The organism is Olsenella kribbiana, from assembly GCF_036408795.1.
GTDB classification, from domain to species: Bacteria; Actinomycetota; Coriobacteriia; order Coriobacteriales; family Atopobiaceae; genus Olsenella_L; species Olsenella_L kribbiana.
On sequence record NZ_JAZGJP010000008.1, the window covers coordinates 55,568 to 112,528 of the forward strand.

The 56,961-nt window shown below is 60.5% G+C and carries 54 protein-coding genes (2 of these 54 only partly in view); 38 read left to right on the top strand and 16 right to left on the bottom strand.

Translation table 11 applies throughout. The annotated features are described in order from the left end of the window. The 7 genes from VXJ24_RS06820 to VXJ24_RS06850 form a co-directional block, all read left to right on the top strand. A protein-coding gene (locus VXJ24_RS06820; RefSeq protein ID WP_330972178.1) for a C69 family dipeptidase crosses the window boundary here: on the top strand, window positions 1-1,336 show its 3' portion. It extends 161 nt beyond the left edge of the window; only the last 1,336 of its 1,497 coding nucleotides appear in the window; its start codon lies off the left edge, out of view; it ends in the stop codon at window positions 1,334-1,336. A 330-nt stretch (window positions 1,337-1,666) separates the two neighbouring features. Continuing rightward, complete coding sequence (locus VXJ24_RS06825; RefSeq protein ID WP_330972179.1) at window positions 1,667-2,101, top strand: YbjN domain-containing protein; 435 nt, start codon at window positions 1,667-1,669, stop codon at window positions 2,099-2,101. An 825-nt stretch (window positions 2,102-2,926) separates the two neighbouring features. After that, window positions 2,927-4,111, top strand: a complete 1,185-nt coding sequence (locus VXJ24_RS06830) for an ABC transporter substrate-binding protein (protein WP_330972180.1) — start codon at window positions 2,927-2,929, stop codon at window positions 4,109-4,111. Window positions 4,112-4,310: 199 nt separating this feature from the next. Then, entirely contained in the window at window positions 4,311-5,186 is an 876-nt protein-coding gene (locus VXJ24_RS06835; RefSeq protein WP_330972181.1) for a branched-chain amino acid ABC transporter permease, read from the top strand. A 9-nt stretch (window positions 5,187-5,195) separates the two neighbouring features. Beyond that, window positions 5,196-6,311: a branched-chain amino acid ABC transporter permease gene (locus VXJ24_RS06840; RefSeq protein ID WP_330972182.1), complete on the top strand. Its 1,116-nt coding sequence runs from the start codon at window positions 5,196-5,198 to the stop codon at window positions 6,309-6,311. Next, window positions 6,301-7,194, top strand: a complete 894-nt coding sequence (locus tag VXJ24_RS06845; RefSeq protein ID WP_330972183.1) for an ABC transporter ATP-binding protein — start codon at window positions 6,301-6,303, stop codon at window positions 7,192-7,194. The genes VXJ24_RS06840 and VXJ24_RS06845 overlap by 11 nt, the downstream gene beginning before the upstream one ends. Next, window positions 7,191-7,898 carry an ABC transporter ATP-binding protein gene (locus tag VXJ24_RS06850; protein ID WP_330972184.1) on the top strand — a complete coding sequence of 236 codons (708 nt, stop codon included), beginning with the start codon at window positions 7,191-7,193 and terminating at the stop codon, window positions 7,896-7,898. Before VXJ24_RS06845 ends, VXJ24_RS06850 begins: the two co-directional genes overlap by 4 nt. 131 nt (window positions 7,899-8,029) lie before the next feature. Here VXJ24_RS06850 and VXJ24_RS06855 read toward each other — a convergent pair whose 3' ends face one another. Both VXJ24_RS06855 and VXJ24_RS06860 read right to left on the bottom strand, forming a co-directional pair. Further along, window positions 8,030-8,521 carry a hypothetical protein gene (locus tag VXJ24_RS06855; RefSeq protein ID WP_330972185.1) on the bottom strand — a complete coding sequence of 164 codons (492 nt, stop codon included), beginning with the start codon at window positions 8,519-8,521 and terminating at the stop codon, window positions 8,030-8,032. A gap of 81 nt (window positions 8,522-8,602) precedes the next feature. Continuing rightward, on the bottom strand, window positions 8,603-8,977 hold the full coding sequence (locus VXJ24_RS06860; protein ID WP_330972186.1) for a hypothetical protein: 375 nt from the start codon (window positions 8,975-8,977) through the stop codon (window positions 8,603-8,605). A gap of 400 nt (window positions 8,978-9,377) precedes the next feature. Between VXJ24_RS06860 and VXJ24_RS06865 the strand changes: the two genes are divergently transcribed. Continuing rightward, the gene (locus tag VXJ24_RS06865) at window positions 9,378-10,190 is read left to right on the top strand and encodes a LytTR family transcriptional regulator DNA-binding domain-containing protein (protein WP_330972187.1); all 813 of its coding nucleotides are present in this window, start codon (window positions 9,378-9,380) and stop codon (window positions 10,188-10,190) included. A gap of 216 nt (window positions 10,191-10,406) precedes the next feature. Then, window positions 10,407-11,141, top strand: coding sequence for a LytR/AlgR family response regulator transcription factor (locus VXJ24_RS06870; RefSeq protein ID WP_330972188.1), 735 nt, complete (start codon window positions 10,407-10,409; stop codon window positions 11,139-11,141). A 62-nt stretch (window positions 11,142-11,203) separates the two neighbouring features. Here VXJ24_RS06870 and dtd read toward each other — a convergent pair whose 3' ends face one another. Both dtd and VXJ24_RS06880 read right to left on the bottom strand, forming a co-directional pair. Next, complete coding sequence (gene dtd / locus VXJ24_RS06875) at window positions 11,204-11,656, bottom strand: D-aminoacyl-tRNA deacylase (RefSeq protein ID WP_330972189.1); 453 nt, start codon at window positions 11,654-11,656, stop codon at window positions 11,204-11,206. A gap of 1 nt (window position 11,657) precedes the next feature. Next, window positions 11,658-13,286 carry a carboxypeptidase M32 gene (locus tag VXJ24_RS06880; protein WP_330972190.1) on the bottom strand — a complete coding sequence of 543 codons (1,629 nt, stop codon included), beginning with the start codon at window positions 13,284-13,286 and terminating at the stop codon, window positions 11,658-11,660. A gap of 242 nt (window positions 13,287-13,528) precedes the next feature. Here VXJ24_RS06880 and VXJ24_RS06885 point away from each other — a divergent pair, with 242 nt between their 5' ends. Continuing rightward, a complete protein-coding gene (locus tag VXJ24_RS06885; RefSeq protein WP_330972191.1) occupies window positions 13,529-14,473 on the top strand; it encodes an ROK family protein in 945 nt (314 codons plus the stop codon). A gap of 74 nt (window positions 14,474-14,547) precedes the next feature. Here VXJ24_RS06885 and VXJ24_RS06890 read toward each other — a convergent pair whose 3' ends face one another. Further along, the gene (locus tag VXJ24_RS06890) at window positions 14,548-15,753 is read right to left on the bottom strand and encodes an arginine deiminase (protein WP_330972192.1); all 1,206 of its coding nucleotides are present in this window, start codon (window positions 15,751-15,753) and stop codon (window positions 14,548-14,550) included. Window positions 15,754-15,987: 234 nt separating this feature from the next. Between VXJ24_RS06890 and VXJ24_RS06895 the strand changes: the two genes are divergently transcribed. The 8 genes from VXJ24_RS06895 to VXJ24_RS06930 all read left to right on the top strand — a co-directional run bounded on the left by VXJ24_RS06895 (window position 15,988) and on the right by VXJ24_RS06930 (window position 23,963). Then, window positions 15,988-16,776: an HAD family hydrolase gene (locus VXJ24_RS06895; protein WP_330972193.1), complete on the top strand. Its 789-nt coding sequence runs from the start codon at window positions 15,988-15,990 to the stop codon at window positions 16,774-16,776. A 23-nt stretch (window positions 16,777-16,799) separates the two neighbouring features. Beyond that, window positions 16,800-17,648 (top strand): HAD family hydrolase, encoded by an 849-nt coding sequence (locus VXJ24_RS06900; RefSeq protein ID WP_330972194.1) that lies wholly within the window; start codon window positions 16,800-16,802, stop codon window positions 17,646-17,648. A 9-nt stretch (window positions 17,649-17,657) separates the two neighbouring features. Then, window positions 17,658-18,119: a Nif3-like dinuclear metal center hexameric protein gene (locus VXJ24_RS06905; RefSeq protein WP_330972195.1), complete on the top strand. Its 462-nt coding sequence runs from the start codon at window positions 17,658-17,660 to the stop codon at window positions 18,117-18,119. Continuing rightward, entirely contained in the window at window positions 18,107-18,523 is a 417-nt protein-coding gene (locus VXJ24_RS06910) for a Nif3-like dinuclear metal center hexameric protein (RefSeq protein ID WP_330972196.1), read from the top strand. The genes VXJ24_RS06905 and VXJ24_RS06910 overlap by 13 nt, the downstream gene beginning before the upstream one ends. Before the next feature lie 377 nt (window positions 18,524-18,900). After that, window positions 18,901-19,968 (top strand): phenylalanine--tRNA ligase subunit alpha, encoded by a 1,068-nt coding sequence (gene pheS / locus VXJ24_RS06915; protein WP_330972197.1) that lies wholly within the window; start codon window positions 18,901-18,903, stop codon window positions 19,966-19,968. 48 nt (window positions 19,969-20,016) lie between these two features. Then, window positions 20,017-22,476, top strand: coding sequence for a phenylalanine--tRNA ligase subunit beta (pheT, locus tag VXJ24_RS06920; RefSeq protein WP_330972198.1), 2,460 nt, complete (start codon window positions 20,017-20,019; stop codon window positions 22,474-22,476). Window positions 22,477-22,534: 58 nt separating this feature from the next. Then, window positions 22,535-23,206 carry a hypothetical protein gene (locus VXJ24_RS06925; RefSeq protein ID WP_330972199.1) on the top strand — a complete coding sequence of 224 codons (672 nt, stop codon included), beginning with the start codon at window positions 22,535-22,537 and terminating at the stop codon, window positions 23,204-23,206. Window position 23,207: 1 nt separating this feature from the next. After that, the gene (locus tag VXJ24_RS06930) at window positions 23,208-23,963 is read left to right on the top strand and encodes a GntR family transcriptional regulator (RefSeq protein ID WP_330972200.1); all 756 of its coding nucleotides are present in this window, start codon (window positions 23,208-23,210) and stop codon (window positions 23,961-23,963) included. A 60-nt stretch (window positions 23,964-24,023) separates the two neighbouring features. On the opposite strand, the gene VXJ24_RS06935 is transcribed toward VXJ24_RS06930, so the two are convergent. From VXJ24_RS06935 to VXJ24_RS06975, 9 genes are all read right to left on the bottom strand, one after another. Then, window positions 24,024-25,682, bottom strand: coding sequence for an alpha-amylase family glycosyl hydrolase (locus VXJ24_RS06935; protein ID WP_330972201.1), 1,659 nt, complete (start codon window positions 25,680-25,682; stop codon window positions 24,024-24,026). A gap of 208 nt (window positions 25,683-25,890) precedes the next feature. After that, window positions 25,891-26,679: a TSUP family transporter gene (locus tag VXJ24_RS06940; RefSeq protein WP_330972237.1), complete on the bottom strand. Its 789-nt coding sequence runs from the start codon at window positions 26,677-26,679 to the stop codon at window positions 25,891-25,893. Window positions 26,680-26,700: 21 nt separating this feature from the next. Then, the gene (locus tag VXJ24_RS06945) at window positions 26,701-27,975 is read right to left on the bottom strand and encodes a glucose-6-phosphate isomerase (protein ID WP_330972202.1); all 1,275 of its coding nucleotides are present in this window, start codon (window positions 27,973-27,975) and stop codon (window positions 26,701-26,703) included. A gap of 10 nt (window positions 27,976-27,985) precedes the next feature. Next, the gene (locus VXJ24_RS06950; RefSeq protein ID WP_330972203.1) at window positions 27,986-29,482 is read right to left on the bottom strand and encodes a lactate racemase domain-containing protein; all 1,497 of its coding nucleotides are present in this window, start codon (window positions 29,480-29,482) and stop codon (window positions 27,986-27,988) included. 31 nt (window positions 29,483-29,513) lie between these two features. Continuing rightward, window positions 29,514-30,353, bottom strand: a complete 840-nt coding sequence (locus VXJ24_RS06955; protein WP_330972204.1) for a triose-phosphate isomerase family protein — start codon at window positions 30,351-30,353, stop codon at window positions 29,514-29,516. 9 nt (window positions 30,354-30,362) lie between these two features. Further along, window positions 30,363-31,532 (bottom strand): diphosphate--fructose-6-phosphate 1-phosphotransferase, encoded by a 1,170-nt coding sequence (locus VXJ24_RS06960; protein ID WP_330972205.1) that lies wholly within the window; start codon window positions 31,530-31,532, stop codon window positions 30,363-30,365. A 1-nt stretch (window position 31,533) separates the two neighbouring features. Further along, the gene (locus VXJ24_RS06965; protein ID WP_330972206.1) at window positions 31,534-32,691 is read right to left on the bottom strand and encodes a class II fructose-bisphosphate aldolase; all 1,158 of its coding nucleotides are present in this window, start codon (window positions 32,689-32,691) and stop codon (window positions 31,534-31,536) included. 42 nt (window positions 32,692-32,733) lie between these two features. After that, complete coding sequence (locus VXJ24_RS06970) at window positions 32,734-33,804, bottom strand: LacI family DNA-binding transcriptional regulator (protein WP_330972207.1); 1,071 nt, start codon at window positions 33,802-33,804, stop codon at window positions 32,734-32,736. Between the two features lie 251 nt (window positions 33,805-34,055). After that, window positions 34,056-35,111 carry a LacI family DNA-binding transcriptional regulator gene (locus VXJ24_RS06975; protein WP_330972208.1) on the bottom strand — a complete coding sequence of 352 codons (1,056 nt, stop codon included), beginning with the start codon at window positions 35,109-35,111 and terminating at the stop codon, window positions 34,056-34,058. A 306-nt stretch (window positions 35,112-35,417) separates the two neighbouring features. Here VXJ24_RS06975 and VXJ24_RS06980 point away from each other — a divergent pair, with 306 nt between their 5' ends. The 5 genes from VXJ24_RS06980 (at window position 35,418) to nagA (ending at window position 40,330) form a co-directional block, all read left to right on the top strand. Next, on the top strand, window positions 35,418-36,197 hold the full coding sequence (locus VXJ24_RS06980) for an ABC transporter permease (protein WP_330972209.1): 780 nt from the start codon (window positions 35,418-35,420) through the stop codon (window positions 36,195-36,197). A gap of 45 nt (window positions 36,198-36,242) precedes the next feature. Beyond that, a complete protein-coding gene (locus VXJ24_RS06985; protein WP_330972210.1) occupies window positions 36,243-37,082 on the top strand; it encodes an ABC transporter ATP-binding protein in 840 nt (279 codons plus the stop codon). Window positions 37,083-37,159: 77 nt separating this feature from the next. Beyond that, window positions 37,160-38,242: an ABC transporter substrate-binding protein gene (locus VXJ24_RS06990; protein WP_330972211.1), complete on the top strand. Its 1,083-nt coding sequence runs from the start codon at window positions 37,160-37,162 to the stop codon at window positions 38,240-38,242. A 98-nt stretch (window positions 38,243-38,340) separates the two neighbouring features. Then, window positions 38,341-39,156 carry a sugar phosphate isomerase family gene (locus tag VXJ24_RS06995; protein ID WP_330972212.1) on the top strand — a complete coding sequence of 272 codons (816 nt, stop codon included), beginning with the start codon at window positions 38,341-38,343 and terminating at the stop codon, window positions 39,154-39,156. Between the two features lie 10 nt (window positions 39,157-39,166). Next, window positions 39,167-40,330 carry an N-acetylglucosamine-6-phosphate deacetylase gene (gene nagA, locus VXJ24_RS07000; RefSeq protein ID WP_330972213.1) on the top strand — a complete coding sequence of 388 codons (1,164 nt, stop codon included), beginning with the start codon at window positions 39,167-39,169 and terminating at the stop codon, window positions 40,328-40,330. 134 nt (window positions 40,331-40,464) lie between these two features. Here the strand turns inward: nagA and pyk are convergent, their stop codons facing one another. After that, entirely contained in the window at window positions 40,465-41,904 is a 1,440-nt protein-coding gene (gene pyk, locus VXJ24_RS07005; protein WP_330972214.1) for a pyruvate kinase, read from the bottom strand. A 350-nt stretch (window positions 41,905-42,254) separates the two neighbouring features. Beyond that, window positions 42,255-43,274, bottom strand: a complete 1,020-nt coding sequence (locus VXJ24_RS07010) for a 2-hydroxyacid dehydrogenase (protein ID WP_330972215.1) — start codon at window positions 43,272-43,274, stop codon at window positions 42,255-42,257. 300 nt (window positions 43,275-43,574) lie between these two features. Between VXJ24_RS07010 and VXJ24_RS07015 the strand changes: the two genes are divergently transcribed. From VXJ24_RS07015 to VXJ24_RS07085, 15 genes are all read left to right on the top strand, one after another. After that, window positions 43,575-43,850: a YhcH/YjgK/YiaL family protein gene (locus tag VXJ24_RS07015; RefSeq protein WP_330972216.1), complete on the top strand. Its 276-nt coding sequence runs from the start codon at window positions 43,575-43,577 to the stop codon at window positions 43,848-43,850. 190 nt (window positions 43,851-44,040) lie between these two features. Next, window positions 44,041-46,719: a calcium-translocating P-type ATPase, PMCA-type gene (locus tag VXJ24_RS07020; RefSeq protein ID WP_330972217.1), complete on the top strand. Its 2,679-nt coding sequence runs from the start codon at window positions 44,041-44,043 to the stop codon at window positions 46,717-46,719. Window position 46,720: 1 nt separating this feature from the next. Next, the gene (gene rsgA / locus VXJ24_RS07025; protein ID WP_330972218.1) at window positions 46,721-47,899 is read left to right on the top strand and encodes a ribosome small subunit-dependent GTPase A; all 1,179 of its coding nucleotides are present in this window, start codon (window positions 46,721-46,723) and stop codon (window positions 47,897-47,899) included. Between the two features lie 293 nt (window positions 47,900-48,192). Then, complete coding sequence (gene cpaB, locus VXJ24_RS07030; protein WP_330972219.1) at window positions 48,193-48,888, top strand: Flp pilus assembly protein CpaB; 696 nt, start codon at window positions 48,193-48,195, stop codon at window positions 48,886-48,888. Next, window positions 48,885-50,282, top strand: a complete 1,398-nt coding sequence (locus VXJ24_RS07035) for a CpaE/TadZ family protein (RefSeq protein ID WP_330972220.1) — start codon at window positions 48,885-48,887, stop codon at window positions 50,280-50,282. The genes cpaB and VXJ24_RS07035 overlap by 4 nt, the downstream gene beginning before the upstream one ends. Beyond that, complete coding sequence (locus tag VXJ24_RS07040; RefSeq protein WP_330972221.1) at window positions 50,283-51,605, top strand: TadA family conjugal transfer-associated ATPase; 1,323 nt, start codon at window positions 50,283-50,285, stop codon at window positions 51,603-51,605. Then, window positions 51,581-52,474: a type II secretion system F family protein gene (locus VXJ24_RS07045; RefSeq protein ID WP_330972222.1), complete on the top strand. Its 894-nt coding sequence runs from the start codon at window positions 51,581-51,583 to the stop codon at window positions 52,472-52,474. The genes VXJ24_RS07040 and VXJ24_RS07045 overlap by 25 nt, the downstream gene beginning before the upstream one ends. After that, window positions 52,475-53,080: a type II secretion system F family protein gene (locus VXJ24_RS07050; protein ID WP_330972223.1), complete on the top strand. Its 606-nt coding sequence runs from the start codon at window positions 52,475-52,477 to the stop codon at window positions 53,078-53,080. Window positions 53,081-53,093: 13 nt separating this feature from the next. After that, a complete protein-coding gene (locus tag VXJ24_RS07055; protein WP_330972224.1) occupies window positions 53,094-53,282 on the top strand; it encodes a hypothetical protein in 189 nt (62 codons plus the stop codon). A gap of 5 nt (window positions 53,283-53,287) precedes the next feature. Next, window positions 53,288-53,728 carry a hypothetical protein gene (locus tag VXJ24_RS07060; RefSeq protein ID WP_330972225.1) on the top strand — a complete coding sequence of 147 codons (441 nt, stop codon included), beginning with the start codon at window positions 53,288-53,290 and terminating at the stop codon, window positions 53,726-53,728. Continuing rightward, window positions 53,725-53,928, top strand: coding sequence for a hypothetical protein (locus tag VXJ24_RS07065; RefSeq protein ID WP_330972226.1), 204 nt, complete (start codon window positions 53,725-53,727; stop codon window positions 53,926-53,928). The genes VXJ24_RS07060 and VXJ24_RS07065 overlap by 4 nt, the downstream gene beginning before the upstream one ends. Next, window positions 53,909-54,385 carry a pilus assembly protein gene (locus VXJ24_RS07070; RefSeq protein ID WP_330972227.1) on the top strand — a complete coding sequence of 159 codons (477 nt, stop codon included), beginning with the start codon at window positions 53,909-53,911 and terminating at the stop codon, window positions 54,383-54,385. Before VXJ24_RS07065 ends, VXJ24_RS07070 begins: the two co-directional genes overlap by 20 nt. Next, window positions 54,375-56,405 carry a hypothetical protein gene (locus VXJ24_RS07075; RefSeq protein ID WP_330972228.1) on the top strand — a complete coding sequence of 677 codons (2,031 nt, stop codon included), beginning with the start codon at window positions 54,375-54,377 and terminating at the stop codon, window positions 56,403-56,405. The genes VXJ24_RS07070 and VXJ24_RS07075 overlap by 11 nt, the downstream gene beginning before the upstream one ends. Beyond that, window positions 56,402-56,863, top strand: a complete 462-nt coding sequence (locus VXJ24_RS07080; protein ID WP_330972229.1) for a hypothetical protein — start codon at window positions 56,402-56,404, stop codon at window positions 56,861-56,863. The genes VXJ24_RS07075 and VXJ24_RS07080 overlap by 4 nt, the downstream gene beginning before the upstream one ends. Further along, on the top strand, window positions 56,864-56,961 hold the 5' end (the start) of the coding sequence (locus VXJ24_RS07085; RefSeq protein ID WP_330972230.1) for a DUF192 domain-containing protein. The gene runs 250 nt beyond the window's last position; only the first 98 of its 348 coding nucleotides appear in the window; its start codon is at window positions 56,864-56,866; the stop codon falls past the right edge of the window.

Consider the following 56,961-nt stretch of genomic DNA (forward strand, 5'->3'; position numbering starts at 1 on the left):
TCTCGCAATCGAGCTTCCTGACAACCCGGAGCGCTACACGGCGCTGCCGAATGCCATCCTCGACGAGGGTATCTGGGCTGAGGCTGGCGTGAACGAGAGCAATGTCTCCATGAGCGCAACGGAGACCCTCACGACGAACGAGCGCGTGCTCGGAGCTGACCCCTTCGTCGTCTACAAGCCGGCACAGGGCACGGAAGGCGAAGAGGGCTATGAGCCTGAGGTCGCAGGCGGTATCGGCGAGGAGGACATGGTCACGATCGTCCTTCCCTACATCAAGAGCGCACGCGAGGGCGTGAAGCGCCTCGGCGCCCTTCTCGAGCAGTATGGCACCCATGAGATGAACGGCATCGCCTTCTCCGATGCGGACGAGATCTGGTGGCTCGAGACGGTGGGCGGACACCACTGGATCGCAAAGCGCGTCCCGGACGATGCCTATGTGACGATGCCGAACCAGCTTGGCATCGATGCCTTCGACTTCGATGATGCCTTCGGCGCCCAGAAGGACTACCTGTGCTCTGCTGACATGAGGGAGTTCGTGGAGAAGAACCACCTCGACCTCACGCTCGGAGACGGCCTCATGAATCCGCGCGATGCCTTCGGCTCGCACTCCGATTCCGACCACGTCTACAACACGCCGCGTGCCTGGGCCATGCAGCGCTTCCTCAATCCCCATGCCCTCAAGTGGGACGGACCGGATGCCGATCTCACGCCGGAAGCGGATGACATCCCCTGGAGCCGCGTGCCGGAGCGCAAGCTCACGATCGAGGACGTGAAGTATGCCCTGTCCCTGCACTATCAGGGCACGCCCTTCGACCCCTACAGCCGCCGCGGCGACGAGAGACGTGGCATGTATCGTCCTATCGGCATCAACCGCAACAGCCAGCTCTCTGTCGTGCAGCTGCGCCCCTATGGGCCTGAAGCGTGCCGTGCTGTCCAGTGGATTGCCTTCGGCAGCAATGTCTTCAATGCGCTCGTGCCGTTCTACACGAATGTGCGGACGACGCCTGCCTATCTCGAGAAGACGGATGCCCACGTCACGACCGAGTGCTTCTACTGGGAGAACCGCATCATTGCAGCGCTTGCCGATGCACACTTCCATGATGCAGCAGCAGATGTCGAGCGCTACCAGGAGAAGGTCGGCGGTATGGGACATGCCATGCTCCACGAGACGGATGCTGCTGTGGAGAAGGGCACAGACGATGTCCAGGCTGTGCTCGAGGCAGCCAACCAGAAGATGGCTGACGAGCTCAAGGAAGAGACGGACGCGCTCCTCTCGAAGGTCCTCTTCTTCGCAAGCATGGGCATGAAGAACAGCTTCTCGAAGGATGACATGTAGGATCTTTCGGAGAGCAGAGAGGCAGTGCCTGAAGGCGCCTGGATTTATCCGGGCGCCTTTTCTGAAAGCTTTCTAAACTTGTATATACGAGCTTGTCTGATATAACATATCTGCATCTTTTTTGGGGTGGTATCGAACCGCTTACGGAAAAGTACCGGCCGCCGGCCCATCGCTGTTCAATCTTTTACGCTTCCGTAATGAATATTGGCCAAACTAAGGGGCAGCGAGGGGCGAGAGTCATGGCTGGAACGACAAGAAGGAGGAAGTGCCATGTCATCCGCAGAGAAACGCTTTCAATCCTTTATCCGCAAACTCGATAACAGCGATTATGTGTATGACGTGCTGAGGATGGGGCCATCTCCCATTGTCTCGGTCGTCTTCGGAGCCAAGCCGCGCTCGGGCCATTCGAAGGTCTTCGAGCATGTCGGCAAGAAGCAGCTGCCTCAGCTCTATGTCTATGCCATCTTTTCCAAGGACGGGGAAGAAGTGCACTTCCAGACGTCCCCGCTGGTGCGCGTTCCCCAGAACCAGCGCTCCCAGGCGCTTTCGGTATGCAATGCCGCCAACAACCAGCAGCGCTGGATCAAGTTCAATCTGAACTCCTCCGACTACATCGTCGGACACTACGATCTTCTGCTCCAGGGCCATGGTGCAAGCGATGCCTGCGTCACGATCGCTCAGCGTGTGGCTGATGTGGTCGACGAGACCCTGCCGCTCCTCCAAAGCTGCCTTGAGCAGGATGCCTCTGAAGAGGAAGTCGCGTAAGGAAAAGTCCATCTGCAGGAGAGCGCTGGAATCCAGAGCATGCCGAAGCTCCGGAAACCAGTGCTTTTCCATGTCTCGATGCTCTCTTGGCATAAAAAAGATCCAGCAGGGAGAGGGTCTGCTGGATCTCGGACACGTCTGTGTCCCTGGGAATGGGCTCCGAAACGAGGGGGAAGGAAGAGCTAATTCCCATCTGTTGGCTAGGATTAAACACCTTTGGCCTGATGGTGTCAATAGTAAACCAAAGAAAACTTTGTTGCATGGAGGAATTGCGCACTGAATTGTGCAGCGTTTCCGCGGGCTGACAGGCGTGCCTATGCATGATGAGAAAAAGCTCTCATGCATGTTCGGACAGGGCTGGCTCGAATATGTGCCATATCGCTGGCTGATATCGGGACATTCTGTTTCAGGCAGGAAAACTCATAGGTAACGTAGATGCCCATCTGTGTGTGCGTGCGCTAGGGTACGCATATCAAGAAAGCAACAGGCTTTCTTTCAGCCAGCCGGAAAGGGGATCGAGATGGAATGCGCTTCTTCCAAGCACGCTGAAGCAGCTCTCTCCTCTGTCGGTGCAGCGGCTGTCCTCGGCCTACGAATTACCATGGCCGTACCTCGCATCTGGCTATAGCCGGCGGGGGAGGCCTTCTGAGCTGCGGGAATGGTAGCCGCAGCGCTTCTGTTGCAGCAGCGAGGACAGATTGTTTCAGAAAAGAATCTCAAAGTTACTGATACATCAAAACCTGTCGGTTCTTGCAAAGCTGCTTTCCAATTGGTCCTAAGTTCTCTATCAGAGCTTTAAGGCACAACAGAAAGGGAGAATCTGTTATGGCAAGCATCTCACGTCGTTCGTTCCTGAAGGCAACCGGCGCTTCTGCCGCTGCTCTTGGCCTGGCAGCCTGCGGCAACTCGGGCTCCGGCTCCTCTGACTCCAGCTCGATCAAGCTGGGTGTTCTCGGCCCCTATTCGGGCTCCGTCGCACAGTACGGCCTGGCCGTCCGCAATGGTGTGGAGCTCTACTTCTCGCTGAACCCAAAGATCAATGGCAAGGACGTCGAGCTCGACGAGATGGATGAGAAGGGCGATGCCACCGAGGCTGTCAACGCCTACCAGAAGATGGTCGAGAATGGCGATGTCGCAATCATCGGCGACGTCACCTCGACGCCTTCCATCGCTGTGGCCCAGCAGTCCGTGAACGACAACATGCCGCTCATCTCTGCATCTGCAACGGCTGCTGGCTTTGTCCAGTATGGCTCCAACGCCTTCCGTGCCTGCATCACCGACCCGTATCAGGGCAAGCTCATGGCAGACTTCGCTGCAAAGCAGGGCTACAAGACGGTCGGCACGATCTACAACTCCGGCGGCGACTACGAGAAGGGCGTCAACGACGCATTCGTCGAGGAAGCCGGCAAGAAGGGCATCACGATCACGACGCAGCAGGGCTATGCTGACGGCGACGTCGACTTCAACGGCCAGCTGACCGCCATCATCGCTACGAGCCCTGATGCCATCTTCTGCCCGAACTACTACCAGGACGACGGCAAGATCGTCACCCAGGCTCGCCAGCAGGGCTACAAGGGCGTCTTCATGGGCGCCGATGGCTGGTCCAACATCGTGGGCGGCTCCGAGGAGTACGCATCCGCTGAGGACCTCGAGGGCTGCTACTATGACTGCTCCTTCGTCTCCGAGAACCCGGACGAGAAGGTCCAGAAGTTCATCTCCGACTACAAGGCAAAGTTCAACGACGAGCCGTCGAACTTCTGCGCCCTCGGCTACGACGCTGCCATGGTCATGGCCAACGCCATCGAGACCGTGGAGAAGGACGGCAAGGCCAAGGCTGGCACTGCCGACTACTCCCAGGCCATCATCGACGCTATCGCCTCTGGCTCCGTTGACGGCGTGACCGGCACGATCAAGTACGAAGGCACGGGCGACCCGGTCAAGCCGACCCTGGTCATCACGTTCAAGGGTGGCGCGCAGGAGGTCTTCCAGACCGTCGAGGCAGAGTCCTAAGACGCAAGCTCATAGCTCAGCCAAAGGAGCGGGCATCCGGCCAAATGCCGGGCGCCCGCTCTTCTTGGGCTCGAGGATACGCAGGTAAACGGCCTGTTACCATTGAGATACTAGCTCTAGCAATTTCTTCTTTTCTTCTTGGGCGAAGCTATCCTAAATATCGAGTATTTAACCATTGCTATGAAAGGGGTGGTCAGGCATGACACTCGTCACGCAGATCATGAACGGTCTGCAGCTGGGCAGCGTCTATGCGCTTGTGGCCCTGGGCTACACGATGGTGTACGGCATCATCCTGCTGCTCAACTTCGCACACGGCGACATCATCATGGTCGGCGCCTACATCTCATGGATTGTCATGTCCCAGCTGGGCATGCCTCCATTTGTTGCTGTCGTACTCTCTATCGCAGGCTGCACGCTGCTCGGCGTACTCATCGACAAGGTCGCCTATGCGCCGCTTCGCAATGCGCCGCGTCTGTCGATCCTGATCACGGCCATCGGCGTCTCCTACTTCCTGGAGAACGGCGCACAGCTCGTCTTCGGCGCTGACGCAAAGGTTGTGCCTTCCTTCATCGATTCCACGACAGTCGAGATCGGCGGCATGCAGATCTCGTCGGTCGCCCTTCTCACGGTCATCGTGACGGCCATCTCGACAATCATCCTCACACAGCTGGTGGACAGGACGAAGCTCGGCAAGGCCATGCGTGCCGTCTCTGAGGATATGGGTGCTGCACGCCTCATGGGCATCAATGTGAACAACACGATCTCCTTCACGTTCGCTGTGGGCTCTGCGCTTGCTGGCATCGGTGCTGTCCTCTACTCGATGGCATACAGCCAGGCGACGCCGACCATGGGCATCATGCTCGGCACGAAGGCCTTCGTCGCAGCGGTCCTCGGTGGCATCGGCTCGATTCCAGGCGCCGTCATCGGCGGACTCCTCGTCGGCTTTGCCGAGGTGGCTGTCTCTGCTGTGGGCCTCTCCGTCTGGAAGGATGCTGTCGTCTTCCTCCTGCTCATCATCGTCCTCATCGTGAAGCCGACGGGCATCCTCGGCCGTCCGATGTCCGAGAAGGTGTAGGGGATAACAATGGCTGAAGCAATCAACAGGGCGTACCGCACGCTCTCTACCAAGCAGCGATACCTCATCAATTCGATTCTGGTCGTTGCTTTCCTCGCAATCGGCGAGCTCATGATTTCCGGAGGCGTCATCTCCCGCTACCAGACGACGGTCCTGGAGCAGGTCGGCATCTACATCATCATGGCAGTGTCGCTGAACATCGCCACCGGCTACCTGGGACAGCTTCCTCTGGGCCATGCCGGCTTCATGTCGGTCGGTGGCTACTCCTGCGCCATCTTCATCATGCGCATGGCTGACGTCTTCGGTGTCGGCACCCGCGACTTCTCGACGGGCACACCCCAGGCAATGCTGCTCTTCGTCTGCGGCCTCATCTTCGGCGGCCTCTGCGCTGCCCTTGCCGGCCTCATCATCGGCATCCCGGCCCTGCGCCTCAAGGGCGACTACCTCGCCATCGTCACGCTCGGCTTCGCTGAGATCATCCGTGTTGTCATGCTCAACATCGACGACGTCCTCGGCTTCCAGCTCACGGGCGGCGCCAAGGGCCTCACGGGCATCCCGTCCTACACAAACTTCCTGAACACGTTCATAGTCGTCGCCATATCGCTCTTCCTGATACACACGATGATGAAGAGCAGGCACGGACGCTCGATCCTGTCGATCCGCGACAACGAGATCGCCGCAGAGTCTGTGGGCGTCAACACGACGTACTACAAGACGCTCGCCTTCGTCGTCTCTGCCTTCTTCGCCGGCATCGGCGGCGGCCTCTATGCAGGCTGCGTCGGCGTCATGATGCCTGCCAAGTTCGGCTTCATGAAGTCGATCGAGATCCTCGTCATGGTCGTCCTCGGCGGCATGGGCTCCATGCTCGGCTCCGTCCTCTCTGCGACCGTCCTCACGATCCTGCCTGAGGCGCTGCGTGCCTTCTCTGACTACCGCATGGTCGTCTACGCAGTCGTCCTCATCGTCGTCATGATCTTCCGTCCGCAGGGCCTCATGGGCACCTACGACTTCTCGATGGGCAATACGATCGAGAAGATCATGAACGGCCAGTTCCCCTGGAAGAAGCAGAAGAAGGAAGAAGCAGTAGCAGAAGAGACGAAGGAGGTGGCGAAAGATGGCCGATAGCCCGAATGAGATCAAGCGCAAGCGTCAGCGCGAGGTGCTGCTTCCGGTACCGACGCCCAACCTGGTCACCGAGCGCGACTTCGGAAAGCCGCTCGTCCTCGAGGTCGAGCACCTCGGCATCGACTTCGGCGGCCTCACGGCAGTCGATGACTTCAACATCGCAATGGGCCCGACCGAGATTGCCGGCATCATCGGCCCGAACGGCGCCGGCAAGACGACGATCTTCAACCTCCTCACGAAGGTCTACCAGCCGACCCGCGGCACGATCCTTCTGAACGGCGTCGATACCGCCGGCATGAACACGATCCAGGTCAACCGCCTCGGCATCGCCCGTACGTTCCAGAACATCCGCCTTTTCAGCCAGATGACGGTGGAGCAGAACATCCTTGTCGGCATGAACAACTCGATGAACACCTCGCTTCTCCAGGACATGCTGCGCTTCCCGGCGCACTGGAAGGAAGAGAAGGAGTTCCACGACAAGGCAATGGATCTCTTGGGCATCTTCAACATGCAGAAGTATGCCAATGAGCTTGCAGGAAACCTGCCCTATGGTGCACAGCGCCGCCTCGAGATCCTGCGTGCCCTGGGCACGAATCCGAAGCTCCTGCTTCTCGACGAGCCTGCCGCCGGCATGAATCCGAACGAGACCGAAGAGCTTATGGAGAACATCCAGAAGATCCGCGATGACTTCCAGATCGCCATCCTTCTGATCGAGCACGATATGGCTCTCGTCATGGGCATCTGCGAGATTGTCGGCGTCCTCGACTACGGCAAGATCATCTGCAAGGGCACGCCGGAAGAGGTACAGTCCGATCCGCGCGTCATCGAGGCATACCTCGGCAAGCAGGGTGCCAAGGCTGCCAAGGAGGCGGTGGAGAAATGACCATGCTGAAGGTTGATGACCTCCAGGTCTACTACGGCGCAATCCACGCCGTGAAAGGAATCTCCTTCGAGGTCAACGAAGGCGAGATCGTCTCCTTGATCGGTGCCAACGGCGCCGGCAAGTCGACGACCATGAACACGATTGCAGGCCTCATCAAGCCGAAGGAAGGCAAGATCGTCTACAAGGACGAGGACATTACAGGCCTTCCTGCCCACAAGATCGTCGCGAAGGGCATGGCTCTCTGCCCCGAGGGCAGGCGCGTCTTCTCGCATCTGACGGTTCAGGAAAACCTCGAGATGGGCGGCTACTTGAGGACAGCCGCGGAGAACGCGGACACGATGGAGAAGGTCTATACGTACTTCCCGCGCCTGAAGGAGCGCAAAGCTCAGACGGCCGGCACGCTCTCCGGCGGCGAGCAGCAGATGCTTGCCATGGGTCGTGCTCTCATGAGCCACCCGCAGCTCCTCATGCTCGACGAGCCTTCGATGGGTCTGGCACCTATCCTCGTCGACGAGATCTTCGATATCATCGAGACGCTCAACAAGGCGGGCACGACGATTCTGCTCGTCGAGCAGAATGCCCAGATGGCTCTCTCGATTGCAGACAGGGGCTATGTCCTCGAGGTCGGCAATATCGTCCTCGCGGGCACCGGCAAGCAGCTCCTGAACGATCCTGCCGTCAAGAGCGCCTACCTTGGCGGCTGAGACCATACAGCAGACAGATCGAGCGCTACAGGAAGGAGAGCATCCACGGGATGCTCTCCTTTCTTCTTGCCGCCGAAATGAGCGTGTGAGCTGGCAGCCGGGTCATGAGGCTCCATGCTTCTGGGATTCGTTCATCTGACTTCAGGATAGCGGGACCTCTGGCCAGATTCGATAAGCCAGCTATAGGTCTCGATGGAGCAGATGTCGTAGGCTGCACGGTGCTCGCCATCTATCACGGCATCTTCCTTGTCGTACCAGATCTTGGCTTCCACCTCATCGCCAATCTTGGGCTCTGGGCCATATGTCCTCTCGGAGTGGCCGTTCCGGATGAGCGTCAGGGTATCGCCTGCCTCTGGCAGGGAGGAGCCGTCCTTTTCTGCCTGGACTGCCGCTGCACCGGCTGCGTCCGCATCTGCGACTCTGATTTCGATATAAGCGATGCTGCCATCGGCATCGGACGCATCGGAGACGGTTCTGATATCTTCGACGGTTCCGGCAACAGTCGCGAGAGGCGGGACATAGTTCGATACGCCTTCAGCGTGGGAAAAGCTCGCTATGAGAGCGATTTCGGCGATAGCCAAGGCAGCCAATGCGGCAGCTGCCACCATGAATGCCTTTCGCATGGGAGCCTCCGGTCTTTGGACGCAAGCAAAACATGAGGAGAATCGGTCTGCGCATGAGAATCCGACTGAGGGAGAAGCTTCTTATCGGATAGCTTTCTTCGCAGGTGCGAGATTGAGGGTGCAGAGATAGGCGAGGCAGGCTGAAGCGCAAGCGAGGGCAAAGGCCGCTAGTGGCCAGAAGCCGAGAAGAAGATGCGCGCATACCGCCAGAAGCGCTGCTGCTGGCGCAAGACAGGCGAGGCGCAGGGCTTTGGCACGGGTGTATGTCCTGTCAAAGATGCGGCAGGAAGCCTTGTGCCAGGAGATGAGCATGCAGCAGGAGAAGAGAAGGACGAAGATGATGAGGGCGGGGTCTGCCCAGACAGATGCGTCCGCTGCCAATGCGATGAGCGCAAGATGGCCTGCCAGGAGATAGACATCAGCTGTCTCTGCGAACTTTATCTTCCGCTTCTTCATCTCCGGCTCCTCTTGCTGGTGGCAGAAAGAGGATGTTCGTAGCCTCTTTGCAGGGAAGCATACCCGATGGCGGGAAAGTGCGGTACCTGGCGTGCTGGGTTTCGGCCAAGGGAACATTGCTTTCGGGAAGTGCTCCTGCTGGATGGCAGGGCAAAGCCGAAGTGCGCACTTTCCGGTACTCAGGTGCTGGAGGCCCGGGCTGTGCGGATGGCAGGTTTTCCGCCGCAGGCGGCATATTATCCTGCTCCGATATCGCTTTCATCTGGTTAGACATGTATTTGTTCGCAATAACCCATCGTTCGTTAAGAATCTGCAATACAAGGTTCAATAATTGGTATATCTGTACAGACAGATAACGATGCGGCGCTTCTTGCAGGACACGCCAAAAAAGGTGGTTGCCATGAAGGGTACGCTCTCGGAGAAAGCACTGCGAACATCCGAAGAGATTGTCCGCGCCTTGTGGAGACAGGATCCAGAGTCCTGTCGTCCCTATCTGCATGAGGGCTTCACCTATATCGGACCGAGCGCGGACGAGTACTGCCTTGTCCCCCAGTCGCTTGATGCCTATATGGACCATATGCCGAAGGACGGCATCGAGGCCAAGAAGGTCTCCGAGGAGTATTTCCAGGTGCGCGTGCAGAGCCCGCACGGGATGCTTGTGACAGGACACGTGCTTGCGTCGTATCCGACAGGGCCACATGAGGTGGCCTTCCACCGCTTCCGTGTCACGCTGTTCTGGACCGTCGAGGACGACAGGCTCCAGCTTGTGCATCTCCATATCTCGACGCCGACGTGGCAGAGCCATGGGCAGAAGACGATGCATGGAGAGGGGCAGGTGGGTGGTACCAGCACGGTCTCCGTCCGTCTCCATCCTGATTCCCATCCTCTTGTCATGCGCGATTCCTCGGGTGTCGCCCACTTCCTCGATGCAGATGCTGTCATCTATCTCGAGGCAGAGCGGCAGTACACGATGGTGCATACGGCGGAGGGCATCTTCCGCCTGGCAAAGGTCCTGGGCAAGGTCGCAGCCGAGCTGCCGCCGAACTTCCTGCGTGTCCACCGCGGCTTCTTGATCAATGTCGCCCATGTGCGGGAGATCCATACGCGCCAGATCATCCTCGATGAAGGGACGGCTATTCCCATGCCGGAGCGTCGCTCTGTGCAGGTGCGCAGAGAGGTGGAAGAGGCAATCCGCGCGCTTGGAAGGGCATAGCAGCTTTCTGTCTTTCACGTTTGGGAGGGATGCAGCAGCAAAGACCGGCAATGCTGAGCTTTCTGTTCAGCGTTGCCGGTCTTTCGTGACCTCTTCGACTTTTTCGCTGCTAGGCACGTTAAACTCATTACGCACATACGTAAGAAACGAAACGATTCATGTCTGGAGCTTGCGGGTTCCATGCCTGATCGGGTCAGGATGGAGGCGATCTCCTGCATGAGGAAGCAGCTTCAGGAAGATGCACTCCGCATGGCGGAGAGCCTTGTGGACCGGCTCCCTGACCACGCGGCGCAGAAGCTCGAGCCGCTCTTTGCTGAAACGCTCCAGGCTGTAGGCCCCTTGGAAGGGGATTGGCTGCTCGACCGGCATGATTTCCTCCAGGAGCTCGAAGAGCTTGCAGAAGCGTATGAGCTCAGGGGCGTCGGCAAGCGCGATGTGCATGCCTGTGCGCTCGATGAAGATGCCTGTGTGACCGTAAGCCGCTTTGCTGCCATCACCCGCGAAGGCATGATTCCCTGCCGCCTTACGCTCATCTGGCAGGAGCTCAAGGGCGAGCTCAAGATCTGCCATGCCCATTTCTCGGTCGCCGTGACGGAGGAGCATGGAGGGGCAGTGGCCCACGCGCTCAGGGAATCGATCGTGCTGCGTGATGCAGACGGCATCTCGCACTTCCTGAGCCTCTCCGATATCGTCTATATCGAGGCTTCCCGCCAGTCGACGCTTGTCCATGCAGTGACAGGCACCTTCCGCATGAGCGAGGGCATCACGCATCTGCTCACGCGTCTCGATGGCAAGTTCGTACGTATCCACCGTGGCTTTGCCGTGAACGTGGACCATGTGGAAGGCATGCGTCCGGGCTATGTGATGCTCGACGAGGGAACGAGCCTGCCCGTGCCTTCGAGGCGCACCCGCGAGGTTGCAGACGATCTCCGCCGTGCCATAGGCTCGTAAGAGCTGATTTCAGACGAGAAAGAAGCGGCCTCCCTGCCCTGTGGGCGGGGAGGCCGATTTCATCAGAGCGTTTCGGTATCGAGCCAGATTGTGAAGGGACCCTTGTTCACAAGCGAGACATCCATCATCGCGCCGAACTCGCCGTGTCCCACGCGGCTTTCTCCGAGGTCTGCCCTTGCATCTTCGAGGAACGCCTCATAGAGCCTCTTGGCCGGCTCTGGCTTGGCAGCTCCCGTGAAGGAGGGCCTGTTGCCGTGTGAGCAGTCGGCACAGAGCGTGAACTGGCTCACGATGAGGACAGAGCCGCCCGTGTCCTGAAGGGAGAGATTCGTCTTTCCGGCAGCATCGGGAAAGATGCGCAGGCGCAGGATCTTCTTCCAGAGGCGCGCGGCGGCAACTTCCGTGTCTTCGGGCACGACACCCAGGAATATGCAGAGGCCGGGGCCGGAGGAACCGACAAGCTTTCCTTCGACCGTGACCTCTGCCGTGTCTATGAGCTGGATGAGCGCGCGCACGCTACATCTCGATCCCGTAGAGGCGCGTGAACTTCTGCACGAGGTAGTCCGTGTAGTAGGCCACATTGAAGGGCTCGCCGCAGGCATTGACGACAATCTCTGCCGGGTCGAACGTGCGGCCCCACTGCCAGACATGCTTCTTGAGCCAGGCACGGATCGGCTCGAGATCGCCGGTCGCAAGGACGCCGTCGAAGTCCATGCCTTCTGCCATCATCTGGTGGCGGAACTGTGCGCCATAGGCGCCACCCAGCGCATAGGTCGGGAAGTAGCCGATGAGGCCGTCTGCCCAGTGCGTATCCTGGAGCGCACCGTGCGTGTAGTCAGAAACGCGGACGCCAAGATACTTCTTGTAGCGGTCGGCCCAGAGCATCGGCACCTGCTGTGCCGTGATGTCGCCCTCCATCAGGAGCTGCTCGATCTCGTAGCGGATGATGATGTGAAGGGGGTAGGTGAGCTCGTCTGCCTCGGTACGGATGAGGCCCGGCTCGACGCGGTTTGCGGCCATGTAGAACTGGCGGGCGCTCACACGGGAGAACTGGCCCGGGAAGTGCTTGCGCAGAAGCGCAAGGAGAGACGGCGCGAAGGCTTCGGCACGACCGACATAGTTCTCGAAGAAGCGCGACTGCCCCTCATGCATGCCCATGGACGTGCCGCCCTTGAGCGACGTGTAGTTGAGGGCGGGGTCGACGCCGGTCTCGTAGAGGGCGTGTCCTCCCTCATGGAGCATCGTGTAGAGGTTCGAGAGCACATCGTCCTCATAGACGTGCGCTGCAATCATCGCATAGTTCGTCGTGATGCCATCAGAGTAGGGATGCTCGGTCTTCGTGAGCACCATCACATCCGGATCGAGTCCTTCGAGGTCCATGAGGTCGCGTGCCAGGGCCCACTGGCGCTCTGCCTCGAAGCGGCCCTCGACGACCCTGCGGGAGAGCTGCGGACGCTGGGAGATCTCCTGGAGGAGCGGCACGACGCACTTCTTCACCTCGCGGAAGAAGTGGTCATAGAATGCGCGGCTCGTGCCCTGCTCGAAGTAGTCGAGCCACACATCGTACGGGTTCCTGTGCGGGTCCTGGCAGCTGGCAAGATGGCGCATGGCATTGACGACACGGTCAAGATAGGGCTCGAAGCTTGCCCAATCGTTTGCAGCCTTTGCGGCATGCCAGACGGCGCCGGACTCGGCGAGCAAGCGCGTGAATGCTGCCTGGTCTGCTGCCGGGACATTCTCGAGACGGGCACGCTCGCGTCTGAGCACGCGCACCTGTGCGCGCTGCGTGCGGTCGAGGAGCGCCGAGCTCCTCTGGAGACGGTCGAGAAGCTCGCCGGTGTTCTTTGCGCACAGAAGCTCCTGGTCCTCCTCGTCGAGGATGGCCTGTGCCTCGCCGCGGTCATGCACGGCCTTCTTGGGGTCGATCGAGGGGCCGAAGCAGCCCATCATCGTCTCGGCATACCTGTGGGCATAGAGATGCATCTCGAGCGAGTTCAGGGCAGCGAGATCTGCCTTCGGGTTCATGACGGCGGCAGGGGAAGCAGCAGGGACACCTGCTGGAGCGGGTGCTGCCTGCGTGTCAGCTTTCTGCGCAGGCTCGCTCACCTGGGCCTCGGTCTTGCCGCTTTCGTTCGTATCAGCCATATTCGAGCTCCTCTCGCGCGTCTGCGCGCATGTTCCTATGAATAGCTTCCAGTGTAGCCTGAGACGTGCCTCAGCTTAAGGGGCAGAACGGGATACGCTCAGCAATGGCAGATGGATGGCCATACATGCGCGCTTGGTGCCAATCGTGTCGCAGGATGCACCATTGCTGGATATCTCGTCTCAAGGGACTCTTCCTTGCGCCATACTTGGAGTCCCGGAAACGCTTACGGAAGGAATATCCGATGAAGTATGTATTGGGCATTGATGTTGGCGGCACATCAATCAAGGCAGGCATCTTCACGCTTGAAGGCCAGCTCAAGGCAGTCCGCACGATTCCGACCTCGGACCTCACGACACCTCAGGCCTTCGCCGAGGTGACAGATGGCCTCACGAACCTCGTATCCTCGGTCGATGGTGCGATCACCGACGTGGAGGCGGTCGGTCTCGATATCCCTGGTCCTGTCGATGCGAATGGCAATGTCGGCTTCCTTCCGAACATCAAGCTCGATCCTGACGGACTCAAGAATGCCTTGAAGGAGACGTTCTTCCAGGCACGCCTTGCCTTCGTGAACGATGCGAATGCCGCAGCGCTCGGCGAGATGTGGATGGGCGGCGCCAAGGGCGTCAAGAACTTCATCATGATCACGCTCGGCACGGGCGTCGGCGGAGGCGTCGTCCTCAATGGCCAGCTCGTGGCAGGAGCGAATGGCGCTGGCGGCGAGCTTGGACACCTGACGATGAACTACGAGGAGACGCGCACCTGCGGCTGCGGCCGCCATGGCTGCCTCGAGCAGTATGCAAGCGCCTCCGGCATCGTGACGCTCTACAAGGAGGCCTGCGAGAAGGCGGGCAAGGAGCCCTGCGCGCTCTCGGGCCGCTCCGATTCCTACTCTGTCTTCAAGGCCATGGCAGCAGGGGACGAGTGCGCACGCACTGCCATCTCCCAGATGCTCGAGTATCTTGCTCGCGCCATGGCACAGCTGTCGTGCGCGGTCGATCCCGAGGCTTTCGTTATCGGCGGTGGCGTCGTCGGCTCGTTCGATGTCTTCAAGGACGAGCTCACCGAGCGCTTCCAGGCCCACTGCCTGCCGATCTGCAGGAACACGAAGATCGTGCCGGCAGACCTCGGCAACCAGGCCGGCATGTATGGAGCTGCGCTCTGCGCCCTCTCTGCAGAAGAAGAGTGAGGCACGCCCGGGATATGCGGAAGGCGGCTGCAGTCTCAGGGCTGCAGCCGCCTTCTTCTTTGACGGAATGTGAGCTAGAGGAGGTCGCGTACGAGCGGCATGCTCATGCAGTGCGTGCCGCCACGTCCGCGCGAGAGCTCGCCTGAGGGGAATGTGTGGACTGCGATGCCTGCCTTGTCGAGGAGATCGAGCGTGATCGGTGTCCGCTCATAGCCCACGACCTCGCCAGGAGCTATAGCGAGGACATTGGCGCCGAGGTTCCAGAGCTCCCATTCCGTATCGACCGGATCGTCTCCGCCGCAGGGGATGAGGCGCACATCGGGGTTCCCGGTCGCCTGGGCAAGCGCTCTGTGCCAGTCCTTGCCGACATAGTCATAGCCGACGCCTGTGGGTGCCGGGAAGAGGCGGTAGATGTCGGTCGTGCCGTCGATCAGGGGGTTGTAGAGGAACGTATCCACATCGACCATCGAGAGCGAGATATCGAGGTGCATGGACGCGCGATGCATGCCGATATCGAAGGCATAGACTTCCGTGTAGCCGCGCTCGAAGAGGCTGTGAGCGATGTATTCGATCGCAACCGGGCTCGTGCGCTCCGAGCAGCCGATGATGACAGAATGGTCGGAAAGGACGAGCACGTCGCCGCCTTCGATGCGCTGCGGGAAGGAAAGGTCATAGAGGTCTTCCTCGTGCGCATCCTGGAACTTATCTGCATGCTGGCGCACATAGCGCAGCACGATCGCCTCGCGCTTGCGGACGCGCTTCTCCATATGGGAGTAGATGACATCATGGCCGAGCGAGATCGAGTTGTCACGCATGAAGTAGATGTTAGGGAGCGGGCAGACGGCAAAGACGGCCTCGCGGGCACCGAGGTTTCCGAATGACGTCACATCCTGGAGGCGCGCATCGTCGCTCCTTATGCCGCAGAGCACGGTCTCGACGAGCTCTTCTGCCGTCATGCGCAGATAGAGGTCCTCGAGCTTCTCCACGAGGGCAGGGCTTGTGATATGGGAGGCTTCGAGGAACTCGGAGACGAATTCGTAGCGGACCTTCGGAGACTCGAAGGCAGACTTCATGAGGTCGGTGAGATAGAGGACCTCGACACCGGCGTCTGTCAGGATCTTGGCAAAGGCATCGTGCTCTTTCTGGGCCTCTGCCAGATACGGCGTATCTTCGAAGAGCATGCCCGAAAGCTGCGAAGGAAGCACCTGGCAGAGCTCGCGTCCGGGCCGGTGGAGCATCACCTTTCTGAGACGTCCTATCTCCGAATACACCTGTGTCATCTTGAGCCTCGCTTCCTCTGCTTCCTGCTGGATGCGCAAACAACGTGGACTAGCCTATTACATACCCACATGGATATCTAAAACCGAAAGGCATCCGAAATGTGACGCCAGATAAGCGCTGTGTCGTGTTTCTGGGCCTTTTCTCTCGTGTTTCGCCGGGCTCGGACGAGCGCGGATCGGAGCGTTCTGGCCCGGTATACTTTGGAGGAAATGCGAAAGCAAGGGAGCATGCGGATGGATGTGGCATTCTTCGATATCGACAACACGCTGACATGGCGAGACCCGAAGACGGGCTGGGGAAATGAGGCCACGCCTGCCTCGAAGGACGCCATCAGGCGCTTCAGCGAGCTCGGCAATGTCGCCCTGCTCTCTACCGGAAGGGCCCCTCAGGGCGTCCCTCAATGCCTTCAGGGCCTGCCGTTTCGGGGCATGCTCTGCTTCGACGGGGCGCTTGCACTGCTCGACGGAAAGCGTGTCTCGGCGCATTTCATTCCGGCACAAGATCTCGAAGAGGCGCTCGCTGAGGCGCATCGTGCACACATGGGCATCCTTTTCAGCGGGCTGGAAGGCAGGGCCTTTGCAGGAGAGCGGCGCGGCTTCGAATGGCATGCCACACAGGTCGAAAGCCTGGAGGACCTGAAGCGCGTGCTTCCCTCGCTTGAGGTAGGAAAGCTTGCCTTCCGCTATTTCGACCTTCCGCACTATAAGGAGAGCAGCTTCTTCCAGACGCATTTTGCCTGCTATCAGTCAGCTCCTGACTACTTCGAGCTTGTGTGTCCCGGTGTCGGCAAGGATGTGGCAGCGCATGAGCTTGTGCGTGCGCTGGAAGAAGAGGGCGGCACGGTCGGCCGCACGCTTGCCTTCGGAGACTCGGAGAACGATATCCCGCTTCTCAGAGCAGCTGACATTGCTGTCGCTATGGGCAACGCGTCTCCTGCTGCGAAGGAAGCGGCGAGCTATGTAACAGACGATGTGCACCACGACGGTGTCGCCCACGCGCTCGCACATCTTGGCTATATCTGAGACACAGACAGGGAGAAGGCCACGTGAAAGAGATTGCAGCGGATGGAAGCGTGCATGAGTGCCGCCTCATCCTTTCCGATATGGACAGCACGATCCTGCCGAAGGGAGCAAAGACCGTCAGCCCAAGGACGCATGAGGCGTTTGGCAAGGCACTTGCAGCGGGCATCCCGATAGGCCCCTCCTCAGGCAGGGCGAGAAGCTGGGTGCCGCCGATGTTTGCAGGAGACGAGATGTGTGTCGCCACGGCGGTCGCCACGAACGGCCTCGAGGTCTATCTCGAAGGCACCTGCATCCATCATGAGTATTTCAGCCATGAGGCACTTCTGAACCTTCTCGATGTGCTTGGCAGGCATCCTGGATGCGGCCTGCTCTGCTTCCAAGACAGCAAGACGTATATCGTGCGTGGAACACGTGAAGATCTTGCCCAGTCTTTCCCGACATATGCGGAGACGGCGGAGATGCGAGACACGCTTCCTGAGGGTGCAATCACCAAGGTGAACGTGTTCCAGTGCGGCATCACGCGCCCCGAGACGCAGGAGCTTGTCGATGCGCTGAATGCAGAGGCAGAAGGGCTCGATTTCGATCTGGCGTTTCCGGGATATCTCAATGCGATGCCTGCTGGCTGGAACAAGGGACGGGGCATACAAGTGCTCTGCGAGGCGCTTGGCTGCACGACGGATGAGGTCGTCGTCTTCGGCGACGCAGACAACGATCTAGCAATGTTCGACGTCGTCGAGAACTCTGTTGCCGTCTCGGATGCGACTTCCAATGCGGCGGCTGCTGCGAAGTGGCATATCGGTGCCTGTGCAGATGACGCTGTCGCCGAGGCGATAGAGAAGCTTGCCGAGGGTGTGTGGCCTTTCACGGCGTAGGGGCCTGAGATGAAGATTGCCGATGCTGTCGGGTACGTGAAGAAGTTCTGCCAGGGTATCGATGCCTGGACAGGTGCACCCATCGACGATGCGACGACACGCGACAAGGTGACGTATGGGAGAGAGCACCTCGAAGAGGAGTGCACAGGCATCGTCTGCTGCCTCTGGGCCACCGCTGATGTGATTCGTACAGCCAAGGCTTCTGGCGCCAATCTCATCATCTGCCACGAGGCGCTCTTCTGGAATCATGGGGACAGGCAGGAGGTGCTTTCCGGCAATAAGGTCTTTGCGGCAAAGAGGGAGCTCCTCGATACGTGGGGGGTGTCGTCTGGCGCTGTCATGACTACATCCACTCCGGCGTGCCCATCGATGATGGAAGATACGCAGATGGCATCTTCTTCGGCTTTGCGCAGAAGATGGGATGGCTGGACCTTCGTGTCGGAAACGTCTCTGCCTGCATGGACTATCTGATTCCTGAGACCTCGGGCCCAGATCTTGCGGAGTCCCTGGCCCATGCGCTCAGGCTCAATGGCACGCGCATCATAGGAGATGCGGATGCCCCGATCTCCCGTATCCAGATTCCCATGCATGTGATGGGCAATCCTGAAGCAGATACGGAAGAGATTGCCACAATCGAGCGAGAAGGCATCGATGCCCTCGTGACGATGGAGTTCTGCGACTTCACGGTCAGCGAATACCTCCGCGACAGCTCGCTTCTGGGCAGGGGCAGGTGCGCCATCACTGTCGGCCATTTCAATCTTGAGGAGCCAGGCATGGAGTGCATGGCGGGATGGCTGCCAGTGGCACTCGGCACCGATGCTGTCCCTGTGCGATTCGTTCCTATGGGCGATACCTATCAGTACGTGGTGCAGTGATTCCTCTTCTGGATGCAGCGGCAGATGTGAACAGAGGGGAAATGTTCATATATCCGGATACAAGTCGCGATGCCTGTGCTAAGCTTGCCCACAGGCAATGACGGAGAGGTTCGTCTGCCGCGTAGCTGGAGGACAGAGAAGGGACCCTAGGCTGAGAGGTCCTCGCGAAGGCTGGCGGACGAAGTTCACTCCACCAGCTGCAACCTGAACGCATCTGCCAGTAGGGAAGCCGTCTGCTCCACGGAACGGAGCTCAACGAGTGGGCGCTCGCGACGCACAAAGCGTGCAGTGTCAATCAAGGTGGTACCGCGGTCATGAGGCCGTCCTTGAGCAAGTATGCTCGAGGACGGCTTTTTCTATGGAAGGGGCAAATCGGTATGTCAATGAACGATGACCTCACATCGATTCAGGATCAGGTGCGCGAAGGCGTTGCCAAGGCGCTCACGCCTGAAGCGCTGGAGGAGCTGCGCGTCCAGATTCTCGGCAGGAAGGGCAGCCTGACCCAGGTCATGCACCAGATGGGCAAGCTCGATCCTGAGGAGCGCCCGATCATGGGCAAGATGGCAAACGACGTGCGTGCGCAGGTCGTGGCTGCCATCGAGAAGCGCAAGGTCGAGATCACGAAGGAAGTCCTGCAGTCCCGCTTTGCAGCCGAGTCGACCGATGTCACGCTGCCAGGCCGCGTGAAGCCGCTTGGCACCGAGCATCTGATCTCGCAGATCCGCGAGGAGATCGAGGACATCTTCTGCGGCATGGGCTATACCGTCGAGGACGGCCCGTTCGTCGAGACGACCTACTACAACTTCACGGCACTCAATGCGCCTGAAGACCATCCTTCACGTTCTTCCAAGGACACGTTCTACGTCGTCGACAACGCTCCTGAAGGCAAGGAGCAGCATGTGCTCGGCGAGTCCGACGTGCTCCTTCGCACCCAGACCTCGGGCGTTCAGGTCCATGTGATGGAGAACAGGAAGCCCCCGATCTATATGATCTGCCCAGGCACGGTCTTCCGTCCCGATACGGCCGATGCAAACCATCTGCCCCAGTTCACGCAGGTCGAGGGTCTCGTCGTCGATGAGGGCATCACGTTCGGCGACCTCAAGGGCACGCTCGACTACTTCACGCGCGAGATCTTCGGAAAGGACCGCGCTACCCGCTATCGTCCGCACTTCTTCCCGTTCACGGAGCCGAGCTGCGAAGTCGATGTGTCCTGCGGCGTCTGCGGCGGCAAGGGCTGCCGTTTCTGCAAGGGCACGGGCTGGCTCGAGATTCTGGGCTGCGGCATGGTGGATCCGAACGTCTTCCGCTACTGCGGCATCGACCCGGAGAAGTACACCGGCTTTGCCTTCGGCATCGGCGTCGAGCGCGTGGCAGCGCTGCGCTACGACCTCCCCGATCTCCGCATGCTGATGACCGGCGACAAGAGGTTCCTGTCCCAGTTCTAAGGGATCCTCTTCTTTGGACAGTTTCCGCGCAACAGAAAGGCAGATACGATGCGCGTTTCCTATGAGTGGCTGAAGGACATGGTCGATGTCCCCGAGGATCCGAAGGACCTCGTGAAGGAATACATCCACACCGGCACCGAGGTGGAGGCTGTGGAGAAGGTAGGTGCAGACCTCGAGCACGTCGTGACCGGCAAGGTCCTGACGAAGGTCCCGCATCCCGATTCCGACCATATGTGGCTCACGACGGTCGATGTGGGCATGAAGAACGTGGATAAGGACGGCAAGCCCGAGCCGCTGCAGATCGTCTGCGGCGCCCAGAACTTCAATGCAGGCGACCATATCGTCGTCGCAATGATCGGAGCACACCTGCCGGGCGATGTGAAGATCAAGAAGTCGAAGCTCCGCGGCGTCGAGTCGTATGGCATGAACTGCTCCGAGCGCGAGCTTGGCCTTGGCTCCGACCACTCGGGCATCATGATCCTGCCTGAGGATGCGCCGGTCGGCGTGGACTTCACAGACTACTATGGCATCTCGGATACGGTCGTCGACTGCGAGATCACGCCGAACCGTCCGGACTGCCTGTCCATGGAGGGCATGGCAGTCGAGACGTCTGCCATCTTCGATGAGGACACCCATATCACGGAGCCCCAGATCAAGTCTGAGATTGCGACGCGCGCCGAGGACCTCGTCGATGTCACGATCGCAGATTCTGCACTCTGCCAGCGCTATGTCGCCCGTGTCGTGAAGAACGTGAAGATCGGCCCCTCGCCTGAGTGGCTTGTCCGCCGTGTCGAGGCGGCAGGCTCCCGTACGATCAACAACGTCGTCGATGTCACGAACTATGTGATGTATCTCACCGGCCAGCCGCTCCATGCCTTCGATCTCAACAAGCTTGGCGTCCGTGACGGCAAGCGCCACATCGTGATCCGTGCTGCAGAGGACGGCGAGAAGGTCACGACGCTCGACCACACCGACCGCGACCTCACGTCCGACATGATCGTGATTACCGACGATGGAAAGACGCCGGTCGCACTCGCTGGCGTGATGGGCGGCCTCAACTCAGAGATCGACGAGAACACGACGGATGTCCTGCTCGAGAGCGCCTGCTTCGACAAGGGCCACATCTCCCGCACGAGCCGCAATCTCGACCTTATGAGCGAGGCCTCGATCCGCTTCGAGCGTCAGGTCGATGCTGCCGCCTGCTCGCGCATCGCAGACATCGCAGCGGCCCTCTTCGAGGAGTGCTGCGGGGCCGAGGTCTGCACAGGCAAGGTCGACAATTATCCAGCACCTGTGGAGCCTGCGCATATCCATCTCAGGACCCAGCGTGTCTGCGCCCTCTCCGGTGCCGATATCGAGCCTGATTTCATGGCACAGCGCCTGCGCCGCCTTGGCTGCGCGGTTACGCCGGCAGAAGATGGCTTCGACGTCGTCGCGCCGACGAACCGTCCCGATCTCACCCGCGAGGTCGACCTCATCGAGGAGATCCTGCGCCTCTGGGGCGAGGATGAGGTCGAAGCGACGCTTCCTGCTGCCAGGAACCATGCAGGCGGCCTTACGGTCGACCAGCAGCGCATCCGCAAGATCGGCGCCACGCTCAGGGCTCTTGGCCTCTCCGAGACCCAGACCTACAACTTCGCCGATGCCCGCGATCTCGAGCGCCTGCATATGAGCGAGAAAGGCCGCGGCATCCCGGTCCAGATCATCAATCCGCTCGTCGCAGACCAGAGCCAGATGCGCCGCTCCATGCTGCCGGGCCTTCTGCGCTCGGTCGAGTACAACATCAGCCACGGCGAGAAGAACATCGCGCTCTATGAAATCGGCCGTGTATTCTTCGGCCATGAGCACAAGTCCCAGCCGGATGAGCCCCGCTTCGTCTGCGGCGTCATGTCCGGCGCCTGGGACGATGACCAGTGGAACCGCAAGTATCCGAAGCTCAACTTCTTCGATGCGAAGGGTGTCGTCCAGGAGCTCCTGAAGGCGCTGCGCATCACGAAGGTCCGCTACAAGGTGGCTGACCAGGAAGAGTATGGGTGGCTCCAGCCGGGCTGCGCTGCCGAGATCTACGCCCACGGCGGAGAGCTCATCGGCTGGGTCGGCAACATCCATCCTGAGGTCCTTCAGAACTTCGAGGTCGAGCAGGATGTCGTGGCATTCGAGCTCTCTGTCGAGGCGCTGCTCCGTCTTGCCAAGCGCGAGCTGCCCTATCAGGAGGTGCCGACGCTCCCGGGTGTCTCTGTCGACCTTGCAATCGTCGTCGACGAGGATGTCACGGCAGAGACCGTCGAGCAGCGCATCCAGTCTGCCGGCGGCAAGCTCCTTGCAGATGTGCGCCTCTTCGACGTCTTCCGCGATAAGCAGCGTGTCGGCGAAGGCAAGAAGTCGCTTGCATTCTCGCTCACGTATCGTGCAGCCGACCACACGCTCACCTCTGATGAGGTGGAGAAGGCGCATGACCGTCTCGTGAAGAAGGTCATGCGTGCCGTGAACGGCGAAGTCAGAAGCTAGGAACGAGTCTCGTGGGCCCGGGGCGCACGCCCCGGGCCAGATCGGTACAGGAAGGCATATGCCCAGCTGGAACATACATGCAGCACACGTGGAACGTCTCCTCAGGGAGGAGAAAACGGATGCTCTTGGCATCCGCGATATCGGGAATTTCCTCTTCGGGAACTTCCTGCCCGACCTCTATGTCGGCTGGATGGTGCCCGATGTCTCCCACAAGCTGCCGTATGGGATGACGCATATGGCCGAGACGGCAACCATCCCTGTGCCCCAGTACCAGAAGTTCTGGGACCTCTATATCGAGGGCAAGAACCCTTCAGAGGTCACCGATATCGTGCTCGGTGCCTGGGCGCATCTGGTCTGCGATGCTGGCTACAACGGTGCGACGAGGCGCTATATCGCTGAGATCGGCGTGAAGCCCGGAGATCGGACCCGCATCAGGAAACAGAAGGACTTCGAGCTCTATGGAAGGACGTTCTTCCTCGAGCGCCGTGTCCCGCTCACCCCGTCCCTCATAGATGAGTGTGCAGCCTTCCCGCAGTATCCTATCCTCGCAGAGGATGTAGAGCGTGGCGTGAAGGCAGCAGACGTGCTCCTCGACGGAAACAACGAGCGCCATCTTGCTGACGCACCGACCTATTCGCTCCTGACGCCTGAGTTCTTCAGGACGACAGGGGACAGGGTCGACGAGATCTTGCGCCAGGGTCTCCTGCGCTTCGGGAAGGCAGCCTGCTAGGATGGAGAAGTTTGTCAGGCAGGGCGCTGTACCGCTCCATGTGCAGGTCGCAGACTATGTGCGCGAGAAGATCTATTCCAGGGAGTGGGGCCAAGACGTTCCCATCCCTTCTGAGCATGAGCTCATGGACATGCTCGGGCTCTCCCGTGGCACGGTCCAGAAGGGCATACGCGCCCTTGTGGACGAGGGGCTCCTGACGCAGCAGCGCGGACGTGGCACCTTCGTCACGCAGCCGGTCATGGCAAGGCCATCAGGAAACAGGCTGCTCTCGTTCGGCGAATCCATGAGCGTGCAAGGCATACGCTTTCGCACGATCGTCTGCGAGATGCGGATCGAGGAGGCAGAGGGCCTCTGTGCGACGTCTCTGGGCATCAAGCCAGGGGAACCCTATCTCTATCTTGCACGCATCCGCACGGTCGAGGATGTGCCGGTCATGTTCATCGAGAGCCACCTCAGCCTCAAGGCAGCGCCCGGTCTCGACCAGGTGGACTTCGAGCATGAGTCGCTCTTTGCGGCAGTCGAGCGCTGCTCGGGCCATGCTATCGGCCATTCGGAACAGCGCTACTGTGCCTGCGTTGCTGGCTCTGAGCGGGCACGCTGGCTCAAGTGCGACGACAAGGCGCCCGTGCTCAATCTCGAGCAGCTTGTGACGCTCGACAATGGAGTCCCCTTCGAATGGGGCACCGTGTGGCTGCCAGCAAACCGCTGCGTCATATCGACGACGACAGAGCGTGCCCGTGGCGTCATAGGGGAGTAGGAAAGATGACCGTCCTGCCAGGCAGGGCGGCCATCAGCATCTCCGGGGTATGTCTTCGCCTTAGCGTTCGCAGAGCCAGTAGTGGCAGGAATAGGGGCCAACTTCGGAGCCTGCACCGAAGTCATGGTCTTCGCCCGTGATGAGGTCCTGTGCTCTCCCGCATCCCGCATCGAAGTGGAGGACGACCGGATCCTTCGAGGCATTGACAGCGACAATCACACGGCGCCCCTGGGCAGCACGCTGGAAGACAAGCTGCTGCGGCTGGCAGAGGAGCTCATGGTAGTCGCCCTCGCAGAGAGCCTCTGCGCCTTCCGTCGTGAAGCGCGCCTCGGAGAGGGCACAAATCCAGTCGGTGAGATCGTTCCATTCAGGCTTGTCGAGAGCCGGCCTCAACTTGTGGTCACCGTAGTCCTGGACGCCTTCGATGCCCCACTCGGAGCCGTAGTAGACGCAGGGTACGCCGCACATGCCGAAGAGGAGGCCATAGAGCGGCTTCAGCTGCTTCTTGTCGGCGAGCTGCGTTGCGATTCTCGGGACATCGTGGTTGTCCACGAAATCGAGCAGATGCTTTCCTGTGTAGAGGTCCCAGGGCTTGTCGCCGCTCTGGCGCTCCAAGGCATAGGCAATCTCATGCATGTTCGCTGCGTTCATGGAAGACCAGAGGCCCTTGTAGGCCTCGTAGTTGTAGACGGAATCGCAGGCATGGTCGTTCATCCAGCGGTTGTAGTCGCCGAACATCGTCTCGCCGAGGAGAAGGAACTTCTCTCCGCGCTTTGCGGTGAGGCCATCAGCAATCTGGCGGAGGTAGCCGAGATAGCCATCGTCGAGGCAGTAGGCAACATCGAGGCGGAGGCCATCGATATCGTAGTCGGCTTCCCAGCCGCGGATCACATCGGCAAGATAGTCATTGAGCTCGAAGCAGCCATGATTGAGCTTCACGAGCTCGGGGACGCCTGCCCAGGTCTCGTAGGAGAATCCGTCATTATAGGCAGAGTTGCCGTTCCAGTCGATATTGAACCATCCGGCGTAGGGAGACTGCTGATGCTTCTCGAGGACGTCCTGGAAGGCCCAGAAGCCACGGCCCACATGGTTCAGCACGGCATCGAAGAGCACGCGTATCCCTGCTTCATGGCAGGCATCCACGACGGCCTTCAAGTCCTCCTTCGTGCCGAGGCGGCTGTCGACCTTCGTATAGTCCCTCGTGTCATAGCCATGGGAGTCGCTCTCGAAGACCGGGTTCAGCATCAGGCAGCTGACGCCGAGCTTCTTCATATGGTCGACCCAGCCATCGTTCACGATCTTGAGGAGACGGTGCGCGTCCGTGTTCGTGGCGCCTTCCTGGGAGCCATCGTTTCTCCAGGGAGCGCCGGTCAGCCCCAGAGGATAGATCTGATAGACAAAGCTTCCTTCATACCAGTTCATGCTGTTTCTCCAATCCTGTGGCACGGCTTCCTTCGTCCTGCGCACGCGCTTCGGAAGGCCTTTGGCAATGCCGATGCGTCCTATCTCGTCCTGTGCAGGATCGAAGGCCGCTTCCACCTTCGAGAGGAGGCCGAAATCTGCTGCCATATCGAGCACGGTGCCGACCGAGACCGCGAGGTCTCCGCGCTCGGCACGCGAGAGGGTATCGCGCGATATGCCGAGCTCCTGCGCAAGCCCATCGGCCGTGATGCCCGCTATCGTGCGCCAGCGCTTCAGGCTCTCGCCGATATGCTGCATGCTCTCTTGGCATTCCTCATGCTTCATAGTTGATTCCTTATAACATCGGATATATCAGACACAAATGAAGTATACATCGGAAATATCTGACGTAAATAGAGAAAGACGAGAGCCCGTGAATGGTAGAAAACAGCGTGTGCGCGGCAGGAGAAGGCCCGTGCAGCATGGATGCTGCACGGGCCTTGGGAAAGCCGGATGTCTTTGAGGCTCATAGGATGCCGCAGAACCTTGCGAAGTTGTAGCAGCAGATCAGGATGATCAGGACCAGGGCGCAGCGGTAGAGCACATCGACCGCATGGGAATCGATGCGCCGGGCAATCTGGCGGCCGATGACAGAGCCCAGCAGGGCAGCCAGGCACATACCGGCAAGCATGAACGGCTCGAACGCTGGCAGGCCTCCGAGGAAGACCGAATAGAGCAGGCTTGCTGTCTGGGAGAAGGCGATGATGAAAAGCGATGCCTGGGCGGCAGGCTTGGAATCCATCGAGAAGAAGAACATGAGGATTGCAAGATTGAAGGGACCGCCGCCGATGCCGAGGAAGGACCATAGAGCGCCGGCGGCAGCGCCGATGAGAGCGCTGGCAAGCGGGCGGCCGATGCGGAAGCTTCTGAGCGAGGAGCGCTTGAGCGTGTAGATGAAGACGATAATGGTCAGGATGATGAGGATAGCTGCCTGATAGGCGCCGACAAGCTCCCTGTCGTGGAGATTCTGGCTGAGCAGGTTGAACAAGATCTTGCCGGCGGCGCCTCCTGCTGCCGATCCGAGGGCAACCGGCAGCATGGAGCGCACCTTGATGGTCGACGTCTTCGAGACGGCATTCTGCAGAAGCGTTGCCAGAGACATCGTGAGGACCGAGACCGAAGACAGGAAGGAGACGACCGCGACCGGAAGGATCCCCATCGCATCGACGACAGGCTTGATGATGACACCGCCGCCGATGCCGCAGAGCGGACCCAGAAGCGATGCCAGGAAGGCAACGACGAAGACAAGGTACATCTCTGACACGGATGAGGCTCCTTACTCGACGCGTCCCAATGCATGGTGCATGAGCTGCTTGTAGGCTTCGACGCCTGGCTGGTCGAACGGATCGACCCCCAGAAGCTCGGCGGAGCAGTAGCAGCTCAGCATGAAGAAGTAGAAGAGCGCTCCCATGTGCTGCTCATCGAGGCGCCCAATCTCTATGGTCGCACAGGGAAGGACCGATGCGTGTGCCTTCAGCACGGCACGAAAGCTCGTCTTGTTGATATCCCAGAAATCCGCTCCATCGAGATAGCCGAAGCCGTCCGCGATATCGCTGGTGCCGAGGACGAGATGATCGTCCGGTCCGGGCTCTGCTATATCGAGGAAGGTCTCCATGAGCTGGTGCGTGCCATCCTGGACATACTGGCCAAGGCTATGGAGCTCCTCGGAGTAGCGGGCGCAGGCCGGGAAGAGGCCCCGGCCCTGCTTTCCTTCGGACTCCCCGAACAGCTGCTGCCACCAGAGGCCGAAATCGGCAAGACGTGGCTCGAAGGAGGCAAGAAGCTCGATGGTGAGCCCCGATCGTCCGGCGAGAGAGCGCAGATGCGCATAGCGCAGTGCCGGATTTGTGTGGTCGGGCAGACGGCGCAGCTCCGATTCCTCAGCACGCGCTCCTTTCACCAGCGCATCGATATCGATGCCGGCATAGGCGAGCGGCAGGAGATGAGTGGCAGTGAGCGCCGTATAGCGCCCGCCGACATTCGGCGGGAAGGTCGTGAACGTGTAGCCTTCATCCGAGCAGAGCCGCTCGAGATCGGATCCTGGGGTGCCGTTGCAGACGATGCGCTCTGCTGCTGCCCGCTTGCCGAGCTGGGAGACCAGATGCTGCCGCAGGAGCCTGAAGGAGCTTCCGGGTTCGAGCGTCCTGAAGTTCTTCGCGACGCAGAACAGTGCCACCTCGTGGCCCTCAAGGCTCTCGAGCAGCTTTCTCAGGGTCCAGGCGGAAAGGGTGTTGCCGGCATAGACGACACGGTGGCAAGGATCGGCTGGACCAAGAGCCGAGAGGACCGCGCGTGCCGCATTGTTCGACCCTCCGACACCTATGAGGACCAGGGTGTCTGTCTTCTTGCGCAGCCGGTCGGCAAGCGCATGGATGCGGGCTAGCTCCTGGGGCCCTGCCCACTGGTCGACAGAGAGCCAGCCGAGCCAGTCCGTGCCATGCGGCGTGCCTGCCCAGCAGCTTTCCATGAGGGAAGGGTGCTCAGCCAGGGAGCGCTCGATGTCCTGCGTGCTGACCTTGCAGCCCAGCCCCTCTTCGTTCAGGCGTATCACGGAAGCCCTCCTAGCATCCGCAAGGATGGGCTGGCGCATCGTCGCGGTAGTGCGAGTTCTGCGAGGGATCCTTCATGCACAGATGCGGCACGGCGCTCACATAGGCGCCCGGCAGCGCCAGGATGTTGGGATGCCCATCGGTATACTTGTCGGTTGCGTCCTTGATGGCCTCTTCGAAGGTCGCACGCGTCTTGAGTCCCATCGAGCGGGCCATGCCCGGCTTCTTCGCGCCGACGATGTAGGTTGCGGACAGGTATTTCTCGGCCAGGTTCCCGCAGCTCATCATCGAGAAGCCATGGAAGGGATGGAAGGCGCCGGCAAAGCGGTACTTGCGGATATATTCCTCGTTCGTCGCGAAATACTCCCCGTACTTGATCATGTCGTTCAGGGTGTTCATCTCGTCGGAGTTCCATACCTCCCACTCCTCGCGCAGGTAGGGCCAGCGCTCGTCGTGGAACCAGCCATCGCAGTAAGAGGCAATCACGAAGACGCAGTGGTCGGAAAGGATACGCTTGTGGCGGATTACCTGGGCCGACACAGCCTGCATCATCATGATCGGGTTCGTGCCCATGCCATCGCCGTAGTGGAACTTCGTGGGCATGCCCATAACGACGATATCGTATTTCTTCTCAGCCCAGTGCACGTAGGTGCGCTTGTCGGCGCATTTCCAGGCAATGGGCTGCATCTCTTTGGCCCAGCCGGAATTGATCTCGATCTGGCGGCTCCAGGTATCGAGCACGGCATCGCAGCAGAAGAACTTCTTGCCCATCTTCTCTTCCATGAACATGCCCTGCTGGTTGAACTTGTCGCGCATCATCGAATGGGTGGAGACGGGCACGAAGTCAGGCCGGCTCATGACGCGGGGGACATGGTGGGCAGCGATGGAGCGCCAGTGGGTGATGCCGGTCGCGCAGTGCTTGTAGCCTCCCGAATACCCGCCATAGGGGTTGCCCTGGGTGTGTCCGATGAGAATCGCGATGTCCGATTCATAGACGCGCTTGTTCATGATCACATGGTCGCCCTGGGGCGTATAGCCGAGGTCGACCAGGTCGTCGTAGTTTTCCGAGTCATGGGAGTCGATCTGGTTCGTGGCCGCGAATTCGTTGTAGAGATCCTCGCCCAGGATCTGCTTGGCCTCGGCCGTGCTCGTGCGGGGATGGAGGCCGTTCGAGAACAGGAGCAGCACGTCGTCGTGCTTCACGCCGTTCGCGAACAGCTCGTCCAGGCAGGCACGGATCGCGACGCGGCGGTGCGAGGTCGGCTGGGTGCCGCCCTTGATGATGTCAGGGATGACGATGACGACCTTGGCACCAGGGTGGGCAAGGTCTGCGAGCGGCTCTGAGCCGATGGGATGGCGGATGGAGTCGAGCGTCGCGGCATAGAGCGAATCCCAGTCCTGAGGCAGGCACTGGGGGTCCTTCACGGTCTTGCCGGTGATGAAGACATCGGTCGAATCGGGGAGCTCCGCTCCCATCTTGCCGGTGCCATATTCGAATTCGAGATGCATGGTCCCTCTTCCTTTCAAGCGAATGTCTGTGCTACTTGCCAAGATACAGGTCGACGATTTCGGCATACTCATCCGGATAGAAGCCGATCTCGCCTGTGAAACGCGTGAGCGCGATGAGCCCGCCGTCGATCTCGTCGATGCCGGCAAGCATCTGGGCGTTGTCTGCCTTGAGCCCTCCTCCATAGACCACGTCCACACCGGGCAGGGCAGCCTTCACGAGACGGGCGACCTTTGCGATATAGGGGGCATCTGCCGGGGTCTTTCCGGGACCGATGCTCCAGACCGGTTCATAGGCAATCCTGAGGCCGTCTTTTGCGGCGCCCGCAAGGCCGCCTTCGAGCTGGCGGGTGAGCACCTGGTCCCACGCATCCTGCTCTTCGCTGCGCTCGCCCATGCAGAAGAGGACCTTGAGCCCAGCTGCCTGGGCTGCCCTGACTTCGCGGGCAAGGATGCGGTCGACGGCAGGTTCGATGGCGGCAGGATCTGCCCCTGCCTCGGCCATGACGGAGCGTAGGTGCATGCGCTCTTCGCAGTGTCCGATGAGCGTCCAGCTGCAGCCGAGCTCGGCCATCGAGTTTGCGGTCCTGAGCGTCGTGAAGGCGCCGAAGTTGCCGCCTGGAGCGCTGTCTTCTGTGTGCACGCCCTGGCAGCCGATGCCGAAAGGCGCCGTGCCTTTCTCCTGCACGGCAGGGATGATATGCGCTTCAGGCAGGAAGGCAGCGAATTCGGCCGTGCCTGCATAGCGTGTGGCGACAGGGGCGACCGCGCGTGCGATGGCCGTGCCCCATGTGGCGGGTGCTGACAGGCGGTTCACGCCGCCGCGCTCGCACACGATATCGAAGCGCTTGAGATTGAGGAAGATATGCTTCATGTATGCCTCCTAGACAAAGCTTGCAAAGCGGGGAAGGTCCTGTCCAAGAAGCGGGCGGAGCCAGCTTCTGAACTCTTCGGTCACGCCGTTTCCTGCGGCATTGATGTAGCGGTCGGGAAGTGTCCGTTCATCGAGCATGACCTGCTCGATCGGGATGCGCACGTAGCGCACGGCATAAGGCGCGCTCGAGACGCGTTCGATGCCGACCATCTTGCCGGAGTCGCCCTCGAGCGCCGCACGCACGGCCTCGCGGCCGCACTGAACGGCCTCTTCGCGGTCGACAGCGCTCTGCCAAGGCATGGATGCCCTTCCCAGAAGGCCAGGCTTCTCCGAGCGGGCCTTGTAGCCGAGCTTCTGGACGACGAGGCGGGCAAGATGCGCGCTCACATCGCCGAAATACCGGGAGCGGCCGGTTTCCATCAGAAGCGGTGCCACGGGCACGCCGCCTTTATTGTGGAGCCCCTCCGAGACGACCACGATGCCTGAGCCCTTCTCGTCGATGAGCTCCTGGCAGCTCTCCAGGAACTGGTCCTCGTCGAAATCGCGCTCAGGCAGATAGATTAGGTCGGGGCCTCCGGTGCCGGACTCATCGGCAAGGGCGCTTGCTGCCGTGACCCAGCCGGCATTTCTGCCCATGGCCTCCACGATCACGATGTGGATCGGCAGGCCGCGTACATCGCAGCAGACCTCCGAGACGCTCGCTGCCATATAGAGGGCGGCGCTTGCATAGCCGGGCGCATGGTCGGTGACAGCGATATCGTTGTCCATGGTCTTGGGGATGCCCACGACATCGATATTCACGCCTTCGGCCCTGCATGCCCGCCATATCTCGCCGCAGGTGTTCATCGTGCCATTTCCGCCGGTCGGCAGAAGCCAGCGGACATGCTCCCTTTTGAGGGCATGGGCAAGCGCGCGGTAGTCCTTCTCCTCAAGGGGCTTTCTCGATGTGCCGATGGCAGAGGAGGGGGAGTGCGGCAGAAGCGCGAGCGTCTCTCTGGAAACCGTGCCGAAGTCGACGAAGCGTCCATCCAGAATGCCGCCGACGCCGCCGAGCGCACCGAGCACGCGGCCTGCTTCCGGTGTCCTGAGCGCCTCGTCGACCGCCCCGAACAGCGAGGCATTGATGACGGCAGTCGGGCCTCCTCCATGCATGACAAGCAGCGTATCCTGGGTGCCCATGCTAGATGCCTGCCTTCTCGTAGCGCTCTGCCATCTCGTCGAGCGATGCCATCTCTACCTTTGGCGCCTTTCCGTAGCTGCCGAACTCGACGATGAGGGTGGAGACCGCTTCCTTGACGCCGCGCTCGATTGCATCGACGAGCGCCTGGCGGTCAGGGTCTTCCACGGTGCCGTACATGACCGTGTCATAGACAGGTGGCAGGAAGACGCGCGGATCGGGGTTTTCGGGATGTGCCAGCAGAAGCTCGTATACGCCGCCGACAGATGCGCTCTTCTGGAGCTCTGGGCGCAGGTGGAAGAGCTCGCGCATGTTGCGCGTGACAGCCAGGCGGATGTCCGTGTCGACATTGATCTTGCTGATGCCTGCCGGAATGGCTGCCTTGAGCTCATCGAGCGAGATGCCATGGGCATTATGGATGCTGCCGCCAAGCTCGTTGATCTCCTCGACGATATAGGCGGGGACGGTCGATGAGCCGTGGCTAACGAGCGCGCAGTCGAGCCCCTCATGTGCAAGGCATTCGCGTACGGCAATCGGGATTTCGCGGCGCAGCTTCACGTTCTTGCCCTTCGATGGTCCATGCATCGTGCCATAGGAGATGGCAAGGGCATCGACGCCAGTCGCGCGGACGAATTCCACTGCCTTGAGCGGGTTCGTATAGGTGCTTGTGGCAGCGAATACATGGTCTTCGACGCCCGCCAGGACGCCGAGCTCGCCTTCCACGGAGACGCCTTTCGGATGTGCGTACTTCACGACCTCGCGCGTGAGCTCGATATTGTCCTCGAAAGGCAGCGCCGATCCATCGATCATCACAGAGGTGTAGCCGCCGGCGATGGCTGCCTTGACAGATGCCATGTCACGCCCGTGGTCGAGGTGCAAGACGATGGGGATGGGGCTGTTCTCGCCGAATTTCTTGACGGCGTCGCCGATGTTTTTGGCGCCGCGGATCTTGTCCTCGACAGTTCCGTTCTGGAAGTCGGCACGCCCTCCCATGAATGCATTGGCAAGATCTGCTCCCTGCAGTATGGCGGCGCTTCTCAGGATCTCGTGGGCTTCGATGACGGCCTTTGCCTGACAGACGGCATTCACATTGAAGGCGCCCTGGGCATAGCCGCCGGCTCTGGCGGCATCGAGCACGGGCTTGAGTGGAACGAGGGGCATGGCATCACCTTTCTCTTGGGGGTCTTCTGATTCCAGACGCTTTCACGTCTGCGGTGCTGGATAGGCATCGATGATGTCGGTGAGCTTCAAGGTGCGGGCCTCGGCAGGCTTTCCCTCGATCAGGCGCAGAAGCGCATCGGCGCAGGTGCGGCCTACCTCCACATTGGGAAGGCGCAGATAGAGGCCGGGGGAGAAGCGGGTTTCGCCGTTGTTGGCAAGCTCGCCGAAGATGAGGCCCGCTGATGGGCAGAAGCTGCGGAAGAGGTCGGTCCAGGTGGACCAGCTCGAGACCACGGCATCCCCCAGGCAGAGCCCGGCGGCTGCCGAGCGGACGGTCTGGACGAAGCGGTCGGTGAGCTCCCTGCCCTGGTCGGTCATGCCGACAGAGTAGCGGATATCCCAGGACTCGAGGTTTTCGAGGGTGACCGGCACGGTGCAGATGGAAAGCTGGCAGTCTGGATGTTGCGCCATGGCTTCGCGCACGCCGCGCTCCCGTTCCTCTTCCTGCGCCTTCGCGATGTCGGGTCTCAGGTAGAGGAGCTTGCCGGGATGCTTTTCGAGGATGCGTTCCACCAGAAAGCGCGCTCCTCCTTCATAGTCGAGATCGACGCTCGAATACGTTCCTGGCTTCATCTGGCAGTCATAGACCACAAGGGGGATGTGCTTTGAGCGGATGGCGGCAAGGCCTGCACGGTCCGGACCTTCGTTGTCCTTGCCGAGAAAGATCACGCCGTCGATCCTGCGCTCCATGTAGGCACGGATATAGTCCGCAGGACCATCTGCCTGGCGCCGTGCCGTGCAGAGAAGAAGGGAATACCCTGCTTGATCGAGTCCCTTCTGGATGCCCTGGAGCGTCTGGGCAAAGCGGGGGACCGCCAGGTCCTTGTTGATGACAACACCGGCGCAGAACGATTTGCCGCCGCGCATGGTGCGGGCATTGGCATCGGGGATGTAGCCCAGATCGTTCACTGCCTGGAGCACGCGCTCGCGCGTTTCGGGACGCAGCTTCTGGTTCTGCACGTTGTTGATCACGTAGGAGACGGTGGCGGGGGCGACGCCTGCGGCTTTGGCCACATCGCGAAGCGTCACGCGCTTCCTGGAAGCTGTATCCAAAGGTATCGCCTCATCTCGCTCAGTAGGAACTTATGCGATTAAGCTAACAACACTATGGAATGATTTACCTGCAAATGCAAGAAAAGAGATTGCTGACGTGGAGAAAAGGCCAAAATATGGCCGCTTACGTGCCATATGATGCCGCTCGCTCTTGATTGCCATAGGTGGCGCACTGCTTGGAAAGAAGTGCAATAGAGCTGATACGATTCAGTAAATCTGCATCAAAAGCAGACTGTGCCAGATGGGCAAGCTTAGAGATCGAGGCTTGTGACGGTCACGATGTTCGTGAGCTTGATCAGGCGTGACTGCGGCGTCGAGCCGCCGATGAGGGAAAGCACCTCGTCGGCACAGGTGATGCCGGCTCCATAGTTGGGCATGCGGGTATAGAAGTTCGCTGCCATCCAGGACTCTCCGTTGTTGGCAAGCTCCGCGTATACGATCTTCTTGTCTGGATCAGCCTTCCGGAAATAGTGGGTCCAGGTAGCCCAGGATGCGATTACGGCATCGCCGTCTTCGAGCTCGTCGAGAGCTTGGCGGCAGGCCTCGATGAAGCGTTCGGTCAGGCGTATGCCTTCCTCGGTGTCTCCCACAAAGTGATGGGCATCCCAGATCTCGATTCTGTCCTTGGTGATCGGTGCCTGGCGAACCTTGAGCTCGACGTCGGGATGTGCCGAGACAACCTCGCGTATGCCCTGCTCGCGCTGGCGTTCCTGCTCCGTGTCGATCTGTGGCTCGAAATACAGGAGCCGTTTCGGACCCGTGGCCATGACGCGCTCTGCAATCAGGCGGGCACCTCCTGCATAGTCATAATCGACTGTGCTGTAGGTGTCGGCATCCTGCTTGCAGTTGAAGACAACAAGCGGTGCATGCTCGTTCTGGAGGATGCGGATGCTGTCTGGATCGGGCGTCTGGTCTTCGGTCCCTATGAAGATAATGCCGCCGATCTGTCCCTCGAGATAGGCGCTGACATAATCGGTGTAGCCCTGGAGTCCCACGGTATTGCCGAGAAGCAGCACGCTGTAGCCACGCTGCTCGAGCCTTTCCTGTATGCCATAGACCATCTGGCTGTAGCGGGGGACTGCCAGGTTCTTGTGGATGACAACGCCGACGCAGGAGATGCGGCGGCTCCTCAGGGTGCGGGCGTGGGCATTGGGCATGTATCCGAGCTCCGCCACGGCCTCGAGCACGCGCTCGCGGGTCTTGGGGCTTATGGTCTGCCCTGGCGTGTTGTTGATGACATAGGAGACGGTGGCTGTCGTCACGCCCGCTGCTTGGGCAACATCCTTGAGGGTTGTGTGCCTTCCCATAGCGTCTCCTCGTTTCAAAGCTTTTTCGATTAAGTGAAAGAACGCGTTCACCTTGCATTCAGTATATCATGACAAGCTGAAGGCAAACACTTTCCTGACAGCATCAAGACCAACCGTTTACCGAGGTCAAACGGTAATTATTGCGGTGGACGGTAGCAGAAGCGAAGCTGAGCGGTCTTTTGACAGGCTCGTAATAAATTCTTCCTTCAATCGTTATCTTTCTTGTGATAAAAAACAGACAACTTAAACGAGTAAGTACTTCCTCGCGAACAGCTTGTTGGGTAGGGCAGCCTAAGGAGGCAGACGTTGGAAGAGAAGAAGCCATCAATCTGGAACAAGGTGCCCAGCTGGGCATGGAAACTGATCTCGCTGGCGCTCGCTATCCTCGTATGGGTGCTTGCATCAAGCAAGTGGCCTGCGGTCTTCGCGTCTCCGGCAAAGGTCTGGGAAGCGTTCATGAAGCTGTCTGGCAACGGCACGCTCTGGAAGAATGCCTGGGCATCGGTCTCCCGTGTCCTTGCCGGTTTCGGCATCGCCTTCGTCGTCTCCATCCCGGTGGCGTTTCTTATGGCATGGTATGACCCGTTCCGCCATATCGTCGAGCCCTGGATCCAGTTCATCAGGAACATCCCGCCTCTTGCCTACGTCTTCCTGATCATTGCAGCTCTCGGCATCGGCCAGACCTCGAAGGTCACCGTCATCTTCATTGCAGCCTTCCTTGTCATGGTCGTCACGATCTACCAGGGCGTCAAAGGTGTCGATACGACGCTCATCAAGGCTGCGAAGGTGCTTGGCGCCAAGCAGAAGGACATCTTTTTCAAGGTGATCATCCCTGCTTCCACGCCCTTCATCCTCGTCGCTGCCCGCCTGGGCCTTTCCACGTCGCTCACGACGCTCATGGCATCCGAGATTGTCGGCGGCGACCGCGGCCTCGGCATGATGATCCAGCAGGCAAGCGGCTACTACCAGATGGATGTCGTGCTTCTCGGCATCATCATGCTCGGCATCATCGGCATCATCTTCGAGAAGATTGTCCGCTATCTCGAGAAGCGCTTCACGGGGTGGCAGGAAACGGTCCAGCAGTAGACGACTCTACATTCCGGCAGGCCTTCGTCAGTAAGCGAGCTAAAGATGAGCGAGAAAACTGTTTTCGAGATCGATGAAGCACCTATCAGCCACGACCTCTCGGATACGCGTCCGGTGAGGGTCCATATCGACAATGTCGTCAAGAAGTTCCAGACCCGCAAGGGCGAGATGACCGCCCTGAACGGCGTCAGCTTCGATATTCACCAGAACGAGTTCGTCTGCGTGGTCGGCCCTTCCGGCTGCGGCAAGTCGACACTTCTGAACATCATCGGCGGTCTCGAGAAGCCGACATCTGGAACGGTGACGGTCGACGGCAAGCCGGTGGAGGGGCCTGGTCCCGACCGTGGCGTCGTGTTCCAGCAATATGCCCTCTTTCCGTGGCTCACGGTCGAAGACAATGTCAAGTTCGGCCTCAAGCTCCAGGGCAAGAGCCCGGAAGAATGCAACGAGATTGCGCAGAAGTACATCAAGCTCGTGCAGCTCGAGGATTTTGCGAAGAGCTATCCGAAGGAGCTTTCGGGCGGCATGAAGCAGCGTGTCGCAATCGCGCGCGCCTATGCCGTGAATCCTGAAGTGCTGCTCATGGACGAGCCGTTCGGCGCGCTCGATGCCCAGACGAGGACGCAGCTGCAGTCCGAGCTCCTGAAGACCTGGGAGAAGGAGAAGAAGACCTGCTTCTTCATCACGCACGATGTCGAGGAGGCAATCATCCTTGCCCAGCGTGTCGTGATCATGTATGCGCGCCCTGGGCGCGTGAAGGATATCGTCAATATCGATATCCCGTATCCGCGCACGCAGGAGACGAAGATGTCTCCGCGCTTCCTCGAGCTCAAGAACTATATCTGGAGCCAGGTCTATCAGGAGTATCTCTCCGTCAGGAAATAGCGGTCATGGTGTCTGCGGGGGTGCGCCCCCGAACAATGGATCGGAATGCGGTACGCAACAGGGGAAAGGAACCATCCATGAACAAGATCGATGCGCTTGGACTTACCCGCCGGTCGTTCCTCAAGGCTGCTGGTGCAGTCGGTGCCTGCGGTGCAGGCCTTATGCTCGCCGCTTGCGGCTCGAACGCGCAGAGCACAGGCTCCAGCGATTCAAAGGACAGCGGGTCCTCCTCGAAGTACGAACCGGTCAGCGTGAATGTTGCCTTCATGCCGAACCTTGGCTCTGCAGGCACGCTCTTCGCTGCCCTCGACCAGGGGTACTTCGACAAGTTCAATATCACGGTCGAGACGAAGCAGTTCGATGCCGGTCCGGCAGAGATTGCAGCAATGCAGTCCGGCGACATCGACTTCGCGCAGATCGGCCATGGTGCACATGCCCTGTGCATCGAAGGCCAGGCAAAGATCTTCTCGTTCGAGGGCAATTCCCAGGCAGACTGCGTCGTGGCGAACAAGAGCCATGGAATCAGCACGGCCAAGGACCTCAAGGGCAAGACGATTGCCGTAGCTTCCGGCACCTCGTCCGAAGTCATCCTGAACTATGTCCTGGCCGATGCGGGCCTCACGAAGGACGATGTCACGCTGACCGAGATGAAGGTCGACGGAATGACGACAGCAATGATTGCTGGCCAGATCGATGCCTGTGCCACCTGGTCGCCGAATACGATCACGCTTGAGGAGCAGCTCGGCGATGACTATCTGGTCCTGGGCACGAATACCGACTACACCGACAAGGTCGCCTTCCCGTCCTCCTATGTATGCCTGCCCGACTACGCAGATTCGAACAAGGAGGTGCTCGAGCGCTTCGAGGCTGCCCTCGATATGGGCAAGGTATATCGTGCCGAGCATATCGACGAAGTCGCAAAGCTCCTGGCTGACAAGCTTGGTCTTCCGGAGGAGACGCTCCTGCAGTCTACCGGCGAAGGCGACTGGCAGGGCGCTGTCGACGCTATCGGCGATACCGACAAGATCCTTGGCTACTACAAGGCACAGCAGCAGGTCTTCCTCGACAACGGCCGCATCACCGAGGCAGTGCCGGTGGAGAACTATGTCCTGTCCGAGGTGATCACCGAGGGCGACAAGCTCTACAAGGAGAACAAGTAGCGCACAGCAGCTTGATTGCATGCTGTCCCTGAGAGCCTCTTCTGGTGGACTGCTCCCCGGTCCTGCGGGAGAGGCTCTTTTCAACGGCTGGAGGAGCTATGGATTACTATCACATCTCAGCTGAGGATCTGGGGAAGGACGCCAAGATCCCGCTTGCATTTCCGGGCGACTCTGCGGCTGTCTTCTTCCAGATGGCACAGGATATGGTCCACACCATCCGCGAGCATAATAGGGAGCAGGAACGTACGGTCTTCATCTGCCCGGTGGGACCGGTGGGCCAGTACCCCTACTTCGTGAAGCTCGTGAACGAGGAGCGGCTCTCCCTCAAGAATGTCTGGTTCTGCAATATGGACGAGTATCTGACAGACGAGGATGAGTGGATCTCAGAAGACGATGGGCTGTCGTTTCGCGGCTTCATGAACCGCATGGTCTACACCAAGCTCGATCCCGAGCTTGCCATGCCGGCCTCTCAGCGTCTCTTCCCGGACCCTGCGCATCCCGAAGCCATCGGAGATGCGATAGAGAGCCTGGGCGGTGTCGATATCGCGTTCGGCGGTATCGGCATCACGGGGCATCTTGCCTTCAATGAGCCCCAGCCTGAACTTTCTGCAGATGAATTCGCGCAGCTCGAGACCAGGGCGCTCTCTATCCGTCCTGAGACCAGGGCGACGAACAGCGCTGCCGATCTCTGCGGAGCCCTCGAAGACATGCCGCATCGTGCCGTGACCATCGGCATGAAAGAGATCCTGTCGGCACGCCAGGTCCGCCTCGGCGTATTCAGGACCTGGCATCGTGGTGCTGTCCGCCATGCTGCCTATGGAGAGATTTCGGCTTCGTTCCCGGCGACGCTTCTGCAGAAGCATCCCGATGCCCTCATCTATGTGAATGACGTGGCACGCGAGCGCGCCTACTAGGAGGGGAGCCATGGAGGATTCCGTCTACATACAGGGTGCCCGCGTCGTGAGCGACGGCTCGGTCTTCCGTGCCGACATCACTATCGAGCGGGGACTCATCACGCGCGTCGGTTCCGGATTCGACAATCCAGGCGAGCTTCCTGTCATCGATGCCTCGGGGCTCTATGCGCTGCCCGGCTTCATGGATGTCCATACGCATGGCGCCGCAGGGGTCGATGTGAACGAGGGGAGTGCAGCAGGACTCCGCAAGATCGGTCGCTTCTTCGCCTCGCAGGGCGTGACTGCCTGGCTCTGCTCGATCCTGACCGATACGCCTGAGCAGACGCTCAGATGCATCGCTGCCGCGAAAGAGGTCATCGAAGGCGGACCCTATGATGGGGCGGCATTGGTCGGCATCCATCTCGAAGGGCCGTGCCTGTCGTCCGAGTACAAAGGTGCCATGCCGGAGCATCTGCTCATGCACGAGGCAGATCCTGCCCTTTTCCGGAAATATCAGGATGCTGCCGGCGGCCATATCCTCTATACAACGCTTGCGCCTGAGGTGCCTGGCGTGCCTGAGCTCATCCCGCAGCTTGCCGGCATGGGCATCACGGCCGCAATCGGGCACTCCGGTGCCGGATATGAGCTCTCGATGGCATGCGTGAAGGCCGGCGCCAAGGCAGCCACGCATGTCGGGAATGCCATGAGGCTCTTCCACCAGCATGAGCCTGCCATCTTCGGCGTAGCGCTCGAGACCGATATCTATGCAGAGACCATCTGCGATGGCCGCCATCTTGTGCCAGGGACCGTCAGGCTCTATCTCAAGGCAAAGGGATGGGACCGCATCCTCGGCATCACCGATTCGATTATGGCGGCAGGGCTTCCGGATGGAAAGTACAAGCTCGGCGTGAACGATGTCGTGGTCGTCGATGGGGATGCAAAGCTCGCGACGACGGGTGTGCGTGCAGGCTCCACGCTGACGCAGGTGCAGGCACTGCGCAACTTCATGAAGTTCACCGGGGCTCCAATCGAGGACGCCTCCAAGGCCATGACAAAGAACCCCGCAGATCTCTTCGAGATGCATGACAGGGGCCATGTCGCTGTCGGCATGCGGGGAGACCTTGTGCTGCTCGACCAGAAGCTCGAGGTCGTGCGCACCTATGTTGGAGGAAGGAATGTCTACAGCAGGACCTGATACGGTCATCGATGCTGTGGAAAGAGGGGAGGCCAGCACCTGTATGGGGTGCTGGCCTCCCTTGCGAATCCAGCGAAAAAGAAAGAGCCAGCTTCAGATGGAAGCTGGCTCGAGAAGTCATGCTGCAGACCGAACTACTGGACCTGTGCGACCATGAGCATGTTCGTAGAGGTGATGTAGTCGCCCTGGGAAGGAGACGTCTGCGGATCGCCGGCGGTAACGACGACGATGTCGCCAGGCTCGACGAGGCCATGCTCCTTAGCGACATTGAGGGACTCATAGAGGGTCGAGGAGAGCGTGCCCTGCTCGACGGTCTTGATGGCCTCGACGCCCCAGGAGAAGCAGCACTTGCGGATCGTGTGCTCGCTCGGGGAGAGAGCGATGACCGGCAGCTTCGGACGGAAGTTGGAGATCAGGCGAGCGGTACGGCCAGAGTGCGTCGGGCACAGGATGCACTTGGCATTGACGCGCTCAGCGGTCGTGACGGAAGCGAAGCCGATGGAGGAGTTGACGTTACGGACACCCTCGCGCTCATGGTAGGTCGTGCGGGTCTCGAGGTACTTCTCGGTCTCGACGCAGATCTTGGCCATCGTCTTGACAGCCTCGACCGGGTAGCGGCCAGCAGCCGTCTCGCCGGAGAGCATGACGCAGTCGGTGCCGTCGTAGACAGCGTTAGCGACGTCGTTTGCCTCAGCGCGGGTCGGGCGCGGGTTGCGGATCATGGAGTCGAGCATCTGCGTAGCGGTGATGACCGGCTTGTAGGCCATGTTGCACTTGTGGATGATCGTCTTCTGGATGTGCGGAACCTGCTCGGTCGGCACCTCGACGCCGAGGTCGCCACGGGCAACCATGCAGCCATCGGAAGCAGCGAGAATCTCGTCGAAGTTCTTCACGCCGAGAGCGGACTCGATCTTCGGGAAGATGTCGACGTGACGGCGGCCATTCTCGTAGCAGATCTGGCGAATCTCGTTGACGGCGTTAGCGTCGCGGATGAAGGAAGCAGCGATTGCATCGATGCCAAGCTCGCAGCCGAACTCGATGTCGGCGCGGTCCTGGTCGGTGACGGACGGGAGGTTGATGAAGGCGTTCGGGATGTTGACGCCCTTCTTCTCGCCCAGGACGCCGCCGGACTCGACGACGCAGTGAATCTCGTTGCCCTCAACGGACTCGACCTGAAGGCCGATGAGGCCGTCGTCGATAAGGAGAAGGGTGCCCTTCTCGACCTCGTTGGCGAGGTTCTGGTAGTCGAGGGAGATGAGGTCATGCGTGCCCTCGATGGTGTTGTCGGTCGTGACGGTCGTGTGGTCGCCGACCTCGAACGTGACAGGCTTGTGATCCTTCAGAAGGCCGGTACGGATCTCCGGGCCCTTGGTATCGAGCATGATGGCAACAGGAATGCCAAGCTCCTGGGAAATGGCGCGGACGCGCTCGATGTTCTTGCGGTGATACTCATGCGAACCATGGCTGAAATTGAAGCGGGCCACGTTCATGCCGCTCTTGATGATCTCGCGCAGGACATCATCGTCGTCGGTCGCAGGACCCATTGTGCAGACAATCTTGGTTCTCTTCTGCATGTCAGACTCTCCTTGCATTCCTGGTGTCCGCACCGTGCGGACACGTTTTGCACTGTCTGGTGCGTTTCTACTACCTTTGTCTTCTTTCACCGAAGCTAGGCGCCATTATACCGATTCGTGCTTGTCACGTTTGAAAGAAGAGAGTAAAGAGCAGCAGAATCCGCAGCTAAACAAGATGTGGCAACGTTCTCACCACAAAGCCAACACAGTACTCGTTCGAAGAATTGCCCTTTTTGTTCGCATTATACCCCGCAAAGCGAGGCACATATGCGCAGGTCGTAAGGAAAAACCGCCCCAGACGAAATGTCTGGGGCGGCTGAACTCTACAGGTCGAGTTTCTGTCGAGTTGGCTACTCGACACCCGGAGCGGTGACGACGCTCTTCGGCACGAAGTCGGTGCCGCGGCCGAAGGCCTGGGCGTTCTCGAGCGTGCACTCTGCAATCTGGCCGAGGGCTTCCTTCGTGAAGAATGCCTGATGGCTCGTCATGACGACATTCGGGAAGGAGCAGAGGCGGGCGACGATGGAGGAACCGAGAATCTCGGACTCGCGGTCCTGGTAGACGTTCGCGTTCTCCTCTTCGTAGACGTCGAGGCCAGCAGCGCCGATCTTGCCGGAGCGGATGCCACGGATGAGGGCGTTGGAGTCGACAAGGCCGCCACGGCCGGTGTTGACGAAGATGACGCCGTCCTTCATCTTGGCGATCGTGTCGTCGTTGATCAGGTGGTAGGAGTCCTTGTTGAGGAAGGCGTGGAGCGAGATGAGGTCAGCACGGCGATAGAGCTCGTCGTAGTCGACATACTCGTCGATGCAGCCCTCTTCGATGAGGTTCTGGTTCGGATAGAGGTCGGTGCCGAGGACGGTCATGCCGAAGCCCTTGCAGATGCGGGCAAGTGCTGCGCCGATGCGGCCGGTGCCGATGATGCCTGCGGTCTTGCCGTGAAGCGTGACACCGACGAGGCCCTCGAGGGAGAAGTTGTTCTCGCGGACGCGGATATAGCCCTTGTGGATGCGGCGGTTGGCGCAGAGGGCGAGGCCCATTGCGTGCTCAGCGATTGCCTCAGGAGAGTAGGCAGGAACGCGCGTGACCGTCATGCCGAGCTCCTTGGCCATCGGCACGTTGACGGCGTCGAAGCCTGCGCAGCGCATGAGGACCATCTTCACGCCGAAGCCGGCGAGAACCTCGAGCGTCATGGCAGAGACATCGGCATTGACGAAGGCGCAGACTGCGTCATAGCCGCGTGCCAGGCCTGCCGTCATCGGCGAAAGGTTGGCGTCAATGAAGTCGACCTTCACGTCCGGGAACTTCGGCAGAGCCTCGGAGAACGAATCCCTGTCATAGCTCTTCGTCTCATAGAACAGAACCTTCATGCTTCTTCCTCCATTACGTTGATGCCGCAGGTGCGGCAACCTACCGTACAAGCATAAGCAAATTCTATCCTTAAACTCCTATCCGTTGCCAATCTTAAGCTTCAAATGCTGCAATCACCATGAATGGCCTTTCGGCGGACCTCCTTTTCGGCGGAATGCATCCGCTTGTCCGTGAACGTCCGAAGGCCCGCTTTTCAGCTGATATGCAGGGGAGATACAGGTAACTCGAAGCTTTAAGATTCTCGTATCTGACAACATTCTTGCAACACTTAGGCACGTATTCTAGAGGCACAAAAGGATGTGCAGGTCGACCTCGAGGGCTTTGAGAGATTCATGACGACACCGGGAGAGACCGTGCCGGCAGGGGAGTTCGATGTGGCAGCCGACAAGGGCTACTGCCATGAGGCTCCCGGCAACACGAACCTCCTTGAGGGGTCGCTTGACCAGGGACGCTTCGTCGTCTTCATGGTCGGCGAGCCGCATATGCCGAACCTCGTGCCGGAAAGCACCGAGCCGGGGCCGATCAAGAAGATCTGCTTCAAAGTGCTCTCTGATGAGTACTGGGATGAGGCATAGCGTTTTCGTTTCTTGCGCAACAAAGAAACTATTCCCTGCGCGCTCCCATAAAACGAGGCGCACAGGGTAAGATAGTCGGTACGTCCTTATCCATGCGTCCGGCATGGCAGCCTTGATGGGCCCTTGCCCCTCCTGGGGAATTATTATCGGGCATCAATCTGCTGGACGCCCAAGAACCCAGGAGGGAACTTTGAAAGAGTATCTGCAAGACTCTGTCAAGGTTGTCGAAGACGTCAAGTCCGACGGCACCTATGGCCTCTCGTCTGCCGAGGCGAAGAAGCGTCTCGAGCGGGATGGGCTGAACAAGCTCAAGGAAGCGAAGAAGGATCCGCTGTGGAAGCGGTTCTTCGCGCAGATGGCCGATCCCATGATCATCATGCTGATCGTGGCTGCAGTCATCAGTGCCCTTACCGGCATGGCACAGGGCGATGCCGACTTCGCAGATGTCATCATCATCTGCTTCGTTGTCGTCGTGAACGCTGTCCTCGGCGTCGTGCAGGAGTCGAAGGCTGAAGAGGCGCTTGCTGCCCTCCAGGAGATGAGCGCCGCACAGTCCAAGGTCATCCGCGATGGTCAGGTTGTCACAGTGCCGTCCTCTGAGCTTGTCGTCGGCGATATCGTCGTGCTCGAGGCAGGAGACTCTGTTCCGGCAGACTGCCGCATCATAGAGAGCGCCTCGATGAAGATCGAGGAGGCAGCGCTTACCGGCGAGTCCGTGCCTGCGAACAAGATCGAGGCGGAGCTCGAGCTCGTCGCAGGTGCAGAGGACATCCCTCTCGGCGACCGCAAGAACATGTGCTACATGGGCTCGACCGTCGTCTATGGCCGTGGACGTGCTGTCGTCGTCGCAACCGGCATGAACACGGAGATGGGCAAGATTGCCGACGCTCTGACCCAGGCAGAGGACGAGGAGACGCCGCTCCAGAAGAAGCTCGACGAGCTCTCCAAGATCCTTTCTGTCATCTGCATCGTGATCTGCGCCCTCGTCTTCGTCGTCACGTGGCTGAAGCACGGCATGGGCTTCTTCAGCGATACGTCGCTCGTGCTCAACACCTTCATGGTCGCTGTCTCTCTCGCTGTTGCTGCCATTCCTGAGGGCCTTGCCGCCGTCGTCACGATCGTGCTCTCGATCGGCGTCACGAAGATGAGCCAGCACAATGCGATCATCCGCAAGCTCTCTGCAGTCGAGACGCTTGGCTGCACGCAGATCATCTGCTCCGACAAGACCGGCACGCTCACGCAGAACAAGATGACGGTCGTCCGCCACTTCACCGAGGACCAGTACCGTCTCGTGCGCTGCATGGCACTGTGCTCCGATGCCAAGTGGGATGCCGCCCAGAACAAGGCTGTCGGCGAGCCGACAGAGGCCGCCCTTGTCGCCGATGCCGCAAAGCTCGGCTTCACGACAGGCGATCTCGATGATGCGAACCCGCGTGTCGGCGAGGCGCCGTTCGATTCCGGCCGCAAGATGATGTCTGTCGTGAACCAGGCGCCGGATGGCAACTACATCCAGCACACGAAGGGCGCTCCCGACGTAATCCTTTCCCGCTGCACGAAGATCCACACGGCCCAGGGCGATGTGCCCATGACGGACGAATGGCGCAAGCGCATCCAGGATGCCAACAAGTCGATGGCAGACGATGCTCTGCGTGTCATGGCGGCAGCCCGCGTGAACTACGGCAAGGAGAAGCCGTCTGACTTCTCTGCCGATGCTCTCGAGCACGACATGACGTTCCTCGGCCTCTGCGGCATGATCGACCCGGTCCGTCCTGAGGTCAAGCAGGCCGTGTCCGAGGCCCACTCCGCTGGCATGCGCGTCATCATGATCACGGGCGACCACATCGATACCGCTGTCGCAATCGCGAAGGAGCTCGGCATCATCGTCGACCGCTCCCAGGCCATCACCGGCGCCGAGCTCGACAAGATGTCGGACGAGGAGTTTGCGGACAAGATCGAGAACTACCGCGTCTATGCTCGCGTCCAGCCTGAGCACAAGACCCGCATCGTCGATACCTGGAAGAAGAAGGGCATGGTCGTCGCAATGACCGGCGACGGCGTGAACGACGCTCCTTCCATCAAGCGTGCCGACATCGGTGTCGGCATGGGCATCACCGGCACGGACGTCACGAAGAACGTCGCAGACATGGTCCTTGCAGACGACAACTTCGCAACGATCATCTCCGCCTGCGAAGAGGGCAGGCGCATCTACGACAACATCAGGAAGTCGATTGCATTCCTGCTGTCCTCGAACCTCGCCGAGGTCATCTCGGTCTTCGTTGCCTCGCTCATCGGCTTCACGATCCTTGAGCCGACGCACCTTCTGTGGCTCAACCTCATCACCGACTGCTTCCCGGCACTGGCCATGGCTATGGAAGAGGCAGAGCCTGACATCATGCAGCGTGAGCCGAGAAAGGCCACGGATGGCATCTTCGCCAATGGCATGGGCCTCGACTGCCTCGTCCAGGGCGCAATGATCGCTATCCTTACCCTCATCTCCTACTTCGTCGGCCTTTCGCTTGAGAACGTGCCTCTTGCTGACGTGCTTTCCGGCGCCGACAAGGGCCTCGATGGAATGACGATGGCATTCCTGACGCTTTCCATGGTCGAGATGTTCCACTCCTTCAACATGAGGAGCCGTCGCCAGTCTGTCTTCAAGCTCCCGACCCAGAACAAGTGGCTGTGGCTTTCCTTCGCAGCCTCCCTTGTCCTTACCTTCGTTGTCATCGAAACTCCTCTCTCCGTCGCCTTCGACTTTGCAGAGATCAGCGTGCAGGAGTACGGTATTGCCATGCTCCTCGCAGCGGCCATCATCCCGCTCGTGGAGATCTACAAGGCCATCATGCGTGCAGTGGAGAAGAGCAGGGACTGACGTGAAGAAGCGCGTGCAGAACAGGCATAAGCATTCACAGAGTGCCGGCAGGGCCCAAGCGGCCCTGCCGGCCCTTTCTTCTCTCGAGGGCATCCCTGCCTTCGAGAGCCTCGAAGCGACGGAGGAGCAGAGATCTGCCTTTGCGGAGGCAAGCAGACGCCTTGCTGCCGAAGAAGTGGCGGATCCGGCCGAGTACGAGCTCGGCTGTGTCGTGCGTCTCGATCGCGGCTTTCCGGCCGTCCTCACCGAGAGGCGCCTTGCCCGCGCCGAGTTTGCGGCAGGAATCACGAAGGAGCGCTTCAGCAAGGCTGCGGTCGGTGACTGGGTCTGTGTGAGATGTCCCGAAGGACATGACGGAGTGCTCCTCGAGGAGATCCTGCCACGCAGGAGCGCGCTCGAGCGCTGGCGGGGAGGCGCGCGTGGCGAGAAGCAGACGCTTGCCGCCAATGTCGGGCTCGTGCTCGTGGCCCAGGCACTCGGTCCCGAGCCGGTGATATGCGACCGCCTTGTGCGCTCGGCTGTTGTCGTGCGGGACTGCGGGGCCCAGGTGGCCTGCGTCCTCACGAAGGCTGACAGGGCAGGAGGGGACGCACGCCTTGCAGAAGATATCGACCGCGTGCGCCAGGTGCTCGGCGAGAAGGTGCCGATCGTCGCCTGCGCTCTCGGCGAAAAGGATTCGTCGGAGCTGGCAGCGTGCGCCCGCGCCAAAGGTGCTGGCTGGGGAGAGGAAGGCATCCTTTCGCTTGTCTCTCCCGGTACGGTCGCCTGTATCCTCGGCGAGTCGGGTGCCGGCAAGTCGACCCTGCTCAATGCCCTTCTGGGACGCAATCTCCTGAAGACAGGTGCCGTGAGAAGCTCGGACGATGCCGGACGGCATACCACGGTCTCCCGCCGCATGGTTGCCATCCCCTCTGGCGGCACGATTGTCGATATGCCGGGCATCAGGAGCCTGCCGCTTGTCGGCCATGAAAGGGGCCTGGCTAAGGTCTTTCCAGAGATTGCCGATGCGGCCCGTTCATGCCGCTTCCGTGACTGCACGCATACGCATGAGCCGGGCTGCGCTGTGCGCGAGGCCCTGGCAGAAGGTGCCTTCTGCCAGGAGCGCTACGACGCCTATGTGGCGCTTGCCCAGGAAATGCGCCGGAGCGCGGAGACGCTCGATCCCGATATCGTGCTCTGAGAAAGCAAGACACATTGAAGCTGCGGACGTTCCCGAAAGGGAGCGTCCGCTTCTCTATGTCCAGCCATCCTGGCTTTCAGGGTTGCAGTGGCAATGAGGAGAGAGGTCGGAAGGCCTGAGACAGTGCCTCCTTCTGTCAGACGCCCTGCCTTGGAAAACGCTTCCTTGTGGAAGATGGCTGCGAGCTTTGTGGCTGCCCGGCGACGCCTGAATGGCTCTGCTTTCCCTTGTCAGATAGGGTACCGGCGTAGGTTTGAGACCACATCAGCCACATGCCGGGAGGATCAATGTCGATGCGCTTCAGAATCGTCTTTGCTGCAGCCTGCGCGCTTCTGGCAGCGCTCCTGTGTGCGGTCTATGCCCAGCATGTGCAGGCACAGACCGAGCAGGAACGTGCCGAGGCGCTCGAGCGCTATGGCGGGGAGACCGTGAAGCTCGTCGTTGCGACGAAGGATCTTGCTGCCGGAGAGACGGTCACGAAGGAAGACCTTGCCGTGAAGGAATGGCTCTCGGACCTTGCTCCTGCTGTTGCCATGACCGACATGGATGACTGCATAGGCAGGAAGGTCACAAGTGCCGTGCCGAAAGGCACGCCGCTCTGCAGCCTCCAGTTCGCTCAGGGAGCAGACGCTGCAGATGTCCCCTCAGGCCATGTGGCGCTGAGCCTCGCGCTTTCGGACAAGGTCGGCCTTCCGGCAGAGGCCAAGGCCGGCTCGAGGCTTCTTGCCTATCGCATGTCTGATTGCACTGCCACGCTGATCTCGGATGATGTCGAGCTCCTCTCGGTACCGGAGCAGCAGTCCCAGCTCGGCACGCAGTCGGTCACGCTTGCCGTGGCTCCGAGCCAGGTGGCAGATGTGCTTGCGGCAGGTGCCCAGGGAGACCTGCGCCTCGCAGTTCCGGCATCCGATGTGAGCGCGACGGGCACGGTGCTCACGACGGCACCGAGCTCTGTTCCTACGACGGCAGAAGAAGGGAATCATTCATGAAGTGGCTTGCCTTTGCACGGAAGTCCTATCGGGGCGAGCTGGAGGCGAAGATCGGAGCCGAATATCCCGGCTCGAGCATATCCTGGGCTTTCTCTCCTGAAGAGATGCGCGAGACGCTCGCGCACGGGATGCCTGGCCAGTATGCAGCGGCTGTCGGTCCCGTACGCGGTGCCCAGGCACCCATCAATCTTGCAGCCGCAATAGCACAGGATGCCCATGCCACAATCGTCCTGCTTGCGCAGCCTCGGCCTTCGGGGTCGCTCCGCTCGCGTGCAGCCCAGGCGGGCATCTCCCGTGTCATTGCGCTTGATGTCCAGCCAGAAGAGGCGCAGCAGAAAGCGCTGGATGCGGAAGGAGCGAGAAGCAGGGCATCCGCACGGCACGAGTGCAGGCAGAGAGCCGAGAAGGGCGCTTCCTCTGCTGCAGCGCCAGAGGCGGAAGATCTCGACGAAGTGGAAAGCATCCCTGCAGCGGCGGCCCCGCGTGGTGCCTCCAGGCCATCGAGGCCTGAGCGCAACCGGATGGACCAGGAGCTTCCGCGCATCGATTCCAGCATCGTGCATGGCCCGAATCCCTGTCCTGTCCTCTGTGTCGCATCAGGCAGGGGAGGCGTCGGCAAGACAGCGCTTTCCTGCCTCATGGCAGCAACGGCAGCACGCTGGGGCCTCAAGGTCTCCCTCATGGATTTCGATCTTGCCTGCGGCAATGCGTACGCATGCTTCGGCCTTCCGGGCCCTGCGGCACTCGACCAGAACCTCGATATGCAGGCTGATGCAAAGACGCTTGCTGCCCAGGGCAAGATTGCCACAGACGGTGTCTCGCTCTGGGGTTCCTGCCTTCGTCCGGAGAATGCCGAGCTTGTAGCACCTCAGGCAGGAAACCTGCTCGAGCTTGTCTGCCGCCAGTCGGATCTCGTGATTGTCGACTGCCCGACAGCCTGGACCGATGCAGTCGCGCAGGCAGCGCAGATGTGCGACCGTCTGCTGCTGGTCTGCCCTGAGAGCGGAGGGGCGGCATCGTCCCTATCGCGTGTCGGCGCCCTGGCTGTGCGTCTCGGTGTTGCAAGGACCCGCATCGTCCGCATCGTCAATCTCTCGAATCCGAAGAAGACGCAGGAAGCCTTCATCGACCGGGCCGATGTCGGCCTCGAAGCTGCCCGTACCTTCCGTGTCATGGATGGCGGGGAAGAGACGGACGAGCTCCTCATGGCAGGACATGTCGTGGAGCTGAGCGCGCAGGACTCAGAGCTTTCGCGCTCTGTTGCCACCTGCCTGGCACAGATCCTCCAGGAGCTCGGAAGGCTTCCCGACTGCAACGATGCCCGCCGCGCGCTCGAGGTGCATGAGCATGGACAGCGCCGGGGATTCTTCAGCCGCAGGAAGGAGGCCATGTAGATGAGCCTGCTTGCGAGGGTGCAGGAACGTGCCCGTCTCGAAGGCGCGCCTTCCCGCCATGGGCTGGATGAAGAAGCGAGAAAGCGGCTCAAGCGCGACCTCGTGACAAGGCTCGGGCTCCAGACGGTTGCCTCGCTTGCAACGCAGGGGGATGTCGCCCAGGCACGGACCGAGCTCTCGGTGGCGCTCGAGGCGCTCTGCAATGGCGGCGGCTACGATGACCTGACGCCGGAAGAGCGCCATGTCCTGGCCAGCCAGGTCGTGGATGAGATCTGCGGGCTGGGACCTCTGCAGCCGCTTCTGGACGACGACCGCGTGACGGAAATCATGGTGAACGGAGCAGGAGCGCTCTTCTATGAGGAAGGAGGCAGGCTCCACAAGGCAGAGCGCGTCTTCGAGAACGATGAGCAGATCCTCATGGTCATCGACCGCATCCTTGCCCCTCTGGGCCGCCGCCTCGATGAGAGAAGCCCGATCGTGAATGCGCGCCTTTCGAATGGCTACCGCGTCAATGCCGTCTCGTCTGCCCTGGCGCCTGATGGCACAGCCGTGACGATCAGGAAGTTCTCGGATGCGCTCGTCTCGCTCCAGGAGCTTGTGTCGCTTGGCTCCCTTCCTGCCTGGTATGCGCAGCTTCTTGCCTGGGCCGTGAAGGAGCGCTGCGATATCGCGGTGGCAGGAGGCACCGGCTCCGGCAAGACGACGCTCCTCAATGCCCTCTCGCATGAGATCGGCAAAGACGAGCGCATTGTCACGATCGAGGATTCCTGCGAGCTGCGCTTCGAGCCCGGACTCAACCTCGTGCGCCTCGAGGCGCGCGAGGCCTCGATCGAGGGATCGGGAGAGGTCACGATCCGCGACCTCGTGAAGAACGCGCTGCGCATGAGGCCTGACCGCATCATCGTGGGCGAGGTCAGAGGGTCGGAGTGCATCGATATGCTCCAGGCGATGAACACAGGACACGACGGATCGCTTACGACCCTGCATGCAGGAACGGCTGACGAGGCAATACTTCGCCTTGTCCTCATGGCCCGCTATGGCATGGACCTTCCGGCCCATCTCATCGAGGAGCAGGTGGCGACAGCGCTCGACCTTGTCGTGATGAGCGCCCGCTTCCCTGACGGTGGACGCTATATCACATCGCTCCATCAGGTGGACCGTGCCCCCGATGGCACGGTCGCCCTTGCAGAGTGCATATCGTTCGACCGTCAGGCACGGAGCTGGACTTTGGTCCAGCTGCCGTCCTTCGTCGAACGTGCGATGGCAGACGGGCTTCTTTCGGAGAGCGAGGTGCTCGCATGGATGTCTTCCTGCTCTGCCTGAGCACGGCAGCGCTTGCAGGGGCGGCTGCCTTCATGTCTGCAACGCCCCAGCTCGAGGCATCCGTCCGGCGGGGGCTTCTCCATGCGGCACAAGCTCTCGAAGGCACAGACGGTGCGCGAAGGCTCGAGGAGCATGCGCTGTGGCGCGATGCTGAAAGGTATCTGGCAGAGCGCTTCCAGCTTGCGGCGCCGGGCGGCTTCATGCTGCTCATGGGGATGCTCTCTGTCCCTCTGGGCATGCTCCTTTCCCGCTCCCTTCTGGGAGGGCTCATCCTGCCTGCTGCGCTGGGGGCGTCTGCGGCTGGCCTTGCCCTGCGCTACAGAAGGGAGCGGCGCGATGCGACAGAGCAGGAGATTCCCGAGGTGTTCCGCACGCTTGCGCTTGGCCTCGAGGCTGGACAGACGCTCAGGCAGGCGATGGAGTATGTCGGTATCACGCATGCGGGGCCGGTCGGCAGAAGCTTTGCCGAGGCGACGCTCGAGATGCAGGCAGGCGCATCGGTTGCAGAGGCGCTCGGATCTGTCGAGCGCGAGGTCAGAGGACCGGGCATGGCGCTCATGGTGAGCGCGCTCGAGATTGCGCAGCGCACGGGAAGCCCGCTCAAGGAGCTCTTCGCGGCAAGCGCTTCCTATGTGGAGCAGCAGGGAGAGCTCAGGCGCGAGCTCTCAGCAAAGACAGCACAGGTACGCCTCTCGGTCCAGGTCGTCTGCACGCTTCCGGTGGCAATCGTCTCGCTCCTTGCCTTCATATCGCCTGACTTCAGAGTGGGGATGGCAACAGAGGCGGGCACGCTCTCGCTTCTTCTGGCGGGGGCGCTCGATGCTGTCGCTATCCTCATCATCAGGCGTCTTGCCGAAGGGGTGCTCTAGATGGATGGGTGGGCATATGCACTGACAGGAGCCGAGAGCGGCCTTGCGTTCCTCGCAGCCTTCATCTTCCTGGGGAAAAAGACGGCAGCGCACCGGCACCTCAGCTTCGACGTGCCGAAGCTGCCAGCAGGCTCGAGACATCAGCGCCGGGGATGGCAGAGACGCTGTCTTGAAGAGCTTCCAGGGCTTCTCGATATCCTCTCGCTCGGCCTCTCGGCAGGGCTTTCGTTCGATGCGTCGGTCGAGCTCTTCTGTGAGCGCCAGGACAGCGAGCTTTCCCACGCGCTCAGATCTGCCCTCTTCTCCTGGAGGAGCGGCCTCGAGAAGCGTTCGACGGCACTGGAGAGCTTGGCGGAGGAAATGGGAAGCCCTGCCTTCGGGCGCTTCGCATCGGCTGTGGAAGAGGCGCTTGCGTTCGGGTCTCCCTTGGCTTCGGTCCTTGAAGCGCAGGGAAAGCTCCTGAGGGATGAAGAGCGCCTTGCGGCCGAGGAGAGGATCGAGAAGGTCCCGATCAAGATGCTCATCCCTCTGGGCACGCTCGTCGTGCCTGCAATGCTTCTGGCAATACTCGGCCCCCTCCTGGGGTCGCAGGCACAGCTCATATGAGAAAGGTGGATCCATGAAAGCATATAGAGCGCTTGCTGAGGCGGCACATACGCTCCGCCGCGAGGAGACGGGGCAGGGAACGACAGAGTACGCAATCCTTGTCGGCGTCATTGTCGTGATCGCGATTGTCGCAATCCTCGCATTCCGCGACAAGCTGAGCTCGCTCTGGGATGCCATCGCCCAGGGCATCAACTCGCTATGAGCGGCATGAAAAGCAGAAGGAAGCTCCTTCTGGCAGTGGCCATCCTGGCAGCGGTGCTTGTTCTCGGCCTTCTCCTCAAAGGGATGGATGCAGAGAGGTCGGAAGCTTCCGGAAGCGCCGAGGAGGATCTCTCGTCCGAGACGGCGCAGCTGCTTGCGAATGCAGGAGGGACGTTTTCCGAGGACATCTCAGCTGATGAGGTGGAGAGCTACACCGTGGACAAGCCGCTCAAGACCGCTTCCTCCCAGCTCATGGAGTCCTATGAAGACAGAGGAGACTGCGTGCTGCTCGAAGCGCAGTATCTCGACCTTCTCGGCAAGGTCTGGGGCTTCAGCGTCGAAGGGCAGGGATGGGCAGATGTCTGCATCCTGAAGGAGACCGGATCGGGCAAGACGCAGGTCGAGGTCGTCCATCTCGAAGCGGTGGAAGGGTCGGATGGCTCATGAGGCTCTGGCAGGAGGAGACAGGACAGGCGACGCTCGAATATGCGCTCCTGCTTGGAGCGGCGCTGGTCGCGGTCGTGGCGCTCGGTGCGCTCTGGAAGGCGGGGGCCGAAGGGCGCCTTCTCGACTGCGCCCTTGCAGCCTGCTCGCATCTTCTGGCAGATATCAGGCAGGGCGCAATCGATGACCTGCTTCTCTTCTGAGCTTGCCGAGGAGCGGGGCCAGGCAAGCGTCGAGGCAGCAGCGCTTCTTCCCGCTGTCTCGCTTCTGGTACTGCTCCTGCTCCAGCCACTCTGCTGTGCCTATTCGGAGATGGTCATGAGGGAGGCAGCGGCAGAGACGGCACGCGCTGCTGCCGGTACGGCAGACGAAGAGCGTCTCGACGAGTTCTGCCGCCGCAGGCTTGCGGCCATCCCAGGAATTGCAATCTTCTCTGATGGCGACTGGGATATCGAGATTGCAGGGGCAGAGGAGCAGGCTGTGACGGTCTCGATTGCGGGGCACGCAAAGCCGCTGCCGCTTCTCAGCACAATCGCTGCCTCCGCGCTTGGATCTGACGGAGATGGAATCGTCCTCAAGGTGCAGGTCGAAGAAGAGCTGCGCCCTGCATGGCTTGAAGGCACATACGATGACTGGATCGAGGTGTGGGATGCTGGATGACGGAGCACAGGACAGGCTGCCCCTTTCCCTGTCTCTCTTCATCGACGAAGAGAGCGGCTATACCTCGGTCGCTGTCGCGGTCTCCCTGCTCGTGAGCTTCTCGCTTGTCTTCAGCCTTGCTGCTGCAGGCTGGGCTCTCTCCCGGAGTGCCGACATCCAGGCCGTGGCCGATGCGGCTGCCCTGAGCGCAAGCCAGGCGACTGGTGCCTACAGTGCCTGCGTCCAGGTGCTCGATGCGGCAGCGCAGACGCTTGGCACGGCCGGCATGCTCATGGTCGCAGCTGGCATGGTCGCATCTGCCGTGCCTGGAGGGCAGGTGGCAGGAGCTGCTTCGGCAGATGCCGGCATGAAGCTCCTGGAGACGCGTGGACACCTCGTCGAGACGGCCTCCGCGGGCCTTTCGCGTCTCGAGGAGATTCTCCCTCTTCTCATCATCAGGCGAGGGATGGCAACGATTGCGGCTGAGAGCACAGAGCGCATCTCCTATGAAGGCATCGTCGTGCCCTATCCCGTCTTGGGCAGGTCGGATTTCTCGGGCATGGACCAGAAGGTCGACGGAGAGGGGCTCGACGAGGCAACAGATGCGCTTGCCGATGCTTCGAAGAAGTCAGAGGAGGCCCAGAAGGAAGCCGAGTCTTCGAAGGAGGAGGCGTGGCGGGCTGACTGCGCAGAGGAGCCCTATTGCCTGAAGGAGCGGGCAGCGAAGCTGGCAGACCTTCCCGATGCGCTCAATCCGAGCTATCCCTCGCCAGCTTCCTGGACGTTCGGAGCGCCGCTTGCAAGGGCGCGGTCCTACTATGCGGCGCGCCTTGCCGAGGAAGTGCCCCAAGATGCAGGCGTCGAGGAAGAGGCGCGCTCCGCCATAAGGAGCGCGTACTACCGCTTTGCAGAAGAGCAGATGAATGCGGGGCATTACGAGGAAAGGCCTGATGGGACGGTCGATATGGATCTGCCAGCACTTCCGCATACGGCAGGCGAGACGCGCGAGAGTGCTCTTTTCACGGAGCGTATCTGGCCGACGTCCGATGGGGCAGACGGGATGACAATCCATGCCTTTGCAGGATGCCCTGCAGCCAAAGACGGATCCGGCACAGCATCCTTGGCAGATCTCGAAGCGGGCAGGGTCAGGCGCTGCGAGGTCTGCGGACTCGATACGAAAGCGGTGGGCCTTGTGGCGTCGGCGACGACGAATACGAAGAGCGGCTTCGAGCACTGGTGGCGCATCATCGAGGAAGCCTCGAAGCGCTACCAGAAAGCGCGTGCTGCAATGGAGGATGCAGATGCCGAGACGCATGAAGCGGCAGGCAAGGCGCAGGGACGCTTCGATGAGGCGCTCGAAGTGCTGAAGAGCGCAGACGTCACATTCTGTCCGCCTGGTGCCTGGGGCACGATTGCGCTTGTATCGAGACCTGCAGAGACAGCTCTGCCAGAGATGCTTTCAGGCAGCTTCCTTGCGCCGAGAACGCTCTCTCCTGGTGCTGCAATCTCTGCTGCCGTTCTGGCACCTGTCGAGACCGAGGACGAAAGCGTCCTTCTGGATTCGGCGCATGCCTGGGAGCAGGAGCTTGGAGAGCCGGATTCTGCTGTCGCAGGCATCGTCTCGGTCTGGAACAGCATTCTTTCCGGCTATGGAAAAGGCTGGAAGAGCGTGGAGAGCGTCTCCGATGAGATCTTTGACGGTATTGGCGGCATCTTCGGCGGGAGCGCTGCGGCCTGGCTGCGCGACAGGCTCCGTGCGAGTGCGAGCGCAGCCGGCCTCGAGCCGGCAGACCTGAGGCCGCGCCGCCCTGTGCTCACGACTACGAAGCATGTGCTTGTGCAGGCGGGGCTCGAGACGGAAGGGGAAAGGGAGCGGCTGCTCAGCCTTCTGGATGAGGATGCGTCTGCGCCGGAGCGGCTTGCCTCGGCACTCGGCATCGCTTCCGACCTGACAGGCGAGGATAGCCTCGAGGTGGCAGAGCTCCTCGTACCGGGAGGCACCGCGGTGCCTCTCAAGGTCGGTCTGGGGAGCGCGGCATGATGTACGCGCTCAGAGAGGAGCGGGGACAGATGGCGGTGGAGCTGGCTGCGCTCATGCCGGTCATTCTCGTCTCTCTTGTCATCCTCTGGAACCTTGCACGCTATGTCTCTGCCTGCGTGCTCTTCGACCGGGTCGCTCCGGATGCAGTGCTTGCCGAAGCAGCTGCAGCTGGAGCAGAAGATGGGAGCGTGGAGGCAGTTTCAGCAGCGGAGACATCCATACGCAAGGCGTTTGAAGATGCAGACGATATCGAGATTTCGGTCGAGGCAGAAGCTGCCGAAAGTGCGCCTCTGGCCCTTCTGGGCGAGCCGCACCTCATGCACTTTCGCTGCACGCTTTCCTATCATCCCTGGCCTCGGCACTTCGTCGTGGCAGGAATCGACTCCGAGGCTCACTTCGAGCTCGTGCATGTGCGCGAAGTCGTGGCAGATGCCGGGCAGGCAGGAAGGACGGTCTAGATGAGAAGGGATGCTCTGGTCCACGTGGAGCCCTATGGGGATTTCCGGCTGCTCGTGTCGGCGCGGTCACGCCTCAAGGGACTTCTGGGGAGCAGGTG

Coding starts and splice junctions, on each gene's coding strand:
- cpaB (WP_330972219.1), top strand. CDS start 48,193: ATGCGCTTCAGAATCGTCTTTGCTGCAGCCTGCGCGCTTCTGGCAGCG.
- pyk (WP_330972214.1), bottom strand. CDS start 41,904: ATGCAGAAGAGAACCAAGATTGTCTGCACAATGGGTCCTGCGACCGAC.
- VXJ24_RS06880 (WP_330972190.1), bottom strand. CDS start 13,286: ATGGCTGATACGAACGAAAGCGGCAAGACCGAGGCCCAGGTGAGCGAG.
- VXJ24_RS06985 (WP_330972210.1), top strand. CDS start 36,243: ATGAGCGAGAAAACTGTTTTCGAGATCGATGAAGCACCTATCAGCCAC.
- VXJ24_RS07075 (WP_330972228.1), top strand. CDS start 54,375: ATGCTGGATGACGGAGCACAGGACAGGCTGCCCCTTTCCCTGTCTCTC.
- VXJ24_RS07055 (WP_330972224.1), top strand. CDS start 53,094: ATGAAAGCATATAGAGCGCTTGCTGAGGCGGCACATACGCTCCGCCGC.
- VXJ24_RS06995 (WP_330972212.1), top strand. CDS start 38,341: ATGGATTACTATCACATCTCAGCTGAGGATCTGGGGAAGGACGCCAAG.
- VXJ24_RS06975 (WP_330972208.1), bottom strand. CDS start 35,111: ATGGGAAGGCACACAACCCTCAAGGATGTTGCCCAAGCAGCGGGCGTG.
- VXJ24_RS06845 (WP_330972183.1), top strand. CDS start 6,301: ATGGCCGATAGCCCGAATGAGATCAAGCGCAAGCGTCAGCGCGAGGTG.
- VXJ24_RS06870 (WP_330972188.1), top strand. CDS start 10,407: ATGAGGAAGCAGCTTCAGGAAGATGCACTCCGCATGGCGGAGAGCCTT.
- VXJ24_RS06925 (WP_330972199.1), top strand. CDS start 22,535: ATGCCCAGCTGGAACATACATGCAGCACACGTGGAACGTCTCCTCAGG.
- VXJ24_RS06905 (WP_330972195.1), top strand. CDS start 17,658: ATGAAGATTGCCGATGCTGTCGGGTACGTGAAGAAGTTCTGCCAGGGT.
- VXJ24_RS07035 (WP_330972220.1), top strand. CDS start 48,885: ATGAAGTGGCTTGCCTTTGCACGGAAGTCCTATCGGGGCGAGCTGGAG.
- VXJ24_RS07050 (WP_330972223.1), top strand. CDS start 52,475: ATGGATGGGTGGGCATATGCACTGACAGGAGCCGAGAGCGGCCTTGCG.
- VXJ24_RS06955 (WP_330972204.1), bottom strand. CDS start 30,353: ATGAAGCATATCTTCCTCAATCTCAAGCGCTTCGATATCGTGTGCGAG.
- VXJ24_RS06935 (WP_330972201.1), bottom strand. CDS start 25,682: ATGCAGCATATCGGCGAGAGCCTGAAGCGCTGGCGCACGATAGCGGGC.
- VXJ24_RS07080 (WP_330972229.1), top strand. CDS start 56,402: ATGATGTACGCGCTCAGAGAGGAGCGGGGACAGATGGCGGTGGAGCTG.
- VXJ24_RS06830 (WP_330972180.1), top strand. CDS start 2,927: ATGGCAAGCATCTCACGTCGTTCGTTCCTGAAGGCAACCGGCGCTTCT.
- VXJ24_RS06890 (WP_330972192.1), bottom strand. CDS start 15,753: ATGACACAGGTGTATTCGGAGATAGGACGTCTCAGAAAGGTGATGCTC.
- VXJ24_RS06965 (WP_330972206.1), bottom strand. CDS start 32,691: ATGCCCCTCGTTCCACTCAAGCCCGTGCTCGATGCCGCCAGAGCCGGC.
- VXJ24_RS06850 (WP_330972184.1), top strand. CDS start 7,191: ATGACCATGCTGAAGGTTGATGACCTCCAGGTCTACTACGGCGCAATC.
- VXJ24_RS06860 (WP_330972186.1), bottom strand. CDS start 8,977: ATGAAGAAGCGGAAGATAAAGTTCGCAGAGACAGCTGATGTCTATCTC.
- VXJ24_RS07010 (WP_330972215.1), bottom strand. CDS start 43,274: ATGAAGGTTCTGTTCTATGAGACGAAGAGCTATGACAGGGATTCGTTC.
- VXJ24_RS06895 (WP_330972193.1), top strand. CDS start 15,988: ATGGATGTGGCATTCTTCGATATCGACAACACGCTGACATGGCGAGAC.
- VXJ24_RS07070 (WP_330972227.1), top strand. CDS start 53,909: ATGACCTGCTTCTCTTCTGAGCTTGCCGAGGAGCGGGGCCAGGCAAGC.
- VXJ24_RS06910 (WP_330972196.1), top strand. CDS start 18,107: ATGGACTATCTGATTCCTGAGACCTCGGGCCCAGATCTTGCGGAGTCC.
- VXJ24_RS06950 (WP_330972203.1), bottom strand. CDS start 29,482: ATGCATCTCGAATTCGAATATGGCACCGGCAAGATGGGAGCGGAGCTC.
- pheT (WP_330972198.1), top strand. CDS start 20,017: ATGCGCGTTTCCTATGAGTGGCTGAAGGACATGGTCGATGTCCCCGAG.
- VXJ24_RS06865 (WP_330972187.1), top strand. CDS start 9,378: ATGAAGGGTACGCTCTCGGAGAAAGCACTGCGAACATCCGAAGAGATT.
- VXJ24_RS06960 (WP_330972205.1), bottom strand. CDS start 31,532: ATGGGCACCCAGGATACGCTGCTTGTCATGCATGGAGGAGGCCCGACT.
- VXJ24_RS06840 (WP_330972182.1), top strand. CDS start 5,196: ATGGCTGAAGCAATCAACAGGGCGTACCGCACGCTCTCTACCAAGCAG.
- VXJ24_RS07045 (WP_330972222.1), top strand. CDS start 51,581: ATGGATGTCTTCCTGCTCTGCCTGAGCACGGCAGCGCTTGCAGGGGCG.
- VXJ24_RS07065 (WP_330972226.1), top strand. CDS start 53,725: ATGAGGCTCTGGCAGGAGGAGACAGGACAGGCGACGCTCGAATATGCG.
- VXJ24_RS06940 (WP_330972237.1), bottom strand. CDS start 26,679: ATGTACCTTGTCTTCGTCGTTGCCTTCCTGGCATCGCTTCTGGGTCCG.
- nagA (WP_330972213.1), top strand. CDS start 39,167: ATGGAGGATTCCGTCTACATACAGGGTGCCCGCGTCGTGAGCGACGGC.
- VXJ24_RS07060 (WP_330972225.1), top strand. CDS start 53,288: ATGAAAAGCAGAAGGAAGCTCCTTCTGGCAGTGGCCATCCTGGCAGCG.
- VXJ24_RS06855 (WP_330972185.1), bottom strand. CDS start 8,521: ATGCGAAAGGCATTCATGGTGGCAGCTGCCGCATTGGCTGCCTTGGCT.
- VXJ24_RS06990 (WP_330972211.1), top strand. CDS start 37,160: ATGAACAAGATCGATGCGCTTGGACTTACCCGCCGGTCGTTCCTCAAG.
- VXJ24_RS06930 (WP_330972200.1), top strand. CDS start 23,208: ATGGAGAAGTTTGTCAGGCAGGGCGCTGTACCGCTCCATGTGCAGGTC.
- VXJ24_RS07040 (WP_330972221.1), top strand. CDS start 50,283: ATGAGCCTGCTTGCGAGGGTGCAGGAACGTGCCCGTCTCGAAGGCGCG.
- VXJ24_RS06885 (WP_330972191.1), top strand. CDS start 13,529: ATGAAGTATGTATTGGGCATTGATGTTGGCGGCACATCAATCAAGGCA.
- pheS (WP_330972197.1), top strand. CDS start 18,901: ATGTCAATGAACGATGACCTCACATCGATTCAGGATCAGGTGCGCGAA.
- VXJ24_RS06835 (WP_330972181.1), top strand. CDS start 4,311: ATGACACTCGTCACGCAGATCATGAACGGTCTGCAGCTGGGCAGCGTC.